Genomic DNA, 54,862 nt, shown 5'->3' on the forward strand with positions numbered 1-54,862 from the left:
TCCGATGCCGGCATACTCGCCATAGCGCCAATAGGTCAGGTTGTGGCGGCTTTCAGCACCGGGGCGGGCGTGGTTGGAAACCTCGTAGGCGGGCATGCCGAACCCCTCGGTAATCTGTTGGGTCGCCTCGTAGAGGGCAGCCGACTGGTCGTCATCCGGCACGATCAGCTTGCCGGCCTTGTGCAGGCCATAGAAGGGCGTGCCTTCCTCGATGGTGAGCTGGTAGAGCGACAGATGGTCGACGGCGTAGGAAACCGCTTCCTTCAGCTCCGCTTCCCAAGCCTCGACCGTCTGTTTCGGTCGTGCATAGATGAGGTCGAACGACATGCGCGGAAAGATTTCCCGCGCCAGCCTGATCGCCTTCAGGGCATCGGCAACGTCATGCAGCCGACCGAGGAACTTGAGGTCCGGATCGTTGAGTGCCTGCACGCCGAGCGAGACGCGGTTGACGCCGGCAGCGCGATAGCCGCGGAAACGGGTCGCTTCGACGCTGGAGGGATTGGCCTCCATGGTGATCTCGATACCGTCAGGAACATGCCAGTGCTTGGCGATGCCGTCTAGGATCGCCGAGACCGTGGCAGGATCCATCAGCGAGGGCGTGCCGCCGCCGAGGAAAATGCTGGTGACGGTTTTCGGCCCGCTCATGCCTCGCATCACCTCCATTTCCTTCAGGAAGGCGGCGGTGAAGCGCGGCTGATCCACCGGTTGGTGGCGCACATGGCTGTTGAAGTCGCAATAGGGGCACTTGGCCGCGCAGAACGGCCAATGCACATAGACGCCGAAGCCCGGTTCGCCGGTATCGGGCAGAAGGGTATCGGGAAGGAGAGGGGCGACTGAATTCAAAGCGCCTCAAGCCTCCAGGCAGGTTTCGACGAAACGCTTGAAGGCCCGCGCGCGGTGCGAAAGCGCTTCCGGCTCGCCGGGTTTCCAGCCATGTTTCTGATCACTGCTCATTTCACCGAAGGTAATATCATAGCCCTGCGGTTGGAAGACCGGGTCATAACCAAAACCCTGGGTGCCGCGCGGCGGCCACGCCACGGTGCCTTCCACCTCGCCACGGAACATTTCCGTGTGTCCATCCGGCCAGGCGAGACAAAGCACGCTTACAAAGCGGCAACCACGCTGCTCCGGCTTGGTCGCACCGCGCTCCTCCAGCGCCTTCTCGACCTTTTCCATCGCCATCTGAAAGTCGCGGCTGCCATCCTCACGCTCCGCCCAGTTGGCGGTATAGACGCCTGGTGCGCCGTCGAGCGCGTCGATGACGATGCCGGAATCATCCGACAACGCCGGCAGTCCGGAGGCTTTGGCCGAGGCGAGCGCCTTGATCGCGGCATTTTCCTCGAATGTCGTGCCCGTTTCGTCGGGCTCTTCGAATTTCAGCTCGGCGGCGGATTTCGCGGAAAAGCCGAAGGGACCGATCAGCTCTGCAATCTCGCGGATTTTTCCGGCATTGTGGCTGGCGACGACGATCGTTTTCGTATCGAGCTTGCGCATTACAATTCCTATTCGATATTCCAGAGCCTCGGCTCTGCGCATTCCAGGCTGTTGCCGGCCGGATCGCGGAAATAGATTGAGCGGGCACCGTTCGGCCAGCGGAAATCGCTTTCGATGGCAATGCCTGCCTTGTTGAGCTTTTCCTTGAGCAAGTCAATCGCTTCGCTCGTCATGCGAAAGCAGATATGCCCGGGTCCCGCCGCACCGTGGGGCGGAACCGGCAACGCACCGGCCGGTGGTGGCTTGATCGTCTCAGCCGGATTGAAGATCAGCAGGATGCCCGGCCCGCAACGGAAGAACACATGCCTGTTGCCGGCACGCAGAACCTTTTCAAGCCCGAGAATGCCGCCGTAGAAGGTCTCGGCGGCATCGAGATCGTCAGCATAAAGTGCAGTTTCGAGAATGCCTTCGATCAAACAGCACCTCTTTCAGCGAATGTCAGGCAATCGCCTGCTTCTGCATCGCCACCAGTTCCTGCGTGCCGTCCTGGGCCAGTGCCAAGAGCTTCAGGAATTCCTCCTGGCTGAAAGGCTTGCCTTCGGCCGTGCCCTGCACCTCGACAATGCCGCCGGTGCCGGTCATCACGAAATTGGCGTCCGTTTCGGCAGCCGAATCCTCGATATAGTCGAGGTCGATAACCGGCTGGCCGGCAAAGATGCCGCAGGAGATCGCCGCGACGTGATCCTTCAAGACCTTGTCGACCTTGGTCATCGAGCGGGCTTCCATCCACTTCAGGCAGTCGTAGAGCGCAATCCAGCCACCGGTGATCGAAGCCGTGCGCGTGCCGCCATCGGCCTGGATGACGTCGCAGTCGATGGTGATCTGCTTTTCGCCGAGTGCTTCGAGATCTATGACGGCGCGTAAGGACCGGCCGATCAGGCGCTGGATTTCCTGGGTGCGGCCGCCCTGCTTTCCGGCAGCGGCTTCGCGCTTCATGCGGTCGCCTGTGGCGCGCGGCAGCATGCCGTATTCGGCGGTGACCCAGCCCTTGCCGCTGTTGCGCAGCCACGGCGGCGTCTTTTCTTCGAGACTCGCGGTGCACAGCACATGCGTGTCGCCGAACTTGACGAGGCAGGAACCTTCGGCATGTTTGGAGAAATTGCGCTCGAACGAGACCTTGCGCATCTGGTTCAACTGTCTGCCTGAAGGCCGCATGCTTCACTCCCTGGATTTCTGTTTCCGCCTTCTACGGCCCCGGCCAGGCTTTTGCAAAGAAAAAGGCCTAAGACGCTCTGCGGGCGATTGATTATGCCCGTGGCGATTTTCCCTTTGGAGAAGGCGCGGCGAATGACTATATTTTGTCGAAAGAACAACGGAACGGTGAAGTTTTAGATGGGATTTTCGGCATCGACGGGTAGGGACAGCGGCTCTGTGCTCGATGACCGTTCGCGCGAAATTTTCCGCCGCATCGTGGAAAGCTATCTGGAGACCGGCGAACCGCTCGGCTCCCGGAATCTTTCCCGCCTGCTGCCCATATCGCTGTCGCCCGCGTCGGTGCGCAATGTGATGAGCGATCTCGAGGAACTCGGGCTCATCTACTCCCCGCATATCAGTGCCGGCCGCCTGCCGACCCAGTCCGGGCTTCGCTTTTTCGTCGATGCTTTCATGCAGGTCGGAGACCTCTCCGCCGAGGAGCGCGCCAATATCGACCGGCAGATCCGGCCTGCGGATCGCGATCAGCCGATGGAAAGCCTGATGGCGGAGGCGAGCCGCATGTTGTCAGGCGTCTCGCGCGGCGCCGGGATCGTCATTACCACCAAGAGCGACCCGGTCCTGAAGCACGTCGAGTTCATCCGCCTTGAGCCGACCAAGGCGCTCGCGGTGCTCGTCGGCGATCATAACCAGGTGGAAAACCGTGTCATCGAACTTCCGGTCGGCGTGACGTCGTCGCAGCTCACCGAGGCGGCCAATTTCCTCAACGCCCACCTCAGCGGCCAGACACTGCCGGAACTGCGCGGCCAGCTGAAGACACTCAAGGATCAGGTGCAGGGCGAGCTCCATGCGCTGTCGCAGGAACTGGTCGAGCGCGGTCTTGCGGTCTGGTCCGGCGACAGCGAGGAAGGCAAGCCGACCCAGCTCATCGTCCGCGGTCGGGCCAATCTGCTCGAAGGCCTAGCGGATGTGGCCGACCTCGATCGCCTGCGGTTGCTTTTCGACGATCTCGAAAAGAAGGACAGCCTGATCGAGATCCTCGATCTCGCCGAGAAGGGACCGGGCGTGCGAATCTTCATCGGCTCGGAAAACAAATTGTTCTCCCTGTCGGGCTCCTCGCTCATCGTGGCGCCCTATCGTGACGGCGAAGACCGGATCGTCGGTGCCGTCGGGGTCATCGGGCCGACGCGGCTCAACTATTCGCGCATCGTGCCGATGGTGGATTACACCGCACAGCTGCTTGCCAGGCTGTCGCGCTGAATTCGCGACCGAGCCGCCCCAACTTTCCCACCAAGCCTTGATTTTTTCACTTTAAACCTCGATATCGGGCACAAATCCAAGCCCGTAAATCCAAGCCAAGAATAACCGGAGACCGTCATGACCGACGAAACCAACAAGAACGGACCTGACGCAACTGCCGCGGAGAACACGGTTGAAGCTGTTGCATCTGCTCTTGAGGACGCGGCCAACCAGAAGAATGCCGAGGCGCCTGCCGCCGAACCGGATCCGCTGGAATTGCTGAAAGCCGAAAATAACGAGCTGCGCGACCGCTTTCTGCGGCTGGCGGCCGAAATGGACAACCTGCGCCGCCGCACCGAACGCGAAATCAAGGACGCTAAGTCCTATGCGGCGGCCGGTTTTGCCCGCGACATGCTCGCCGTTTCGGACAACCTGCGCCGGGCGCTGGATGCCGTGCCGACCGAAATGCGCGCCACGGCAGATGCCTCGCTGACCACGCTCCTGGAGGGCGTCGAGATGACCGAGCGCTCCATGCTATCGGCGCTGGAACGCCACGGCGTGAAGAAGATCGATGCGGAAGGCCAGAAGTTCGATCCGAACTTCCACCAGGCCATGTTCGAGATCCCGAACCCCGCCGTCCCGAACAATACCGTCGTTCAGGTCGTCCAGGCCGGCTTCACGATCGGCGAACGCGTGCTGCGGCCTGCCATGGTCGGTGTTGCAAAGGGCGGCCCGAAGGCGGAAGTCTCCGCGGAAGCCGCCGGCGAAAAGAACGCCTGACCTCTACGATTTGCCAGGCGGCCTCGCGCCGCCCGGCCTGTTTTGTCCGAGCGCCTACCAGGCCTCCGGTTCCCGCACCATGTGAATGATATTGGCGGGGCTGGTGATCCAGCCGCCTTTGAAGCCTTCCGGCAGCGGCTCGATCGCGTCGCAGCGCACGACGCCCGATTTTTCAAGATGCGCTGCCGCATCGTCGAAATCACCCGTAAACAATTCCAGCCATATCTCGGCCTGGCTCATCATCGGCGCCTCGTCGATCCAGAGCTTGTTCGGCCCGAGTTCGAAACCGATGGCGGGTGCCTTGTCGGTGATCTCCTTGAGGCCGATCGTGTCACGGTAGAATGCGATCGTCGCCTGATATTGATGCGACGGGACCTTCATGGCGATGTCGATGCCGCCGTATAGCCTGTCCGTCATGGCTTCTCCTCCTCTTCATCGTGGAAAACCGGAACCGAGATATGCCGGCTCCTTGCTGGCAGGCAAAATATGTTATAAAAATATAACATGTCAAGCGAAGCGGATATCGACGCAGTTTTCAAGGCGCTCGCCCACCCGAGGCGGCGGTTGATCCTCGATGAATTGAAGGGCCGGCCGCAAACCACCGGCAGCATCTGCGAGACCTTTGCCGACATGGATCGCTGCACGATCATGCAGCATCTGAAAGTGCTGGAAGAGGCCGATCTGGTGATTGTCAGGCGCGAGGGCAGGGAGCGCTGGAACTACCTCAATTCCCTGCCCATCAAGTCCATCAACGATCGCTGGATCGGCGATTATGCCGCCCATGCGGTGAGACTTATGGATCGGCTGAAATCCGATCTGGAAGGGTAGCACGCAAACAAAACCGCCCGGCGCTTTGTCAGCGGCCGGGCGGTTCGTTTCGTCCCCACGAATGTGTATGCGGTCAGGCGGCGTGGTTTGCCTGCTCCTCGTTGAGGAAGGCATAGATCGCCGAAGCGGAATCGGTCTTGCGCAGCTTGGCGACAAGGTCCTGGTCGCGCAGGACGCGGGCGATGCGCGACAGCGCCTTCAGGTGGTCGGCGCCGGCGCCTTCGGGTGCGAGCAGCAGGAACACCAGATCGACCGGCTCGTCATCGAGCGCTTCGAAATCGACCGGCGCCTCAAGGCGCACGAAAATACCCTTGATCGACGAGATGCTGTTGAGCTTGCCGTGCGGGATGGCGATGCCGTGGCCGACGCCGGTGGAGCCGAGCCTTTCGCGCTGCAGGATGATGTCGAAGATTTCTCGTTCGCTCACGCCCGTCAGCTTGGAAGCCTTGGCCGCCAGCTCCTGCAATAGCTGCTTTTTGGAATTTACCTTTAGGGCAGGAATAATCGCATCTTGCTGCAGCAAATCTGCCAATGCCATTCTCGTCATCCTTCGTGCCGCAAGAGCTTGTGCCCTAGGCGAAGGGGAGCGCCGTCTCCGACGCTCTCCCCAGGTGTCAGTTCTTGATATTGGTGGAATCGATCCAGCCAATATTGCCGTCATTGCGGCGATACACAATGTTCAGATGTTCCTTGCCGGGGCTGCGGAACAGAAGAACAGGTTCGTCTGTCATATCAAGTGCCATGACGGCGCTTGCGACCGTCATCGTCTTCAACTGCTTCGAACTTTCCGCGACAATAGTCGGCGCGAAATCCTCGGGCACTTCCTCCCCTTCATCCGGTACGCTGTCCATAACAGTGTAGGCAACTTCCGCAAAACCATTCACATGGTTGCCGGCATGATGATCCTTGAGCCGCCGCTTGTAGCGGCGCAGACGTTTTTCGATCCGCTGCGCTGCGGCGTCGAAACTGATCTGCGGATCATTCGCCTCGCCGGCCGCATGCAGGACGATCCCGGTATCGAGATGCACCTTGCAGTCGGCAGAAAAGCGCGAACCAGCCTTTTCCACGATGACTTGGCCTGAATAGCCTCCGTCGAAGTATTTTGTAACCGCTTCTCCGATTTGGTCCTCGATCCTTTGACGGAACGAATCGCCAATTTCCATATGCTTACCGGATACACGCACACTCATGGAGTTCTTCCTTCTTGTCGTGACTTGCGTGTTCCAGTCTACGCCAAGCCGTCCCCTCATCCAAGCCGTTCACACGCCACCGCGCTAAATTGCTGCAATCGGTGCCTGTCTGGATGATGGGATAGGTTTCGTGCCATGTCCCGTGCAGTTGCGGCGGGCTTCTAGCGCCCGATGTTTTAAATGTCAACGGCGGCCGGTCTCGGGATTTCTACGTAGGCCTGTGGAAAACCGCCTGTTTCGGCCGCATTTCAGTATGCCGCGACCCCGGCGATCGCACGCTTTTCACGGCGGCGCTGAACGGAGGAGGGGATGTTCATCGCCTCGCGGTATTTGGCGACGGTCCGGCGCGCAAGTTCGACGCCGCCGCGTTTCAGGCTGATTACGATATCGTCGTCCGAAAGCACCGCCTCCGGCGTCTCCTGGGCGATGAGCAGGCGAATCCGGTGGCGCACGGCCTCGGCCGAATGGCTGTCGCCGCCTTCTTCTGCCGAGCCGATCGACACCGTGAAGAAATACTTGAGTTCGAACAGGCCCCGCGGCGTCAGCATGTATTTGTTGGAGGTGACGCGGCTGACCGTTGATTCATGCATCTTGATCGCTTCGGCAACGGTCTTGAGGTTGAGCGGCCGCAGGTGGTCGACGCCGTGCATCAGGAAGGCATCCTGCTGGCGGACGATTTCGGTCGCTACCTTCATGATCGTCTTGGCGCGCTGGTCGAGGCTGCGCGTCAGCCAGTTGGCGTTCTGCATGCAGTCGGAAAGGAAGTTATGGTCGTCGCCGTTTTTCGGGCAGTTCTTCGACACCGTCTGGAAATAGGTGTGGTTCACCAGAACGCGCGGCAGGGTGTCCGGATTGAGTTCCACCATCCAGCCGCCGTCGGGTGACGCCCGCACGACGATATCCGGCGAAATCGTCTCCGACATGCCGCGCTCGAAACCCGCGCCGGGCTTCGGGTTGAGGCCGCGAATTTCCCCCAGCATGTCGATCAGGTCTTCGTCGTCGACACCGCAGATTTTTCGAAGCGAGGCGAAGTCGCGTTTGCCGAGCAGATCCAGATGTCTGATGAGTGCATCCATGGCCGGGTCGAGCCGGTCCTTTTCCCGAAGCTGGATTGCCAGACATTCGCTGAGCGATCGCGCAAAGACGCCCGGCGGATCGAGTGTCTGCAGCGAGTGCAGGATGGCTTCCACATTCTCGGCGCTTCTGCCGAGGCGGGCGGCGATCTCCTCGATGTCGCCCAGCATGTAACCGGCCTCGTCGAGCTGATCGACGAGGTGCTGAGCAATCAGGCGGCTGGCCGCATCGACGATCAGGAAGGGGATCTGCTGGTTCAGGTGGTCGCGCAGCGTCACCTGGCCGGCGACGAAATCATCCAGGTCGTAGTCTTCGCCGGACTCGCCGCCCGGCATGGATTTCCACTGGCTGAGCAGCTCCGGCGCATCGGCGCGCCGCACCGGGCCGTCGTCCGGGAAGACGTTTTCAAAGCCCGTATCGAGCCCTTCGCCGAGCCTCTCGGCGCTGATGGAGGAGGAGCCTTCATACCAGTCGCTGTCGACTTCGGCGGCTGCCGAACTCTCGCGGCCTTCGGTCGGGGCAAAGTCGTCGGCGGGGTCGAAGCCTGTTTCCGCGTCGTTTTCGCTCTCGCTTGACGTAATTTCGAGCAGGGGGTTCTTTTCGACTTCCTGGGCGATGAACTGGTTGAGCTCGAAATGAGTCATCTGCAGCAGCTGGATGGATTGCATCAGCTGCGGCGTCATCACCAGCGATTGGGTTTGGCGTAGGAAAAGATTAGCGGATAAACCCATGGCGGACGCGAAACTCCCCTGCAATCCCCTTGAACCACCCGGTCATGGAGTGGTGGACGCTCGACTTCGCCGAGCCCCACAAGGCCAAATTTGCATCTGGCACAAGAATTGCTTTTTTGAAAGATTTGGTCAAGCGCTGCAGTGCGGGAAAGTAAATTTCTTTGTCACGCTGCAACGACCAATTCGCGCCTAGAGGCTGAATTTGTCACCGAGATAAAGACGGCGAACATCCGGGTTGTTGACGATATCGTCTGCCCGGCCATGCGTCAGTACTTCGCCCGCGTGGATGATGTAGGCCCGGTCGATCAGGCCCAGCGTTTCGCGGACGTTGTGATCCGTTATCAGAACGCCGATCCCACGCGCCGTCAAGTGGCGTACGAGGTTCTGAATGTCGGAGACCGAAATAGGATCGACGCCGGCAAAAGGTTCGTCGAGCAGCATGAAGGCCGGGTCGGTCGCAAGCGCCCGGGCGATTTCGAGGCGTCGGCGTTCGCCGCCGGAAAGCGCCACGGCCGCCGATTTCCGCAGCTGGCTGATGTGGAACTCTTCCAGCAGTTCGTCGAGCTTGCTCTCCCGCTTGTCCCTGTCGGGCTCGTGCACTTCCAGCACCGCGCGGATGTTTTCCTCGACGGTCAGGCCGCGGAAGATCGAGGCTTCCTGCGGCAGATACCCCACGCCTAGGCGGGCGCGGCGATACATCGGCATGTGGGTGACTTCGTTGCCGTTGATCGCGATCATGCCTTCGTCCACCGGCACCAGGCCGGTGATCATGTAGAAACAGGTCGTCTTGCCCGCGCCGTTCGGCCCGAGCAGCCCGACGGCCTCGCCGCGGCGCACGACCAGTGACACGCCGTTGACGACGCGACGGGTATCGTAGGTCTTCGAAAGACCATGCGCGACCAGCGTACCCTCGTAGCGCGCTTTATCGCGTACGACGAAGGGTTCGGGCGCGGACGGCTTCCTTGCCGACAGACTGGGGAGGAACGGTATTTTCACGTCAGATGTCTATTATTGCTTTGGTCGCGATTTCGGGTCGAGCAGGATTTCGACGCGCCCGCCACAGGCGTCGAGCTTGGCCTGGCCGGTTTCCATAAGTACGGTGAGTTTGCAACCCTTGAAGACGTTGGGGCCTTCGGAGAGCACGACCTGCTTGCCGGAAAGCACGAAGGTCTGGGATTTCATGTCGAACTCGCCCTTTTCGGCGGTCGCCTGCTGCGTTCCCGAGGTCAGGAATACCGTCTCGTCAAGGAAGATCTTGTCGATATTGGCGCTGCCCGAGGTCACCGAGCCACCTTCACCCGTATAAAGAACCGTCATCTTGCCGGCCTTCATCGTCGTCGTGCCCTGCACGACCTGGACGTTGCCGGTAAAATAGGCCTTCTTTTCCTGCTCCTTGATCTCGAGCTGGTCGCTCTGGATCTGGATCGGCTGGTCGCCGGAAAGCTTCAGGCCTTCCATCTGGCTGGTGGTGGTCTGGGCATGTGCGGTTGCTGCCAGACAGGAGATAAATCCTGCCGCGATCAGAACTGCGGTATTGCGTGTAAGAAGGCGGCGATTGATCATGACGGCCGGGCTCTACTTGCCTTGGTTGCGGATGGTGGCTGGATCGAGATGGAGGCGAACCTGGCCCTTGAAGGTGATGGTACGCCCCTTATCCGTTATCTTTAAAGACTCTGCAACAATAGAGCCTTCTTTCATGGAGATATCGACGTGCTCGGGTGATTCCATCACACCTGCGTTGATATCGAGGTGCGCGGACTTGAAGCGGGCGGTGATCCCGTTGCTCAGATTGACGTCGAACGGGGAGTTGAGATCGAGCATGTCGGTGCCGCGGTCGAAGTCGGCGACGGTCGCGGTCACCCGCGCGATCACGTCGTCGTTGACCGGAACGGCGGCCTTGACGTCCTCGAGCGTGATCATGTTCGAGTTCTGGATATCCTGCAGCGCGCGGTTGGCGGTCATCGAGTAGCTGATGCCGTCCTTGTTGCGGCCAGAGATCGCCGGCCGTTCCATGACGATCTTGCCGTTTTCGATCCGGGCGTTTTCAATCGAGAGGTTCTCCGGCAGATAGGCGCGGATGATCGAGACCCCGATGAAGGCAGCCGAAATCACGCCGGCCAGGATCGGCAGCAGTATCTTGAGTCTGCGCACGATGGCGGAATGCGCCAGCGCCGCCTGATAGGCATCCGGGCGCGGCTCCAGCGCCGACGTAAAGCCTGCCGTTTTTCGAATATGCTGCAGCATGAGTGCCGGATAGTTCCTTACTAGCCCATCTCCGTTCTCATCCCGGTTGTGCCGGATGGAGCGGTTGTGAGCTTTGCTTTGTCCGCCAATATGGTTTTGATTCAATCAACAAACAATAATGGGCAACATAAAAACGTGATGTGGTCTGCTGCAAAACACGCTAGAGAGCCTATTTAGCAACGGCGGTTCAGCTCGAAGGGTGATTTTATGGATCAAATGGCAATTGCGGACCGGCGTTCCCTGCGCCGCAAGCTGAGTTTCTGGCGGATCGTCGCACTTGTTTTCCTCGTCGGCATCGGGTTCGCGCTTTACCGTGTCGTTGCCGGCGACGGTGTCGGATCCGCGGTGCCGCATGTCGCCCGCATCCAAATCTCCGGCATGATCACGGATGATAAGGATCTGCTGGAGCGCCTCGACAAGATCGCCGAAAGCAACCAGGCCAAGGCGCTGATCGTCTCGATCTCTTCGCCGGGCGGGACGACCTATGGCGGCGAGCGCATCTTCAAGGCGATCCGGAAGGTTTCCGAAAAGAAGCCCGTCGTTTCCGATATCCGCACCTTGGCCGCCTCTGCTGGCTACATGGTCGCCATGGCTGGCGACCAGATCGTCGCGGGCGAAAGCTCGATCACCGGATCGATCGGGGTGATCTTCCAGTACCCGCAGATCGACGAGGTGATGAAGAAGATCGGCGTCTCTCTGCAGGAGATCAAGTCTGCCCCGCTGAAGGCCGAACCATCGCCCTTCCATCCGGCAAGCGAGGAAGCCAAGACAATGATCCGCAACATGGTCATGGACAGCTACGCCTGGTTCGTCGATCTTGTTGCCGATCGCCGCAAGCTGCCGCGCGACGAGGTTCTTAAGCTCGCGGACGGCACGATCTTCACCGGCCGCCAGGCGCTCAGCGCCAAGCTTGTCGACAAGCTGGGCGGCGAGGAGGACATCCGCGCCTATTTTGAATCGCGCGGCGTTTCCAAGGACCTGCCGGTCGTCGATTGGAAGGAGCGTAATTCCTCCTCGTCCTTCTGGTTGGCGAGCGCCGTCAGCGAGTTGTTCAAGCTCTCCGGTTTCGGCCAGGCAATCACTCCCGACGCCCTTCGCACCTTCGGCGCAGACAAGTTGTTTCTTGACGGTCTTGTCTCCGTTTGGCAGGTTGGGCGCGGTTGAAAATCTAAACTTTTCAGGGGGCAACCGTGATCAAGTCAGAACTGGTGCAGATCGTCGCGGCTCGCAATCCGCATCTCTACCACCGCGACGTCGAGAACATCGTGAATGCCGTGCTCGACGAGATCACAGATGCCCTGGCAGGCGGAAATCGTGTCGAACTGCGCGGCTTCGGCGCGTTTTCCGTGAAGAACCGTCCCTCCCGGTCCGGTCGCAATCCGCGCACCGGCGAGAGCGTTTTCGTCGAGGAGAAATGGGTTCCTTTCTTCAAGACAGGCAAGGAACTGCGCGAGCGCCTGAATCCGGGTCTTGACGACGAAGAGGATTGATCTTCCGGCGCGGCTTCCCGCCGCCCTTGAAACCCCATAAAGCGCGCCTATTCTGCAACAGAGGCTGGTAAACAGCATGCAGTCTGCTGCCGGAGAATCATATGGACAAGTTCAAAAAGATCGTCTCGCTCGTGGTCTTCGTGCCGCTCGGCATCGTGCTGATCGTGCTCGCAGTCGCAAACCGCCAGACAGTCACCCTGGCGCTCAATCCCTTCCGGCCGGAAGACGGCATGCTGGCGGTGAGCGCACCGTTTTTCCTGTTCCTGTTCCTGGCCTTGCTGATCGGGATGTTCATCGGCTCGTTCGTGACCTGGTGGAGTCAGGGCAAGCACCGCAAGCAGGCGCGCGTCGAAGCGCGCGAAGCGGTCCGGTGGCAGAACGAACACAAGGCCGTCGTCGCTGGACGGCCGGCCTCGGCGCAACTTCCTTCCAGGTAAATTAAGTCGAGCTGAATCAGGCTTGCGCGGCCTTGGCGACCACGGCCTTGTTGAAATCCGCGAAGAACTGGCCGGCGAGTTTCTGCGACGTGGAATCGATCAGCCGCGAGCCGAGCTGCGCGATCTTGCCACCCACCTGAGCCTTGGTGGAGTAGCGCAGCAGCGTATCGCTGCCGTCCTCGACTAGGGTGACGGTCGCGGAGCCCTTGGCAAAACCTGCGATGCCGCCCTTGCCCTCGCCCGATATCGTGTAGCTTTCCGGCGGGTTGATGTCGGAGAGTGTCACTTCGCCGGAGAAGTTCGCCGAAACCGGACCGACCTTCAGCTTGACGGTCGCGGAAAGCTCGGTCGGAGATTTCTGTTCGAGCGTCTGGCAACCCGGGATGCACTGGCGAAGGATTTCCGGGTCGTTCAACGCCGCCCAGACCACGTCGCGGGGTGCTGCAATACGTTCTTCGCCGCCCATATCCATGCGATGATCCTCCATCCGCCGTTGCTAGCCTTATTGCAAGGGTGGTGATCTTTGCCAAGGGGGACAAAAGGCGGACAGGCCGGGTCATCAATAAAACACGCCGCCATCGGCTCCCCGGCTTTGAAGAATGGCGAGCAAATGCTATCTGCTGCCGCAAGTCTCAAAATCCAGGCGGATGAACGTATTGAAGAACAAGGAAAGGCGGCCGGGTGAAAAAGCCCGGAGCGAGGCGGGCAACCGGTCCTCCCGCGGGCACGCCACCGCAAAACCGGCGGCAGTCAGGCAGGCCCCGCGGCCGCAGGAAAGGGCCGCCAAACCCGCGCCGGCCGCAGCACCGGCGGAAACCCGTCCGCTTTTGCCGCGCAGCGGCGAGCGGCCGCCCGAGCACGTGCCGATCATTCTCGAATCGACCGGTGCCGGTGCCTTTCACCTGATCGATAGCGGCAACGGGCTCAAACTCGAGCAATACGGCCCTTATCGCATCGTTCGGCCGGAAGCTCAGGCGCTGTGGCAGCCGTCTCTTCCTGCCCACATCTGGGAAAAGGCGGATGCGCTCTTCACCGGCGACACGGACGAGGACGGCATGGGCCGCTGGCGGTTTACCAAGGAAGCGCTTGGCGAAACCTGGCCGCTGTCGCTGCTCGGCACCGATTTTCTCGGCCGCTTCACGTCCTTCCGCCATGTCGGCGTCTTCCCGGAGCAGATCGTTCACTGGGAGTGGATGAAGAACCGCATCGAGGAGGCGAAGCGGCCGGTGAAGGTGCTGAACCTGTTCGGCTACACAGGCGTCGCATCGCTGGTCGCGGCGGCTGCCGGGGCGGAAGTCACCCATGTCGACGCCTCCAAGAAGGCGATCGGCTGGGCGCGGGAAAACCAGTCGCTCGCCCGCCTCGACAAGGCGCCGATCCGCTGGATCTGCGAGGATGCGATGAAGTTCATCCTGCGCGAGGAGCGTCGCGGCAACCGCTACGACATCATCCTTACCGATCCGCCGAAATTCGGCCGCGGCCCGAACGGCGAAGTCTGGCAGCTTTTCGATCATCTGCCGCTGATGCTCGACATCTGCCGCGAACTGTTGTCACCGAAGGCGATCGGCCTCGTGCTGACCGCTTATTCCATCCGCGCCAGCTTCTATTCCATCCATGAGCTGATGCGCGAGACGATGCGCGGCGCCGGCGGCGCCGTGGAATCGGGCGAGCTCGTTATCCGCGAGGCGGGGCTGGACGGCAAGACGCCGGGCCGCGCGCTTTCCACTTCCCTTTTCAGTCGCTGGGTGCCGGCATGAACGACGATTTTCAGAAGTCCGGACCACGGCGGGTCGGCCAGGTGAAGGAAGTTACCTCGCTTTCCAATCCGATCATCAAGGACATCAAGGCGCTGACCAACAAGAGGGACCGCGAAGAGAGCGGCACCTTCATGGCCGAAGGCCTGAAGCTCGTCATCGACGCGCTGGAGCTCGGCTGGGAAATCCGTACGCTGGTCTATGCCAAGGCGGCCAAGGGCAAGACGCTTGTCGAGCAGGTGGCGGCAAAGACGGTCGCCCATGGCGGGCTCGTGCTGGAAGTCAGCGAGAAGGTGCTCTCCTCGGTCACCCGCCGCGACAATCCGCAGATGGTCGTCGGCATTTTCGAACAGCGCTGGAAAAGGCTCGACGATCTGAGGCCGGGCAGGGACGAGACGCTGATCGCGCTCGACCGCGTGCGCGATCCCGGCAATCTCGGCACCATCATACGCACGGCCGACGCGGCAGGCGCGACCGGGGTCATCCTGGTCGGCGAATGCACCGACCCGTTTTCGCTGGAAACCGTGCGTGCCACCATGGGCTCGGTCTTCGCGGTACCGGTCGTCAAATGTTCGCCGGAAGATTTCCTGATCTGGCAGAAGCGCTCCGGCACCCAGGTCGTGGCGACTCATCTCGCCGGCGCCGTCGACTATCGCACCGTGGATTATTCGAAAAAGTCGGTCGTGCTGCTGATGGGCAACGAGCAGTCCGGCCTGCCAGATAATCTCGCCAGGGCTGCCGATCGCACCGTTCGCATTCCTCAGCAGGGCAGGGCGGACTCGCTCAACCTCGCCGTCGCGTCCGCCGTGATGCTCTTCGAGGCCCGCCGCCATCTGCTGACCCTGGACGAGAAGAAATGACCGCACGCGTAGCCCTTCTTTCGCGGCCTCTGGTGGCTCTGATCGTCATCGTCATCGCCGTCATTCTCGATCAGGTGGTGAAGATCGCCGTCGAGAATTATCTTCCGATGCAGGAGGCGGTTCCGCTTCTGCCGGTGCTTGCGCTCTACCGAACCTACAATCTCGGCGTCGCCTTCTCCCTGCTGTCCGGCATGGAGCGGGAATTCATCGTCGGCATGCGGGTGCTGATCGTCGCCTTCGTGCTCTGGCTCTGGCGCCGCACCCCGAAGGAGCGTCCTTTCGCCCACACCGGCTTCGCGTTGATCATCGCCGGCGCGATCGGCAACCTGATCGACGGCTTCGCCTATGGCCACGTGATCGATTACATCCTGTTCCACACCGAGACGTGGTCCTTCGCCGTCTTCAATCTGGCGGACAGTTTCATCACCATCGGGGCAGGCCTGGTCATCCTCGACGAGCTGTTCGGCCCGAAAAAGGCCGATCAGTAAAATTTTACCTGATTGCTCTAAGGATTGGGAAAGAAACCCGGTTAGTCTTTCCCAATGCGAGATATCGCCGACATACATGAACGGATCTCGAAGGCGTTCGCGTCTCCCGCCGCGGCCGATGTGGCCGAACCGGTGCCGGAAAAGGTCGTGCCCGCATTGGGATTGCGGCAGGATGAAGAAAAGAGGGCGCCGTGCAGCGTCTTTGCCGCGCTCTTTTCCCGAATATCCGAGTGGCGCCGCCAGCGCACGGTTCCCCGGCTCCAGCATGCGTTGAAGAATGCCGAGGCGGCAAGCGCCGCGAAATCCCGGCAGATCGCCACCGTCGTCCATGAAATCCGCACGCCGCTCAACGGCATTCTCGGCATGACCCATCTTCTCGGCCAGACCAAGCTGACGGCGGAACAGCAGAACTATTTGAGCGGCATTCGCCAGTCCGGTTATGCGCTGGCGCAGCTCGTCGAAGACCTGCTCGATTATTCGACGCTGGAAGCCGGCCGCTTCCGGCTCAACAACCGGGCGGAAAATCTCCGACACCTCATCGAAAACGTCGTCGAGATGCTGGCGCCGCGCGCCCACGAGAAACGCATCGAGATCGCCGCAACGATGACGGCCGATCTCCCCGATCTTCTCGATCTCGATCCGGGCCGCATCCGGCAAGTGCTTTTCAATGTTATCGGCAATGCGGTGAAATTCACCGCTCATGGCGGCGTGCTGGTGCGGGCGGCGGTCGAAGAAGGCAATGTCGCCATTGCCGTCATCGATACCGGTCCCGGCATGGCGGCCGACGAACTGACGCGGGTTTTCGGCGAATTCGAGCAGGCGGGCTCCGCCGAGGCCCGCAGCGGCGGCACCGGTCTCGGTCTCGGCATCGCATCGCGCATTCTGACGGAGTTCGGCGGATCGCTTTCCGTCGCCAGCCAGAGGGGGATCGGCAGCACGTTCACGATCCGATTCCCTCTGCATTTCGCGGAAACGGCGCAATCGGGTACCGGTGAACGCAACCAGTTGCTGGCCATGTCCCGGGTGCTGCTTCTGGCGCCGGAAGGACCTGCCGCCAAGGCGACGGTCGCGACGATCGAAACCCTTGGCGGCCGCTGCCGGCATGTCGCCAACACGGCCGACGCCCAGATGCTGATCGACCGCGCCGACACAGGCCTGCTGCCCTATACCGACCTGATCGTCGATCACCGGCTGGCCTCCGACTATGCAAATGAAAAGGCGCATGCGCCGCTCCACCGCATCCTGCTCGTCAATCCCGAGGAACGCGCTTCCCAGCCGCAGGATTTTTTCGACGCCTGGCTTATCCGGCCGCTCCGGGAAAAATCCCTGATCGACGTCTTGAGCGGCCGCCTGCGCGGCTTCGGCACACGCGACGCGCTGAATGACAACCAGGCCATGCCCCCGCCGCCCGTTATCGAAAGACATGGGGAAGGGCTCGAGGTGTTGCTCGGTGAGGACGATCCCGTCAATGCGCTGATCATCCGCTCGGTTCTTATAAAGGCCGGACACCGGGTCCGTCTCGTCGACGACTTCCCGACGCTGATCGAGACGGTACTCAACCGGGACATGCCGCTCGATCTCATCATTTCCGACATGTACATGCCCGGAGGAGATGTTTTCAATCTCCTGGCGGCGCTGCGTGCCGAGGAGCAGGAGGGCGCCCGCCCTCTGGTCCCGGTGATCGTGCTGACAGGCGAGAGCCGAGAAGCGACGCATCGCGAGGTGCTTCTGAATGGGGCCAGCCGCGTCTTCGCAAAGCCGGTCGATCCGCTGACGCTTCTGGAGGAGGTTCGAATTTTGGGAGTTCTCTCCACCGAGCGCCAACAGGCGCGTTGACGCGACCATCCCTGGAACCTATTGTGACAGCGAATGTCACGTTCTTGTCGCAGAGAAGTGATTTAAGGCGGTGATCAAACCGGGAAGGGGAGAATCACCTTGGCAATCGAACTCCTGAACCGTGAAGTGATACCTGAAACAACCCAGGCGCCGGCCTCTGCTCCGGTAAGCGGCGATGTCTTCGGCCGCATTGGCACGCTCGAAACGCGGCTTGCCCGCAGCGAGCGCGAAATCGATGCCGCGCAGGCGGTTCGCTACCGCGTCTTCGTCGAAGAAATGCACGCGACCTTGAGCCCGGACGCCATGCGCCGCCGCCGCGACGTCGATGCCTTTGATGCGATCTGCGACCACCTTCTGGTCGTCGACAACGCCATCGAGGGTGATATCGAAGATCAGATCGTCGGCACCTACCGTCTGCTCCGCCAGGAAGTGGCACTGGCCAATAACGGTTTCTATTCGGCGTCGGAATTCGACATCGAGCCGCTGCTTGCGCGTCATCCCGACAAACAGTTCATGGAGCTCGGCCGCTCCTGCGTGCTGCCGGACTATCGCACCAAGCGCACCGTCGAACTGCTCTGGCAGGGCAATTGGGCCTATTCGCTGAAGCACGGCATGAACGCGATGTTCGGCTGCGCGTCCTTCCCGGGCGTTTCGCCCGAAGAACACGCCATGGCGCTGTCTTTCCTGCATCACACGGTCTCGACCAAGGGCGATTGGGCGGTTTCGGCACTACCGGAACTCTATCGCTCGATGGACCTGATGCCGATGGAGGGCGTCAACACCCGCAAGGCACTCTCCCTGTTGCCGCCGCTGATCAAGGGATATCTGCGCCTCGGTGCAATGGTAGGCGACGGTGCGGTCATCGACCACGCATTCAACACCACCGACGTGCTGATCGTCCTGCCGATCGCCTCGATCTCGGACCGCTACATCACCCACTTCGGCGCCGACGCCGGACGGTTTGCGAGCTAACGGACAAGCCTTATGGGACCGTCGTATTGTGCGACGGTTTCATCCGAAGTCAGCAGCAGCATGCCTTCGGAAATACTCTGTGCGATGAGAATCCGGTCGAACGGATCCTTATGGATCGGAGGTAGGCTTTCCACAGCAAGAGCATGCTCGGTGCTCACCTGTAGTTCCTGAAATCCATTGTCGAGCAAAGCGCGATGTAAAACGCGCGGACTGATATTGAAACCACTACGATTGAGCGCTCGTTTGATAGTCAGCTCCCAGAGGCTGGCGGCACTGAAGAAAAGCTCATTTTCCTCATCTTCGATGATGGCACGCATTTCGTGGGTGAGCTTTGGTGCGTCGTCGGCGAACCAAGTGAGGATATGAGAATCCGGGAGAACTCTCATTTCCCGTAAAACATCTCTTCAATTTCCTTGGCGAACATTGTGTCGAAATCGTCAGGAACGGATGCGTAGCCTTTTAGAAAGCCGGCCCGTCGCTTCTTCTTCGGCGCTTCCTCCAGCGGCACGACCTTCACCATCGGCTTGCCGGCCTTGGCGATGACGAACGCTTCGCCGTTTGCCGCCTCTTCGACGAGGCGCGACAAATGCGTCTTGGCTTCATGGATGTTGACGGTTTTCACGAAGCAATTCTCCAAGTGGACTTAGTTCACTGAACTTAGTCCACTTGGGTCCCGTTTACAAGAAACTCACGTCCCGGCGTTATAGGCCGCGATCGCCGCCATGTTGACGATGTCGCTGTCCTTCGCACCCATCGAGGTGATCTGCACCGACTTGTCGAGACCGACAAGCAGTGGGCCGATCACCGTCGAAGCGCCGAGTTCCTGCAACATGCGGGTCGAGATCGAGGCGGAATGGATCGCCGGCATGACCAGCACGTTGGCTGTGCCCGAGAGCCGGCAGAACGGATATTGCTCCATCCGGTGCGAATTGAGCGCCACGTCCGCGCCCATTTCGCCGTCATATTCGAAATCCACGCGACGCTGGTCGAGAATCTTGACCGCCTCGCGAACCCGCTCCGACCGTTCGCCGATCGGCTGCCCGAACGTCGAATAGGCTACGAGTGCGACACGCGGCTCATACCCCATCCGCTTTGCAACGCGGGCGGCTTCGACGGCGATATCAGCAAGATCCTCGGCATTCGGCATGTCGTGGACAGCCGTGTCGGCGACGAAAATCGTCCGGCCGCGGGCGATCACCAGCGATACGCCGATTATCTTGTGCCCCGGCTTCGGATCGATGCAGCGGCGGACGTCCTGGAGCGCCGTCGCATAATTGCGGGTCGTGCCGGTCACCATCGCATCCGCGTCGCCGATGGCGACCATGGTCGCGGCGAAATGGTTGCGGTCGTTATGAATAAGGCGCTGGACATCGCGGTGGAGGAAGCCTTCGCGCTGCAGACGCGCATAAAGGTGGTCGATATAGGCATCGACACGATTGGAGAGGCGTGCATTGACGACCTCGATGCCGGGACGGTCGAGATCGATGCCGGCCTTTTCCGCCGTCGCGCGGATGACGTCGTCACGCCCGAGAAGGATGGCAGTGCCGAGCTTCTGGTTGGTGAAGGAAATCGCCGCACGCATGACCTGTTCTTCTTCGGCCTCGGCAAAGACAACCCGCTTCGGAAAGCGACGGACGCGCTCGTAGATGCCTTGTGTCGTCGCGGCGATCGGATCGCGGCGGGCGGAGAGTTCTGAGGCGTAGGCGGCAAGATCGGCGATGTTCTTGCGGGCGACGCCGCTTTCCATCGCCGCTTCGGCAACGGCGACCGGGATCGCCGAGATGAGGCGTGGATCGAACGGGACCGGGATGATGTATTGCGCGCCGAAACGGGGGCGGTTGCCCTGGTAGGCGGCGGCAACATCGTCGGGCACGTCTTCGCGGGCGAGATTGGCGAGCGCGTTGACGGCAGCGATCTTCATCGCGTCGTTGATCTGGCTGGCCCGCACATCGAGCGCGCCACGGAAGATATAGGGGAAGCCGAGCACGTTGTTGACCTGGTTCGGATAGTCCGAACGGCCGGTCGCCATGATTGCGTCGTCGCGGATGCGGGCGACTTCTTCCGGCGTGATTTCCGGATCGGGGTTGGCCATCGCGAAAATGATCGGCCTGTCGGCCATGGAGCGGATCATCTCTTCGGTAAAGGCGCCCTTCTGGGAAAGGCCCAACACGACATCCGCGTCCTTCATGGCCTCGGCGAGGGTCCGCTTGGCAGTGTTCACCGCGTGGGCGGACTTCCACTGGTTCATGCCTTCGGTGCGGCCCTGATAGATGACGCCCTTGGTGTCGCAGAGAATGATATTTTCCGAATTGAAGCCCATCGCCTTGATGAGTTCGACGCAGGCGATTGCCGCAGCACCGGCGCCGTTGCAGACGAGCTTGGTGGTCTTGAGGTCCCGGCCGGTCAGTTCCAGCGCATTGATCAGGCCGGCAGCGGCGATGATCGCGGTGCCGTGCTGGTCGTCATGGAAGACAGGGATGTCCATCAACTCGCGCAGGCGGCTCTCGATGATGAAACATTCCGGTGCCTTGATATCCTCGAGATTGATGCCGCCGAAAGAAGGGCCGAGGAACCGCACGCAGTTGATGAACTCGTCGACATTTTCCGTATCGACTTCAAGGTCGATGGAATCGACGTCGGCGAAGCGCTTGAACAGCACGGCCTTGCCTTCCATCACCGGCTTCGAGGCAAGCGCTCCGAGATTGCCGAGGCCGAGGATCGCCGTGCCGTTGGAGATGACGGCCACCATGTTGCCGCGCGTCGTGTAGTCATAGGCGGTTGCCGGGTTTGCGGCGATTGCCAGGACCGGCACGGCAACGCCTGGCGAATAGGCGAGCGACAGATCGCGCTGGGTGGCCATCGGCTTGGTGGGATTGATTTCGAGTTTACCCGGGCGGCCTTCCGAATGGAAATCGAGTGCTTCCTGTTCGGTCACGGAAGCCCGCGCACGTGCGGCCTTCCCCGTGGCCTTGTCCTTAGCAGGCATGTCTCCTCCAGCTTTTTGTGGGCAGCCGTCCTCTAGGCCGCGGCAGATGTTGTCTTTCAGGTGCCTTCATCGATAGTGTCGCAAGTTCCAGCGCGCAACAAAAAATCGGTTCCGTGACCCAGTTTGAAAGATTCCCCATCGAAGCCCTGAATACTGCCGAGCTCGCCTCGGAGGAAAGTCGCGCGTCGGCAACGCCGATGATGGAGCAATATATCGAGATCAAGGCGAACAATCCGGGTTCGCTGCTCTTCTATCGCATGGGTGATTTTTATGAGCTGTTCTTCGAGGATGCGGTCGATGCGTCCCGTGCACTCGGCATCACGCTCACCAAGCGCGGCCAGCATCTCGGCCGCGAAATCCCGATGTGCGGCGTTCCGGTGCACGCTGCCGACGACTATCTGCAGAAGCTGATCTCGCTCGGTTTCCGCGTCGCCGTCTGCGAACAGGTGGAAGACCCGGCGGAGGCCAGGAAGCGCGGCTCCAAATCGGTGGTGAAGCGTGACGTCGTCCGGCTGGTGACGCCGGGCACGATTACCGAGGAAAAACTCCTCTCACCCTCCGAGTCGAACTACCTGATGGCGCTTGCCCGCATCAAGGGTGCCGCCGAACCGCTTCTGGCGCTCGCCTGGATCGATATCTCGACCGGCGTCTTCCGGCTGGCGGAGACCGATCAGTCCCGGCTGCTCGCCGATATCCTGCGCATCGAACCGCGCGAACTGATCCTGCCGGATACGATGTTTCACGACGCCGAGCTCAAACCCGTCTTCGACGTGCTCGGCAAGGTCGCGGTGCCGCAGCCGTCGGTGCTCTTCGACAGCGCCAGCGCCGAGGGCCGCATCACCCGTTATTTCGGCGTCGGCACGCTCGACGGGTTCGGCAATTTTTCGCGCGCCGAACTCGCCGCCGCGGCGGCCGCCGTCGCTTATGTGGAAAAGACGCAGATCGCCGAACGTCCGCCGCTCGGACGCCCCGAGCGCGAAAGCGGCGCCTCGACGCTGTTCATCGACCCGGCGACCCGCGGCAACCTGGAACTGACCAAGACCTTGTCGGGGGAGCGTGAAGGCACGCTCCTGAAGGCCATCGACCGTACCGTGACCGGCGGCGGGGCTCGCCTGCTCGCCGAACGGCTGATGTCGCCGCTGACGGATCCCGACCGCATCAACCGACGTCTCGATTCCATCTCCTTCCTGCTCGAAGAGCCGTCGCTCTGCAGTGAACTGCGCTCCGGACTGAAGCACGTGCCGGACATGCCGCGCGCCCTGTCGCGCCTGGCGCTCGACCGCGGCGGCCCGCGTGATCTCGGCAGTATCCTGCAGGGGCTGGAAGCGGCCCGCGGCGTCGCGGGTTTTCTCGACAGGGCCATGCTGCCTGAGGAACTGGGGCAGGCGCTCGACGACCTGAAGGCCTTGCCGCTTCACCTGGAATCCATGCTCGGCAACATGCTGGCGCGGGAACTGCCGCTTCTGAAGCGTGACGGCGGGTTCCTCGCCGATGGCGCTCATTCGGAACTGGACGAAGTCCGGGCGCTGCGCGACCAGTCGCGCCGGGTCATCGCCGCGCTCCAGCTCCAATATGCCGAGGAGACGGGCATCAAGTCGCTGAAGATCAAGCACAACAACGTGCTCGGTTATTTCATCGAGGTGACGGCCGGCAATTCCGGCACGATGACCGATACGTCGGAGGGCAAGGCGCGCTTCATCCATCGTCAGACGATGGCAAGTGCGATGCGCTTCACGACGACGGAGCTTGCCGATCTCGAAAGCCGCATCGCCAATGCCGCCGACAAGGCCCTGACCATCGAGCTCGAAGCCTTCGACAGGATGGTCGCAGCCGTGACCTCGGAGGCGGAGGCGATCAAGGCCGGCGCCCGGGCGCTGGCGGTAATCGATGTCGCGGCAGGCCTTGCCATGCTCGCCGACGAATGGAGTTACCGCCGGCCGGTCGTGGATGCCTCGCGCATGTTCGCGATCGAAGGCGGCCGCCACCCGGTGGTCGAGCAGGCGCTGCGCAGACAGTCCGTCGGCCCGTTCATCGCCAATGATTGCGATCTCTCGCCGCATAATGGCGGCGAGTTCGGCGCGCTCTGGCTGCTGACCGGTCCGAACATGGGCGGTAAGTCGACTTTCCTGCGTCAGAATGCACTGATCGCCATCCTCGCGCAGATGGGTTCCTTCGTACCGGCGGTCTCCGCCCATATCGGCGTCGTCGACCGGCTTTTCTCGCGCGTCGGCGCGTCGGACGATCTGGCGCGCGGCCGCTCCACCTTCATGGTGGAGATGGTCGAAACGGCGGCCATCCTCAACCAGGCGAGCGATCGTTCGCTGGTCATCCTCGACGAGATCGGCCGTGGCACCGCGACCTTCGACGGCCTGTCGATTGCCTGGGCGGCGGTCGAGCACCTGCATGAGGCGAACAGATGCCGCGGTCTCTTCGCCACCCATTTCCATGAACTGACCGTGCTTTCGGAAAAGCTGAACCGGCTTTCCAACGCCACGATGCGGGTGAAGGAATGGGATGGCGAGGTGATCTTCCTGCACGAAGTCGGCCCCGGTGCTGCCGACCGCTCCTACGGCATCCAGGTGGCGCGGCTTGCCGGCCTGCCCGATTCGGTGGTCGCCCGCGCTCGCGACGTGCTGACCAAGCTTGAGGATTCCGACCGTAAGAACCCCGCGAGCCAGCTGATCGACGACCTGCCGCTCTTCCAGGTCGCGGTCCGCCGCGAAGAAGCCAAGCGCGCGGGCCCGTCCAAGGTCGAGGACGCCCTGAAGGCCATCAACCCGGACGACATGACGCCCCGCGAAGCCCTGGACGCGCTTTATGCGCTGAAGAAGCAGCTCAAGGCCTAACGTTTCGACAGCGGTTTCCGTTGATGTGCCGCATCAAAGCAGTCGACCCACCTGCCTTTCGATCCGGAACGTGATAAAGGCCTCCGAGATCATGATCGAGGCCGTTTCATCGGGTATCCTGCGTGTTGTCCGTTCCCTTGCCTTTTCTTGCCGGTCTCGTCTTCGCGCTGACGCTTTATCGCAGCCTGAAGGGCGTCGAACTGCCCGGCACGCGGCGTTATTTCCATGCCTTCCTTGTGCTTTATGCATTTCAGGGCGTCGGCGTAGGGCTGCGCTTCGGCTACGGCGTCAATGGATTGGTGCCCTTACTGCCGATCACCGCGTCCATCATGCCTCCGCTTGCCTTCCTGGCGTTCCGCGGCCTGACCGCAAAACCCCTCGATCGGCCCTGGTTGCACGCCGCGGTGCCCTGTGTCGTGGCCGTGGCGGTTGGCTTCTTCCGTGATCTTGTCGACCCGCTGCTGCTGGTGATCTTTTTCGCCTATGGCGTTGCGCTTTACCGTCTGACCCTTTCGGGCGGCGACGACGTGATGGCGGAGGCCTCCCTGCAGCGGGTTCGCCCAGCCGTGCGCGCCGCCCGATTGACCGCGGGCCTGATGCTGTTCTTCGCCGTCAGCGATGCCGCACTGGCGGTTTACACCGATATCTACGGCGCCGGCGATGTACCGTTGGCTGTCACAATGATGAACCTCACGGCGATAGGCGCCGTGATCGTCTATTATTTCGCCCCCGATTTCTCCCCGCCCAAACCAAGTGTCGCTTCCCCCGCACTCAAGCCGACTGAAGAAGACAAGGCCACGTTATTCCGTATCGAGGCGGCGCTGGAGGAGGGCGAGCTTTACAGGAGCGAAGACCTGAGCCTTGCAAAGCTTGCCCGCAAGGCGAGACTTCCGGCCCGTGAGGTCTCTGCCGCCATCAATCGGGTGACGGGGCTGAATGTCTCGCAGTTCGTCAACGACCGCCGGATTGCCGAAGCCTGCCGCCTTCTGCGGGAAACCGAGCGGACGGTGATCCAGATCATGCTGGACGTCGGGTTTTCGACGAAATCGAACTTCAATCGGGAATTTCGTCGGGTGACGGGGACGAACCCCAAGCAATGGAGAGGCGAGGCAAGGGCCGCACAAGACGCCGGTGCCAGAAAAACATCGGCTTGAACTTCGACGCAGGAAGCAACAACTTTGAAACGTCCGATGATGATAATCGTTGGTCAAGGTGCCTCAAAACGATTATAGCCTCCCTCCGCAGGCCGGGCACCGGCAGGATAACATGGCCAGACACGACATCGATTTTTCTGAACTTCTCGACGTGGCCCGTCTTCGGGCCGATTGCAGGGCGATCGTCAAGGACAAGGATCGCCCTCAACTCGAATTGCGGGCGGCGCTTCTGCCGTTGCTGCGTCGGGCGAGCGTCGAGGGCCGCGAAAAGGCCCGCCAGCTCCTTTCCAAGGATGGCAGCGGGCTGAATTGCGCCCGCCGCATCTCCTGGCTACAGGATCAGCTGATCCGCGTTCTCTACGAGACGATTGCCGAGGGCCTCTATAGCGAGGGCACGGATATCGCCGTGGCGGCCGTCGGCGGTTACGGCCGCGATACGCTGGCGCCTGGTTCCGACATCGATCTCCTGTTCCTGCTGCCCCCCCGAAATACCGAGACCATGCGCAAGGCCGTCGAGTTCCTGCTCTATGTGCTGTGGGACATGGGCTTCAAGGTCGGCCATGCGACCCGCACCGTCGAAGAATGCATCCGGCTGTCCAAGACGGACATGACGATCCGCACCGCCATTCTCGAAAGCCGCTACATCTGCGGCCGCGAGGCGCTGGTGAACGACCTCGAGAGCCGCTTCGACAAGGAAATCGTCGCCGATACCGGTCCGGAATTCATCGCCGCCAAGCTTGCCGAGCGCGACAATCGCCACGAGAAGGCCGGCGATACGCGTTATCTGGTCGAGCCCAACGTCAAGGAAGGCAAGGGCGGCCTGCGCGATCTCCACACCCTCTTCTGGATCGCCAAATATTATTACCGGGTTCGCGAAACAACGGAACTCGTCAAGGTGGGCGTTCTTTCCCGCGAGGAAGCGCGCTCGTTCGAAAAGGCCGACGACTTCCTTTGGGCGGTGCGCTGTCAGATGCATTTCCTGACCGGCAAGGCCGAGGAGCGCCTCTCCTTCGACATCCAGCGCGAGATCGCAGAAAGCCTCGGTTATCACTCGCGCCCCGGCCTCTCCGCCGTCGAGCGCTTCATGAAGCACTATTTCCTCGTGTCGAAGAATGTCGGCGATCTGACCCGCATTCTCTGCGCCGCGCTGGAGGAGCAGCAGGCGAAGGCGGCACCCGGCCTCACCAACCGCGTCATTTCACGCTTCACCAAACGTCTCCACAAGATCCCCGGCACCGTCGAATTCGTCGTGGACCGCGGCCGCATCACGCTTGCCGACCCGAACGTCTTCAAGCGCGATCCGGTCAATATCATCCGCTTCTTCCATGTGGCCGATATCAACGGGCTGGAGCTTCATCCCGATGCGCTGAAGCGCATGACCCGCTCGCTCTCGCTGATCGACAACGATGTACGCGAGAACGAGGAGGCCAACCGGCTGTTCCTTTCCATGCTGGCCTCGCGGCGTGATCCCGCGCTGATGCTGCGCCGGATGAACGAGGCGGGCGTGCTCGGCCGCTTCATTCCGGAATTCGGCAAGGTGGTCGCGATGATGCAGTTCAACATGTATCATCACTATACGGTCGACGAGCATCTGATCCGCTCCGTCGAGGCGCTGTCGGAGGTGGACAAGGGCAAGGCTGCCGATATCCACCCGCTCGCCAACAAGGTGATGCCGAGCGTCGAAGAGCGCGAGGCGCTTTACGTTGCCGTGCTGCTGCACGATGTCGCCAAAGGCCGCCAGGAGGATCATTCGATCGCAGGCGCCCGCATCGCGCGCAAGCTTTGCCCGCGTCTCGGCCTCAATGCCAAGCAGACCGAACTCGTCGTCTGGCTGATCGAAGTGCATCTCCTGATGTCGATGACGGCCCAGACCCGCGACCTGCACGATCGCAAGACGATCACCGACTTCGCCGAAAAGGTGCAGTCGATGGACCGGCTGAAGCTGCTCTTGATCTTGACCATCTGCGATATCCGCGCCGTCGGCCCGGGTGTGTGGAACGGCTGGAAAGGCCAGCTGCTGCGCACGCTCTACTACGAGACCGAGCTGCTGCTCTCGGGCGGCTTCTCGGAAGTCTCGCGCAAGGAGCGTGCGAAGGTCGCCGAGGAGGAACTCGTCAAGGCATTGGCCGACTGGAGCGCCAAGGACCGCCGCACCTATTCGAAACTGCACTACCAGCCTTACCTCCTGTCGGTCTCGCTGGACGACCAGGTCCGTCATACGAAGTTCCTCCGAGACACCGACAAGGCAGGCCAGGCGCTTGCCACCATGGTGAGGACCGACAGTTTCCACGCCATCACCGAGATCACGGTCCTGGCGCCGGACCATCCGCGCCTGCTATCGATTATCGCCGGCGCTTGCGCCGCGGCCGGCGCCAACATCGCCGATGCGCAGATCTTCACGACCTCGGACGGACGGGCGCTCGACACCATTTTGATCAACCGTGAATTCCCGGTGGACGAGGACGAACTGCGCCGCGCCGGTACGATCAGCCGGATGATCGAGGACGTGCTGTCGGGCAAGAAGCGGCTGCCGGAAGTCATCGCGACGCGTGCCAAGTCCCGCAAACGCAACAAGACCTTCACCATTCCGCCGTCGGTCATTCTCTCGAACGGCCTGTCGAACAAGTTCACGGTCATCGAGGTGGAATGCCTCGACCGCACCGGCCTGCTTGCGGATATCACCGCCGTGCTCGCCGATCTCTCGCTCGACATCCATTCGGCACGCATCACCACCTTCGGCGAAAAGGTCATCGATACCTTCTATGTCACCGATCTCGTCGGCCAGAAGGTCGTCAACGAGAACCGTCAGGGCAATATCGCGGCGCGGCTGAAGGCTGTGATGTCCGAGCAGGAGGACGAACTCAGAAGCGGCATGCCGATGGGCATGATCGCGCCGGCCCCCAATCCGGACCAGTCGTCCCAGCCGCGCAAGTCCAAGGCCAGCGTATGAGTTTCGTCCGATGAGCCTTTCCCGATGAGCCTTGTTCGGAAATTCGCGACAGTCGGCGGAGCGACCCTCGGCAGCCGGATTTTCGGTTTTGCGCGCGAAACCTTCATGGCGGCAGCGCTGGGCACCGGCCCGATGGCCGACGTCTTTTATGCGGCCTTCCGCTTCCCGAACCTCTTCCGCCGGCTGTTTGCCGAGGGTGCCTTCAACGCCGCCTTCGTGCCGCTGTTTTCGAAAGAGATCGAGGCGAACGGCGTCGAGGGCGCCAAGCGCTTTTCGGAAGAGGTTTTCGGCGTTCTCTTCTCTGCCTTGATGATCATCACCATCGTCATGGAACTGATGATGCCATGGCTGGTGGAATGGATCATCGCACCGGGCTTCGCCGATGATCCCGAAAAGACCTCCATCACCATCCGCTTAGCAGTGGTGATGTTCCCCTATCTGATGTGCATGTCCCTGACGGCGATGATGAGCGGCATGCTCAATTCACTGCATCATTTCTTCGCGGCCGCCATCGCCCCGGTCTTCCTGAACGTGGTGATGATCGGGGCACTGCTTTACGGCCTCTGGACCCATGCCGATCCGCTGACCATCGCCTGGTATCTCTCCTGGAGCGTGCTGGCCGCCGGCATCCTGCAGCTCGCCGTGGTTTATGCCGGTGTGCGCCACGCCGGCATCAACATCGGCTTCCGCCGCCCCAGGATGACGCCGAACGTCAAGCGCCTTCTGGTGCTGGCCGTGCCGGCGGCCGTCACCGGCGGCATCACCCAGATCAACCAGATCATCGGCCAGGCGATCGCGTCGGGCAAGGAAGGCGCGATCGCCGCCCTCCAATATGCCGACCGCATCTACCAGCTTCCGCTCGGTGTGGTCGGCGTCGCCGTCGGTGTCGTGCTCCTGCCGGAACTTGCCCGTGCCTTGAAGGGCGGGCATCTCAAGGAAGCCGCCAATACCCAGAACCGTTCGATCGAATTTGTGCTGTTCCTGACGCTTCCGGCCGCAGCCGGGCTTTGGATCCTGTCGGACGCGATCATCCGCGTGCTTTACGAGCGCGGTGCCTTCTCCGCCGAAAACACCTCGGTCGTCGCCGGAATCCTTGCGATCTATGGCATAGGCCTGCCGGGCTTCGTGCTGATCAAAGCGCTGCAGCCCGGGTTTTATGCCCGCGAGGACACCAGGACGCCGATGCGTTTCACCATGCTCTCGGTCGTCATCAACTCAGGCCTGGCGATTTCGCTTTTCCCGCTGATCGCCGAGCGCGGCATCGCGACAGCCGAGGCTGCGGCGGGCTGGACAAATACCATCCTGCTGTTTTCGACGCTCGTCTGGCGCGGCCATCTTACCTGGGAATGGGCGCTCGCGAGGCGTACCGCCCTGCTGCTCGTCTCGACCGCGATCATGTCCGCAGCGCTGATCTATGCGCTCCGCCATGCCGGCCCGTGGCTGACCCCGGATGCCCTGCTGATCCATCAGGTCGCAGCACTCTCCTGCCTGCTTGTCCTGGCGATGGCCGTCTATTTCGCCTGCGCCTTCCTGATCGGCGGCGCCGACATCGGCATGATACGCCGGAACATCAAGCGGAAGCCTAAGGCCTAAGCCCGCTTGCGCCGCCCGCAATATGCCCACCGGCGTTTCGGCCCGACATCCACATGGACGATGCCGTTGCAATAGCGGCCGATGCCGCCGATGCCGGGCGCGCTGGCCGCAGCGGCGAGGATTGCTCGTTCCGATACGCCCGGTACCCGGATGTCGGCCGCATAACAATGACTATGCTGCGACCTGCCCGAATGCGGCCGATGACCGGACGTGACCATCGGCTTGCGGCCGGTCTCTCGCGCGATATGCGCAAGGATGGCCCCCAGTTTTTCCGGAAAGCAACTCGTGCGAACGCTGACCCGCTGCACGGTGAAGAAGGCTGAATAATCGTGCTTGAAAGAAGTACTTCTTCGCTTTTGGCTTTCGCCAGCTTCTGCGGTGACATTCAGGCCTAGCGCCAATAGGCAGGAAAGCGCGACGCGAAATATGATGCGCATGGGGATCCCCCGAGGACAGACCGGGTCGTTCATGACCGGTTAACCGTGGTACGCTTGGGTATTTCCTTTCCAAAAGGGGCGCGAATAAGGAGACTTTTGCTCAGAAATGGGATTATGGCTGCCTAAAAGACTAACATCCGTTAATCTATTCGGAGGCACCCCAGGAAAGATTTTTCCTTTAGGAGTATTGACGTAGGCAAGATGCTCCCAAAGAGGTAGCTCTTTCCCGGCCCTACCTCGAATGGTTATGGTGGTGGTTCTTTTGTCGCTGTAGTGTTCCGGGAGGCGCCCTTAAGCGGTCTTCCACCCTTGCCAGGACCGCCGGCGCCCGCAATTTCCGGTCGGCTGAAATTCAATTGAGTCCGGAGTTTTTTGATGCCCGTCCAATCGCTGTTTCTGGTGGCCCTGATCGTCGACGACTACGACCTGGCCAAGGATTTTTATTGCGGCGTGCTCGGCTTCGATTGCCTGGAGGACAGCGTGCAGCCGGAGGGCAAGCGTTGGGTCGTGGTGAAGCCGAAGGGCGGCGAGGGCGCGGCACTGCTGTTGGCTAAGGCCGCCAGCGACACGCAGAAGGCGGCAATCGGCAACCAGACCGGCGGCCGGGTCGGCTTCTTCCTGAAGACCGACGATTTCGTCCGCGATCATGCCGCCATGACCACCAAAGGCATCCGTTTCCTCGAGGAGCCGCGCCATGAGGTCTACGGGTCGGTGGCGGTGTTTGCCGATCCCTATGGCAACACCTGGGATCTGATTGAACACGCGGCCCGCTGATGCTCTTGATCCTCCGCGCTTCGCCGTGCATAAGCCCGCGCGTTAGCAACATGACCCTTCGGGTCTGGGGCCCTCCACCAGCCTAATTGAGGACGATATGAATACCTTCAAGCCGCTTGTCTTTTCCGGCGTCCAGCCGACCGGCAATCTCCATCTCGGCAACTACCTCGGCGCGATCCGCAAGTTCGTGGCATTGCAGGAAAATAACGACTGCATCTATTGCGTCGTCGATCTGCACGCGATCACCGCCCAGCTCGTCCATGACGACCTGCGGGGGCAGATCCGCTCGATTGCCGCCGCCTTCATCGCTTCGGGTATCGATCCGAAGAAACATATCGTCTTCAACCAGTCGGCCGTGCCGCAGCATGCGGAGCTTGCCTGGGTCTTCAATTGCGTCGCCCGCATCGGCTGGATGAACCGCATGACCCAGTTCAAGGACAAGGCCGGCAAGGACCGCGAGAACGCCTCGCTCGGCCTGCTCGCCTATCCGAGCCTGATGGCCGCCGACATTCTCGTCTACCGCGCCACCCACGTGCCGGTCGGCGACGACCAGAAGCAGCACCTGGAACTCGCCCGCGATATCGCCCAGAAGTTCAACATCGACTTCCAGGAGAAGATCCGCGCCGCCGGCACCGGCGTCGACATGGTCGTCGGCGAGGAGCCGATCCATGGTTTCTTCCCGCTGGTCGAGCCGTTGATCGAGGGGCCGGCACCGCGCGTCATGTCGCTGCGTGACGGCACCAAGAAGATGTCGAAATCCGACCCGTCGGACCTGTCGCGCATCAACCTGATGGACGAGCCGGAAGAGATCGCCAAGAAGATCCGCAAGGCCAAGACCGATCCGGAGGGCCTGCCGAGCGAACTCGAAGGCCTCAAGGGCCGCCCGGAGGCCGATAATCTCGTCGGCATTTATGCGGCCCTTGCCGACAGGAGCAAGGCCGACGTGCTCGCCGAGTATGGCGGCCAGCAGTTTTCGGTCTTCAAGCCCGCGCTGGCCGACCTCGCCGTGCACGTGCTCGCGCCGATCACCTCGGAAATGCGTCGCCTGATGGACGACACGACCCATATCGACGCCATCCTCAAGGATGGTGGCGAGCGCGCCCGCGCCCGCGCCGAGAAGGTCATGGGAGACGTCTTCGACATCGTCGGCTTCCTGCGCTGAGATTATCGGCGCCTTTCAGGCCACGCAAAGATTGCATACCCGTCACGACATTCGTGGCGGGTTTTCATTTTTTCCGGTTGGTATAAGTTCCGCATCACGACTGCTTGGGTCGTCTACATGCGAAGGAGGGGCGGCATGGTATCGAAACGGCTTTCGCGGCTTGAAGGGCACCGGCGCAAGTTCATGGCGGTCATCGACGGCACGCCGGAATGTGAAAAGGCAGTCCACTATGCGGGGCGCCGCGCCAAGAACTCCAATGGCGGTCTTGTCCTGCTTTTCGTCATCCCCGAAGGCGATTTCCAGCAATGGCTGGGCGTCGAGCAGATCATGCGTGCCGAGGCCCGCGAAGAGGCGGATGCGGTGATGGCCAAGGCCGCCCAGAAGGTGCGCGATACGATCGGCATCGATCCGGAAATCGTCATCCGCGAAGGCAACGCCAGCGAGCAGATCATCCAGCTGGTCGAGGAAGACCGCGATATCGCGGTCCTCGTGCTGGCGGCCGGCTCAACCAAGGAAGGGCCGGGACCCCTGGTGTCCGCCGTTGCTGCCTTCCCGATCCCCGTCACCGTGCTGCCCGACACGCTGACGGCCGAGGAAATCGACGCGCTGGCCTGATTGCGGACTTGATCTTGCGCAGGCAAAGGAGCACTTGAACGAAAAGCTGATACGGCTTATCTTCTTTTGAAGAGTTCTAAATTGCGAGGGGCGCCGTGCCCCAGGAGAGACAAGATGTTCATTCAGACGGAAGCCACCCCCAACCCGGCGACCCTGAAGTTCCTGCCCGGCAAAGTCGTCATGGAAAAAGGCACCGCCGATTTCCGCAATGCCGGCGAGGCGGAAGCATCTCCGCTGGCCGAGCGCCTGTTCGGCATCTCCGGCGTCACCGGCGTCTATTTCGGTTACGACTTCATCACGGTCACCAAGGAAAGCGCCGAATGGCAGCACTTGAAGCCGGCGATCCTCGGCTCGATCATGGAGCATTTCATGTCCGGCGCGCCGGTCATGGGCGGTACGTCCACGCTTGCTGAAGCATCCGACGTAGAAGGCGAGTTCTTCGACGAGGACGACGAAACGATCGTCGCGACGATCAAGGAACTGCTCGAAACCCGCGTCCGCCCCGCCGTCGCCCAGGATGGCGGCGACATTACCTTCAAGGGTTTCCGCGACGGCACGGTCTACCTCAACATGAAGGGTGCATGCTCCGGCTGCCCGTCTTCCACGGCGACGCTGAAGCACGGGGTGCAGAACCTGCTCAAGCATTTCGTTCCGGAAGTGCAGGCCGTCGAAGCGCTCTGAGCCCGCCGGCACCGCTGAATGATTGTTCTTGCCATCGATACCGCCGGGGTGGATTGCTCCGCAGCGCTCTATGACAGCGCCGCGGGCAAAGTGCTGTCTGAAGTCACCGAGGCGATCGGCAAGGGCCATGCCGAAAGGCTGATGTCGGTCATCGACGAAGCGCTCGCTGCAGCCGGTCTTGCCCTCAAAGCCGTCGAGCGTGTTGCAGTCGTCATCGGGCCTGGCTCTTTCACCGGCATTCGCGTCGGTGTTGCCGCCGCCCGTGGTTTCGCGCTCGCGCTCGGTGTCGAATCGGTCGGCGTAACAACGCTCGAGGCGTTGGCGCTCAAGTTTCTTGGCGAACACCCTGGCCAGCCGGTCGTGGTTGCCATGGATGCCAAGCGCAACGAGGTCTACACCCAGGCGTTTTCCGCCAACGGGGAAGCGTTGAGCCAACCCGCAGCACTTTCGCCGGAAGACGCTTCGGAACTCGCCAGGTCTCTTTCGGCAGCAAGGACAGGCTCCTGGATAGAGCAATCCCTTGGCAAGGGAGTGGCCGAACATGAGGGGCGGGACCGCTTCGACATTGCAGTCGTCGCCCGCATCGCCGCTGAAAAACCTGTGGATGCGCAACGTCCCAAACCATTGTATCTTCGTGGACCAGATGCGAAACCGCAGACCGGTTTTGCCCTTGCCCGTTCGTGAATGTACAGACTGCGCCGATGCTCGACGATTACCTGACCTGGAAGCCGTATTTCGAAGTCGTGCCGATGGAGGCGAGCGATTGCCTGGAGATCTCCGAGCTGCATGGCCAGCGATTTCCGCGTCAGTGGAGTGACGGGGAGTTCCAGAACCTGCTCCTGCAGCAAAATGTCTTCGGTTTCGTCGCGCGTCAGACCAATGCGTTTTTCTCCAAGCCGCTCGGCGGTTTCGTTCTATCGCGGGAGGCGGCCGGCGAGGCGGAGATTCTGACGGTCGCCGTCAACGAGAAATTCGGCCGGGTGGGCCTCGGCTGGCGTCTGATGCAGGCCGCCCTGCGCGAGGGGGCGGCGCGCGGCGGTGAGAGCATGTTTCTGGAAGTGGAGGCGGCGAATCGCCCTGCTGTCGAGCTTTACCGCAAGCTCGGTTTCCAGAAAGTGGGCGAGCGCCCCGCCTATTATGCCGGCCCGGACGGGACGCGATCCACAGCGCTTGTCATGAGCCGAGTTCTTCGTTAGTCCGTTAGTTTCTACAGGAACGTTTCGAAGGCCAAGACGACATGACAGACCTTTCCAAGACCCTGGAGGAGCTGTGTGCCGAGAAAGGCATGCGAATGACGGATCAACGCCGCGTGATCGCGCGTATCCTGCAGGAGTCCGTTGACCATCCGGATGTCGAGGAACTCTATCGCCGGTCCTCCAAGGTCGATCCGCGTATCTCCATCTCGACGGTCTACCGCACGGTAAAATTGTTCGAGGACGAAGGGATCATCGAACGTCACGATTTCCGCGACGGCCGCTCGCGTTACGAGACCGTGCCCGAGGAACATCATGACCATATGATCGATCTCAACACCGGCAATGTCATCGAGTTCCGTTCAGCCGAAATCGAGGCGCTGCAGGAACGCATCGCCCGGGAGCACGGGTTCCGTCTCGTCGGCCACCGGCTGGAGCTCTACGGCATCCCGCTGGACAAGGACGATAAGTGATTACTTGGGCGCGGATCGGCTTCGTTTTCGTTGCTCTTTTCGCAGTTACGCTGGTCCTGTTGCCGTTTCAGCTCCTCGGCCTCGCCTTCGACCTCAAGATCCGCCGCTATATCCCGCGCTACTGGCATAAGACCGCCTGTTTTCTGCTTGGCATCCGCATTCATGTCCACGGAACGCTGGATCGCCGCCGGCCGCTGATGCTCGCCTGCAATCATGCGTCGTGGAAGGACATTCTCGTGCTCGGCGCAATCGCCGACGTGGTCTTCATTGCCAAGATGCAAGTGTCGGAATGGCCGGTCTTCGGCACGCTCGCCAAGCTGCAGAAAAGCATCTTCGTCGCTCGCGAGCAGAAGCGCCGCACCGGCGATCAGGTGAACGAGATCGCCGAGCGCATGGCAGCCGGCGAGATCGTCGTGCTTTTTCCCGAAGGCACTACCTCCGATGGCAACCGGCTTCTGGAGGTCAAGTCGTCATTGTTCGGCGCTGCCGCCGCCGCGGTGCAGCGCACGCCGGAAGGTGTCGTGCATGTCCAGCCGGTGGCGATCGCCTATACGCGCGTCCACGGCATGGCCATGGGGCGTTATCATCGGCCGATCGCGGCCTGGCCTGGCGATATCGAACTCGTGCCGCATCTGCTCGGCGTCCTGAGGGAAGGCGCGCTCGACGTGGACGTCGCCTTCGGGGAAACGGTCGATTTCCGCGCCGGCGACAACCGCAAGCACCTGAGCATGGCCGTGACGAGCCGGCTTCGGCGCATGCTGATCCGCCATCTGCGGGGTCGTGACTACGAAGCGCTTTAGGAAACGCTTCATTTCCGGGTCTTCTTGCGGTATGGAGCGAGCCATGAACGAACACGTCTCTCTTTCCGTGCCCGCCGACGAGCCGGCCCAGCGCCCGAATTCCCGCAAGGTCTTCATCAAGACCTACGGCTGCCAGATGAATGTCTATGATTCAGGCCGCATGAGCGATGCGCTGGCGGGCGAAGGCTACGTGCCGACCGAAGAGATGGGCGAGGCCGACCTCATCCTCCTCAACACCTGCCACATCCGCGAGAAGGCCGCCGACAAGGTCTATTCGGCGCTCGGGCGCCTTCGCGACATGAAGAAGGCACGCGCTGCCGAAGGCCGGGAACTGATGATCGGCGTCGCCGGTTGCGTCGCCCAGGCAGAAGGCGAGGAAATCATCCGCCGTGCGCCGGCCGTCGACGTGGTGATCGGCCCGCAGACCTATCATCGCCTGCCGGAAGCGCTGAGGCGCGCCCGCGGCGGCAAGCCTGTCGTCGACACCGAATATGCGGTCGAGGACAAGTTCGAGCACTTGCCGGTTACCGAGAAGGCGAAGATCCGCGCCCGCGGCGTCACCGCTTTCCTCACCGTTCAGGAAGGCTGCGACAAGTTCTGCACCTTCTGCGTCGTCCCCTATACGCGCGGGTCGGAAGTTTCTCGTCCCGTCCAGCAGATCGTCGACGAAGCCTGGCGGCTTGTCGATGGCGGTGTGCGCGAGATCACGCTGCTCGGCCAGAACGTCAATGCCTGGCGTGCGGAGGGCCCGAAAGGCGGCGAATGGAGCCTCGGCGACCTGCTTTATCGCCTGGCGGAAATCCCAGGGCTCGCGCGTCTGCGTTACACGACCAGCCACCCGCGCGACATGGATGATCGGCTGATCGAGGCCCATCGCGACCTGCGCACCCTGATGCCCTACCTGCATCTGCCGGTCCAGGCCGGTTCGGACCGCATTCTGAAAGCCATGAACCGCCGCCATACGGGTGCCGAATATCTCCGCCTGATCGAGCGCATCCGCGAAGCTCGGCCGGATATCGCCATCGCCGGAGATTTCATCGTCGGGTTCCCCGGCGAGACGGACAAGGACTTCGAAGATACGCTGCGCCTCGTCGAGGAGGTGAACTACGCCCAGGCCTATTCCTTCAAATATTCGACCCGTCCCGGCACGCCCGGCGCCGACCTCGGCGATCAGGTGCCGGAAGAGGTGAAGGCGGAGCGGTTGGAAAGATTGCAGGCCCTGCTCTTGAAACAGCAGGCCGAATTCGCCAAATCCTGCGTTGGAAAAGTCATCGACCTGTTGCTGGAAAAGCCCGGTCGCATGCCAGGACAGATAATCGGACGTTCTCCCTGGCTTCAATCTGTGAATGTTGATGCAAAAACATCGCAAATCGGTGACATTATCCAGGTACGAATCAGTGGAACCGGCCCGAACAGCTTGTTTGCCGACCCGGCAGAGAGTTTAATAGGAGCCTGAGCTAACATCGAGGAGCTTGCCCTACTTGAACGGACGTGAATTGGTTTCTTCATCCGCGCGCCACCCCCGCACCGCCGCTACCGACGCCAATCACTTTGTCCTGACGTTCGAGAACAATAGGTTCGCCAGCGAGCTTTTCGGTCAGTTCGATCAAAATCTCAAACTTCTCGAAGAGCGGCTTCACATCGATGCCAGGGCACGCGGCAATTCGGTGGCCATCTCCGGCGATCTGACGGCGACCAACCAGGCGCGCCGGGCGCTGGATTTCCTTTACGAACGCATCCAGAAGGGCGGCTCGGTCGAGACCTCCGACGTCGACGGTGCGATCCGCATGGCGCAGGCGGCCGACGACCAGCTGCAGCTGCCGACGCTGGAGAAAAAAGCCAAGCTCTCCATGAGCCAGATTTCCACCAAGAAGAAGACGGTCGTCGCGCGCACCCCGACCCAAGACGCCTATATGCGGGCGCTGGAACGGTCGGAGCTTGTCTTCGGCGTCGGCCCGGCCGGTACCGGCAAGACTTATCTCGCCGTCGCTCATGCCGCCCAGCTTCTGGAACGCGGGGCTGTCGATCGCATCATCCTGTCGCGGCCGGCCGTCGAAGCCGGCGAGCGCCTGGGCTTTCTGCCCGGCGACATGAAGGACAAGGTCGATCCCTATCTGCGGCCGCTCTATGACGCCCTCTACGACATGATGCCGGGCGACAAGGTGGAGCGGGCGATCACCGCCGGCGTCATCGAAATCGCGCCGCTCGCTTTCATGCGCGGCCGCACGCTCGCAAACGCCGCCGTCATCCTCGACGAGGCGCAGAACACCACGTCGATGCAGATGAAGATGTTCCTGACCCGTCTCGGCGAAAATGCCCGGATGATCATCACCGGCGACCCGAGCCAGGTCGATTTGCCGCGCGGCGTGAAATCAGGCCTGGTGGAAGCGCTGCAGATCCTGAAGGGCGTCGAGGGCATCTCGGTGATCCGCTTCAAGGATACGGACGTGGTCCGCCATCCGCTGGTCGGCCGCATCGTCCGGGCCTATGATGCGCAATATGCCGTCCACGAGGAGAGCGAGGAAGTCGACCGGTAACGGTCGGCTCCAAACCTTATGCCCCAACTCGACATACAGATCAGCATTGAAGACGAGGGCTGGCCCGAAGAGCCTGCCCTTTTGGCCCTGAGCGAAAAAACGCTTGGGGCGGCTGCCGAATTCCTGGCGGGCCAGGAAAAGCAGCCATTCCCGAAAACCGCCCCGGAATTGTCGCTGGTCTTTACCGACGATGCGGCGATCAAGGAAATCAACGCCGAATGGCGCGGCAAGGACAAGCCGACCAACGTGCTGTCTTTCCCGGCTTTTCCGCTCGAACCGGGCAAGATGCCGGGCCCGATGCTCGGCGATATCGTCATCGCTCGCGAGACGGTTGAGCGGGAAGCGGTTGATCTCGATAAAAGTTTCGAGGATCATCTGACCCATCTGCTCGTCCACGGTTTTCTGCATCTGTTCGGCTACGACCATATGCAAACGGACGAAGCGGAAAGAATGGAAGCGTTGGAGACTCGCATTTTGGCCATCCTTGGCCTATCTGACCCCTATGCGGGGCAAGACCCGATAGTATAGTCTGGACCAATGAACGACTTTTCGACAAACCCGACCCGTGAGGGCAAGGACGCCGACTCGAGTTCCTCGGAAGAGGGCAGTAGTCCGTCTCGAGCGGAAGCCCAAAAACACCAAAGCTCTTTCTGGTCGCGCGCCGTGAGGCTACTCAGGCCGTCGCAGGGCGAGAAGCTCCGCGAGGACCTCGCCGATGCGCTGATGACCGACACCAATATCAGCAATGCCTTCTCGCCCGAGGAACGGGCGATGCTGCACAACATTCTCCGGTTCCGCGAGATCCGCGTCGAAGACATCATGGTGCCGCGCGCCGACATTGAGGCGGTCGACATGACCATGACGATCGGCGAACTGATGATCCATTTCGAGGAAACCGGTCGCTCGCGCATGCCTGTCTATAACGACACGCTCGACGACCCGCGCGGCATGGTCCATATCCGCGACCTCCTGTCCTATCTGGCCAAGCAGGCGCGCAACAAACGCCGCACCAGTGCGCGCGCCGCACCCACCCAGCCGATGCCGCTTGCCACCGACAAGCCGGAAAAGGCCGAAAAGACGGTGCGCACCCCGCGGCCTGCCTTCGACCTCGGCCGCGTCGATCTCGAGCAGACGGTTGCCGAAGCCGGGCTGATCCGCAAGATCCTGTTCGTGCCGCCCTCGATGCTCGCCTCCGACCTCATGCAGAGCATGCAGGCCGCCCGCACCCAGCTCGCGCTCGTCATCGACGAATATGGCGGGACCGACGGCCTAGTCACCCACGAGGATATCGTCGAAATGGTGATCGGCGACGTCGAGGACGAACATGACAATGAAGAGGTCATGTTCTCCCGCACCAGCGAGGACGTGTTCGTCGCCGATGCGCGTATCGAACTGGAGGAGATCGCCAAGGCGATCGGTTCTGACTTCGACATTCGCGACCGTCTCGAAGACGTCGATACACTGGGCGGCCTGATCTTCTCTGCGCTCGGCCGTATTCCGGTGCGTGGCGAAGTGGTGCAGGCGGTGCCTGGCTTCGAATTCCATATCCTGGAGGCCGATCCTCGCCGCATCAAGCGCGTCCGGATCCTGCGCAAGCGAACGCTCGCGCGCCGCCGTCAGAAAGGGGAGGGCGAAATGCTGCTCACCGATCAGACGACGACAACTGCCCTGCTGCCGGCGCCATCCGCTCAGGATGCCGACCGGCGCAATCACCAGGCTGAATGATCCCTGAGGTGTCCGCCTCTTTGACCTCACGACAAGCCCGCCATTTTTTGAAAGACTGCAGCCGCTGATTCGGGGGCGGAAGGGAACATAGATGGAGCGGCTGGCGGGCAGGATCATGCTTCTCTGGGGCTTCCCGCGCGTCGTCGTCGCTTTTCTCGCAGGAGCGATCGGTGCGCTCGCCCTGCCGCCCTTCGGCTTTTTCGCAGCACTTTTCATCTCCTTCACGCTGCTCGTCTGGCTGATGGACGGTTCCACCGGCAATCCGGATGGGGGACGGTTCGCGCGGTTCCGGTCGGCCTTCTGGATCGGCTGGGTCTTCGGTTTCGGCTATTTCGTCGCCGGCCTCTGGTGGCTTGGCAACGCGCTTCTGGTGGAAGCGGATGAATTTGCCTGGGCGCTGCCGCTCGCGGTTCTTGGCCTGCCTGCCTATCTCGCCCTATTTTACGGTCTCGCGACGGCGATCGCCCGCATCTTCTGGTCGGATGGTTTCGGGCGGATGGCCTCGCTCGCCTTCGGCTTCGGTCTTGCCGAATGGCTTCGCGGCTTCGTCGCCACCGGCTTCCCCTGGAATGCGGTCGGATATGGCGCGATGCCCATGCCGCTGATGATGCAGTCCGCAGCCGTGCTCGGCATTTTCGGCGTGACGGTTGTCGCCGTCTTCGTGTTTTCGGCCCCCGCCTTGATCGGCACCAGAAAGGGCATGCGGACCGGACTGACGCTCGCCGTCCTGCTGTTTGCCGCCCATCTGGGTTATGGCGCCTACCGTCTGCACGTCGCCGACACCATGCCGGCTCCAGCCGCCGACACTCAGCCGGTCGTCCGCATCGTTCAGCCGGTCATCGACCAGGCGCGAAAACTGGACGATGCCGAACGGGCGGCGATCTTCGAGGAACATCTGGCGTTGTCGGCTTTGCCGCCCGAGAACGGTGGCAAGCGGCCGGACATCATCGTCTGGCCCGAAACCTCGGTGCCCTTCATTCTGACCCAGAACCCGGATGCGCTGACCCGCATCGCCGAGGTACTGCAGGATGGCCAGGTGCTGATTACTGGCGCGGTCCGTTCGGAAGATGCGGGCGCAGGCTTCGCGCCGCGTTTTTACAATTCCATCTATGTGATCGACAGCCAAGGCCAGATCGTATCGGCCTCCGACAAGCTGCATCTCGTCCCGTTCGGGGAATATGTCCCCTACGAAGATCTCCTGCGCAATCTCGGCATCCCCGATGCCATCGCCATGCCGGGCGGCTTCAGTGCCGCGCCAGTACGGGCCATGCTGACCCTGCCGGGGGGCAGGACCTTCTATCCGCTGATCTGCTACGAGGCGATCTTCCCGGACGAGATTGGGCCGGACGTGGAGCGGGTGAGCGCGCTTCTAAATGTTACCAATGACGGCTGGTTCGGAGCGACGCCGGGGCCGTATCAGCACTTCCAGCAGGCTCGAATCCGCGCCGTCGAAAACGGCCTGCCGTTGATTCGCGGCGCAAATACCGGCGTTTCAGCGGTTGTTGACCCCTTCGGGAGGCTGATCCGGGGCTTGGATTATAATCAAAAAGGCGTGATGGACGCAACCTTGGGAAGTATTTCCATCCCGCATTGGGATGTAAATGCTCGGGAACAGCACTTCTGGTTGGTTCTTGCATTGATGTTGTTGATTGCAGCCATCTCGCGCGCTGGTTTTAATTTTCGGACGAATTGACCAAAAACCCCTAAAATTGCATAGTGGTCGCAGCCTTTCGTCTCGCCATATGCTTCAAACGTTGAGCCTGTTGTGACCAGCCGCACGAAGTGTATCTCCACACGCAGACCGGGTTGTGAGGATTGAACAACAAACGTCGTCAGGACACCGTTATGATTGAAAACAAAAAGAAGCCGAACCCGATCGATATTCACGTCGGGAGCCGAATTCGCCTTCGCCGGACCATGCTCGGAATGAGCCAGGAAAAGCTCGGTGAAAGCCTTGGCATTACGTTCCAGCAGATTCAGAAATACGAAAAAGGCACGAACCGCGTCGGCGCAAGCCGTCTGCAGAACATCTCCAGCATTCTCAACGTGCCGGTCTCCTTCTTCTTCGAAGATGCGCCGGGCGATCAGGGCGGTCAGGGCGGCATGGCGGAAGCCTCGAGCTCCAACTACGTGGTCGATTTCCTCTCCTCCTCCGAAGGCCTGCAACTGAACCGGGCTTTCGTGAAGATTTCGGACCCGAAAGTTCGCCGGCGTGTGGTAGATCTCGTAAAGGCCCTGGCAGCGGATGCCGAGGTCGAATAAGGCTCATTGATATCAGCACAGAAGCGGCCTCCGGGCCGCTTTTTTGTTGCCCGCACCGGAGCATCGGGTGTTGCGGGAATGTCAGACTTGTAGACATAAAGATATATTTATGTCGTTGTACGCTTGTGTTTGTCGATGGAAATCACTAACACAGGTGCGTTCGTTTCTTTGAGGGGAATCCCGTAATGCGCGCAAGTTATCTGTTCACCAGCGAGTCCGTTGCCGAGGGCCATCCGGACAAGGTTTGTGATCGTATCTCCGATGAAATTGTAGATCTTGTGTACCGCGAGGCGGCCAAGACCGGCGTCGATCCCTGGACCGTGCGCATTGCCTGCGAAACGCTGGCAACCACGAACCGTGTCGTCATTGCCGGCGAAGTCCGCCTGCCGCCGAGCCTGATGAAGAAGGACAAGGACGGCAAGGACGTCATCAATCCTTCGAAGTTCAAGTCGGCCGCCCGCAAGGCGATCCGTGACATCGGTTACGAGCAGGACGGCTTCCACTGGAAGACGGCCAAGATCGACGTGCTGCTGCATTCGCAGTCTGCTGATATCGCACAGGGCGTTGACAGTGCTGCCGACAAGCAGGGCGACGAAGGTGCCGGCGACCAGGGCATCATGTTCGGTTACGCCTGCAAGGAAACGCCGGACCTCATGCCGGCGCCGATCTATTATTCCCACAAGATCCTGCAGCTTCTCGCAATCGCCCGCAAGAAGGGCGAGGGCGATGCCGGCAAGCTCGGCCCGGACGCCAAGAGCCAGGTGACCGTGCGTTACGAAAACGGCAAGCCGGCCGCGGTCGACTCGATCGTTCTCTCCACCCAGCACCTCGACGAGAGCTGGGACTCCAAAAAGGTCCGCCAGGTCGTCGAACCTTACATCCGCGAAGCGCTCGGCGACCTGCCGATCGCCAAGGATTGCAAGTGGTACATCAACCCGACCGGCAAGTTCGTCATCGGCGGCCCGGATGGTGACGCAGGCCTTACCGGCCGCAAGATCATCGTCGACACCTACGGTGGCGCGGCTCCCCACGGCGGCGGTGCGTTTTCCGGCAAGGACACGACCAAGGTCGACCGTTCGGCCGCTTACGCTGCTCGCTATCTGGCCAAGAACGTAGTCGCCGCCGGCATTGCCGACCGCTGCACCATCCAGATTTCCTACGCAATCGGCATCGCGCAGCCGCTGTCGATCTATGTCGACCTGCACGGCACGGGCAAGGGCGTGACGGAAGACCAGGTGGAAGCCGCCATCCGCAAGGTCATGGACCTGTCGCCGACCGGCATCCGCCGCCATCTCGACCTCAACAAGCCGATCTATGCGAAGACTTCCGCTTACGGCCACTTCGGCCGCAAGGCCGGCCGCGACGGCTCCTTCTCCTGGGAGAAGACCGATCTGGCGAAGCCGCTCAAGGATGCGCTGAAGGAAGAGACCCTCAAGGCTGCCTGATCGGCCTTTACGGATAGCTCCATAAAACTGTAAAGCGGGTGCCTCCTGACGGAGACGCCCGCTTTTATCATGAGAGACCAGCCTATGACCGAACCGCAGCACCCGAGCCGCAGCACCGAAGCCTTCTTCGGGCGCCGCAAGGGCAAGCAGCTCCGCGAACGCCAGGCGGAGGGGATGGCGACATTGCTGCCCGCGCTGAAGCTCGATCTTCAGGCGCCAGCGCCGGCGGCGCTGTCGGAGATATTTCCGATACCGGTCGAGGAGATGCGGCTGGAAATCGGTTTCGGTGGCGGCGAGCACCTGGTCCACCGTGCGCAGGAGAATTTAAAAACCGGCTTCATCGGCGTCGAGCCTTTCGTCAATTCCATGGCGAAGCTTCTGTCGCGCGTCGACGAACTGGGGCTCAAGAATATCCGGGTCTATGACGACGACGCCACGCAGGTTCTGGACTGGCTGCCGGATGCATCGCTCGATCGCATCGACCTGCTCTATCCGGACCCCTGGCCAAAGCGGAAACATTGGAAAAGGCGGTTTGTGTCTGCGGTCAATCTGGACCGCTTCCACCGCGTGCTGAAGCCGGGCGGTCTGTTCCTGTTCGCATCCGACATCGACACCTATGTCAACTGGACGCTGATCCATTGCCGCGACCATGGCGGTTTCCAATGGCAGGCGGAGCAATCTTCCGACTGGCTGACGCCCTTCGCTGGCTGGCCGGGTACGCGATACGAGAACAAGGCCCGCCGAGAAGGTCGCCCCTCGGCCTATCTGACGTTCAGGAAAGCCTGAAAGGTCAGTGCAGGCTGACGGTCTTCAGGTCGTCTTCAGCAGCCTTGAAGAAGGTGCTGGAGCGATTGTCGGTCAGGAGAATCGGCGTGCCATCTGCGCCGAACAGGGCCCAAAGATCGAGACTGGGATCGATATCCGGGGCTTCAGGGAAGCAGCGGGAAACTTCTTCCGACCGCATCTTGCGAATGTATCCGACCTCTCCAGCGCCCAGATGAGCAAGTTCGGACTGCGTCAAACGCGTATTCGCTTCTTTCAGGAGCATTCCAGCCTCCAGCATTGAGGGGCAATGGCATTAGCGCCATTGACCTACTCTGAGACGGAAATGTTAATTTTTCGCACCATGCGTGCGGGCTCGGGGCGGATAAGGTCGACCGACAGCAAGCCGTTCTTGAGCGAGGCACCGGAAACCTGCATTCCATCGGCCAGTACAAACATGCGCTGGAACTGCCGGGCAGCAATGCCGCGGTAAAGATAGTCGCGCTCACCCTGCTCCGTCTGGCGCCCGCGGATGACGAGGTGGTTTTCTTCCGTCGTCACCTCGAGCTCGGCTTCGGAAAATCCGGCGACGGCCAGCGTGATTCGCAGCCGTTCAGGAGCACCGGAAGCGTCAGCGCGGATGCGTTCGATATTATAGGGAGGATAACCGTCGTTCGCCTTCGCAAGGCGTTCGAGCGTCTTTTCCATGGCGTCGAAGCCCAGAAGCAGGGGGCTCGCAAACGGCGTCATTCGGCTCATCGGACAGTCCTTGCAACAAGCGACCACGTTGGCGCCCGCCGGGCGGCCCGCCAACTCGTTCGTTATATGGGAGGTTACGGCGGCGACCGCAAGGATGAGCGCCGGGGCCTGATGGACACGGCTGCCCATGCCGGTCATGCGGCACTTGACAGAATGTCAGGTTGTGGACCACTACCCGGAAAAAAAGGAGCATTCATGCAGCGCAGGAAAATTATCATCGATACCGACCCGGGTCAGGACGATGCCGCGGCGATCATGCTTGCCTTTGCAAGCCCCGACGAGATCGAGGTGCTTGGTCTTTGCGCGGTCGCCGGAAACGTGCCGCTTTCCTACACCAGCCGCAACCTCCGGATCGTCTGCGAACTCTGTGGCAGGCCGGATGCACCGGTTTACGAGGGCGCGCTGAAGCCAACCATGCGCCCGCAGGTCACCGCCGAGCACGTGCACGGCAGGACCGGCCTCGACGGTATCGAATTGCCCGAACCGACAATGCCGGTGAAGGATATCCATGCCGTCGACTTCATCATCGACACGTTGCGCACTGAGCCTGCCGGAACGGTAACGCTCTGCACGCTCGGGCCGCTCACCAATATCGCGCTCGCTCTCGAGAAAGCGCCGGACATCGCGGGGCGCGCGAAGGAACTGGTGATGATGGGCGGCGGCTTTTTCGAAGGCGGCAACATCACGCCGGCTGCCGAATTCAACATCTATGTCGATCCGGAAGCGGCAAAGACCGTGTTCGCCTCGGGCATGCCGATCGTCATGATGCCGCTCGACGTCACCCACCAATTGCTGACGACCAAAGCCCGCGTCGAAAAGATCGCCGCGCTCGGCACCCGTCCGGCGGAGGTCCTGGTCGCGTGGCTCGCCTTCTTCGAGCGCTTCGACATCGAAAAATACGGCTCCGATGGTGGGCCGCTGCATGATCCCACCGTCATCGCCTACCTCATCAAGCCCGAACTCTTTTCCGGCCGCGACTGCAATGTCGAGATCGAGACGCAATCGGCCCTGACGGTCGGCATGACGGTGGTTGACTGGTGGCACGTCTCCGGTCGCAAGCCGAATGCCAAGGTGATGCGCCATGTCGATGCCGACGGCTTTTTTGAGTTGCTGACGGAGCGGGTCGCCCGGCTCTGAGGTGGGATAAGCCGACAAAGAAAAAGCCGCCGGTTGCACGGCGGCTTTTCTGTATTTTCACCTGAAGCTGCGATCAGAATTCCTGCCAGTCGTCCGCTACGACGGCGGCCGAACCGTGGGAGATCGCAGCCCGTGGCGCCGGCTTGGCACGTGGGGCCGGTGCGGGCGGGGTCGGCCGCGTTGCCCGCATGGTCTGCGCGACCTGGCGCAGCGCCTGAGGCGCGCTCTGGGCATGGCCTGTCGCATGCGCCGAAACGCGGAACCGGGCGACCAGCGACTTCAGCGTTTCCGCTTCCGTGCTCAGCACCGTGCTCGCGGCGGTGGTCTCTTCCACCATCGCGGCATTCTGCTGGGTCACCTGGTCCATCTGGTTGACCGCCGAATTGACCTCCTTGAGGCCGACGGCCTGTTCGCTTGCCGACGCGGAAATCTGGCGGATCAACCCGTTGATCTGCATCACCTGCACGGCAATCTTCTGCAGAGTGTCACCGGCCTTGCCGACCAGTTCCACCCCATCGCTGACCTGGCTGGTCGATGCGTTGATGAGCGCCTTGATCTCCTTGGCGGCAGTGGCGGAACGCTGGGCGAGTTCGCGGACTTCCTGCGCGACGACCGCAAATCCCTTGCCGGCCTCGCCCGCGCGAGCAGCTTCGACGCCGGCATTGAGCGCCAGCAGGTTGGTCTGGAAGGCAATCTCGTCGATGACGCCGATGATGCGGGAGATTTCCTGCGAGGACTGGGCAATGCCATGCATCGAGGCCACGGCCTTCTGCACCACTTCGCCGGACTTTTCCGCATCGTCGCAGGCGAGGTTGACCGTGGCGGCGGCGGAGCTGGCGTTTTCGGCACTGGAGTTCACCTGGGCGGTGAGCTCGTTGAGCGCGGCTGCGGTCTCCTCCAGGCTTGCCGCCTGCTGCTCCGTCCGGCGCGACAGGTCCTGAGCGCTGGTGGTGATTTCACGGCTGCCATTGCCGATATTGTAGACGGTGGAGCTTACCGTCGCGATCGTCTCCTCGAGACTTTCCAGCGCCTTGTTGAAATCGACCTTCAGCTTGGCATATTCGCCTGGGAAGTCGTCCTGGATGCGATAGCCGAGGTTGCCGTTGGACAGTTCCGCCAGGCCATTGGCGAGTGAGCTGACGATACGCTGCTGCTGCTGGACGCTCGCTTCGCGCTCCCCTTCCGAGCGGTGGCGCTCGTTTTCCGCCGCATTACGCTGCGCTTCCGCTTCCGTTTCGAGCCGGCGGCCGTCCGCCAGCGTGTGGCGGAAGCCTTCAAGCGCTCCGGCCAGCGAGCCGATCTCGTCGGTGCGGTCCTGGCCCTCGACCGGCTGCTCGAACCGGCCCTTGCTCAAGGTATCGACGCTGCCGAGCAGCGCGCCGAGAGGCCGCCGCACGAAGATGGTGCTGCCGAAATAGAGGGTGGCGATGCAGGCGCCCATGATGACGATCCCGCCGAGCACCATCATCAGCGTCTGGTCCTGAACCGGCGCGGCAATCACGCTCTGCGGCACGTCCAGGACGATCGCCCAGGTGGCGTTGAGGTCCGGAACCGTGAACGGATAGACGACGCGTTCAAAGGGTTCCGCCGCATCGGCGGTCAGGTTGTCGAGCTGGACCGGCTGGTTCGACTTCAGCGCGGCCAGCAGCTCGCTCGTTTTTTCGCCTTCGACCGGCTTCATCAGCTTGTCGGGATTGACGGGCACGATCCATTTGCCGCCTTGCGACACCAGGAGAACCCGGCCGGAGCCGAACGGCCGCATCGCCTGGAGCTTCTTGGTCAGGGTCGCCATCGAGACGTCGAGGCCAGCAACACCGAGGAGGTTGGAGCCGGACATGACGGGGTAGGCGACGGAGCTCATGGCGACAGCATCGCCCGTCGTGCTTTCGATATAGGGCTGGGTGAGCGAGCCTTTCTTCGAGGTGGCCGCAAGCGAATACCATTCCGCCTGGGTGTCGATGTCGAAGACGCTATAGGCGATATTGCCGGTGCGGCTCTTGGTCCAGTAAGGGGCAAGCTCCCCCTTCTTGTTGGCGCCCATCTCCTTGTTGCCGACGAGCTCGGCGTTCTTCCCGTCAAATACGCCCGGAACTTCGGCGAACCAGCTGCCATAGGCAAAAGCATTCTGCTCCAGGTTGGCCCTAAGAGCGTCGGTGACGCCCTTGCGGTCGAGATAACCCGCAGCATGGCCGCGGCCGATCACGCCCGCCATCGAGCGTGCCGCGCCGGCGAGCTGGCCCATATCGACGGCCACTTCGTTGGCGATCGAACGCGCCTCGGCCTGCGCCTGCGCCATGGTCAGCGTCGATACGCGATTGCGGGTTTGGGAAATCAGGAAGAAGTTGGAGAGAACCAGAACGCCGGCGATCACCAGGCTCGTTACCAGTATGAGCTTCGTGGAGAGCGACTTGACCTTGAGCGAAAACATCAATTGCCTCGGAGTGCGGACAGGGTGAGGCTCCTTCATGGAGCGGCCGCGAGGCGGATCGAATCTCGTCCCCGCAGAGATATCCGTGACCCTAAAAGCGATATGTTAATGTTGACTAAAATTACAAATGCTTGCTCTGCCGCAACGGCGAAAGTAGGGGGAAATACTCGATCGGAGCAGCTCAGACCCTGGCGTCGACCGCCTCGGCGGGCGGGATCGATGGCTGGGCGCCGCGGCTGAGGCAGGCGAGCGAACCGGCCACCGCGGCGCGACGGAGCGCTTTCGCAAAATCGAGCCTCTGCTCGAGGCTGGCGGCCAGATAACCGCAAAACGTGTCGCCGGCGCCGACCGTATCGACCGGTTCGATCTTCAATCCCTCGGCCGTGACAATCTCTCCGTCGCGGATCGCGACCACGCCGTCGCCGCCGAGCGTGACGACGTATGTCTGGCCGGTTTCCGCGTGCAGTTTTTTCAACATCTCCTGGCGCGCCGCAGCGTTGGGGATCGGGCTTCCGGCCAGCAGTTCGAATTCCGTTTCATTGGCAACGACGATATCCGCGAGCCGGGCAAGCCGGGCCGCATCACCGGTCAGCGGCGCCGTGTTGATCACCGTCAGCACGCTTTTGGCGCGCGCCGCGTTGAGCGCCGTCTCCACCGTTTCCGCCGGGATTTCGAGCTGCAGCATCAGGACATCGCCGGTCTTCATGGCTTCGACCGCCGCTTCGGCCTGCGCCATGCTTACCGTACCGTTGGCGCCGGCCACCACCGCGATCATGTTTTCGCCCGTGCCCCCCACCAGGATCAGGGCCGTGCCCGTTGGATCGGTTACGCGCGCGACCGCTGAGAGATCGACCTTGGCGTCATCGAGAAGCGCCAGCGCCGGTGTAGCAAAACCATCTTCCCCAACGGCTCCGACCATATGCACCGTGCTTCCGGCACGGCGGGCGGCGAGCGCCTGGTTGGCACCCTTGCCGCCGGCGGCCGTCGCAAAGCTTGATCCTGCAACCGTCTCGCCTGGCTGGGGCAGACGCTCGGTCGTGGCGATGAGATCCATGTTGATGGAGCCGAGGACGGTGATCATGGCGGGCCTGCGTGCTTGATTAAAAGTCGCGCGACACTGCCCGAGAGGATCACTCCTCGTCAACCACCCGCAGTTTGAGAAGACCGGTACGGCTTTCGACCACTTTCGCCTGTGGCAGCTCGCGGGCTGCCCCGGCCTCCGCCGGAGCCTCCAGTTCGAGAGCCTCGATCTTTGCGCCGCGGCGGTTGAGCTTGTCGGTGGAGGTGAGGATCTGTTCGACATCCTTCTGCGCCGCGAAGAAATGTGTCTGCAGCTTGCGTGTACGGTCGTCGAGGCGGGAAAGATCCTCGATCAGCAGCGCCACTTCGCCCTGGATGAGATGTGCCTGCTCGCGCATCCGCTGGTCCTTCAGCACGGCCTGGATGACCTGGATGGACAGCATCAGCAGCGAAGGGGAGACGATGACGATCCGGGAACGTTGCGCCTTCTGCACCGCGCTTTCGAAATGCTCGTGGATCTCCGCGAAGATCGATTCCGATGGCACGAAAAGGAAAGCCATTTCCTGCGTTTCGCCCGGGATCAGGTACTTTTCCGAGACATCGCGGATGTGGACCTCGAGGTCGCGCTTGAAGGCCTGGGCGGCGGCCCTTCTGGCTTCGGGTGCCGCAGCCTCGCGAAAAGCGTTCCAGGCTTCGAGCGGGAATTTGGCATCGATCACCAAGGGCGGAGCGCCGTTCGGCATCCTGATCGTGCAGTCGGGCCTGGTGCCGTTCGAAAGCGTGGTCTGGAAGCCGTAGGCCCCCATCGGCAATCCGTCGGCAATGATCGCTTCCATTCGGCCCTGGCCGAAGGCGCCGCGTGTCTGCTTGTTCGACAGGATCGCCTGCAGGCCGACGACGTCCTTTGCCAGCGTTTGGATATTGTTCTGGGCGGCGTCGATCACCGCCAGCCGTTCCTGCAGCCGCTGCAGGTTCTCGTGCGTCGACTTGGTCTGCTCGGTGATGCTAGCGCCGATCCGGTGGGTCATGCCATCGAGCCGCTGGCTGACCGACTGGTTCAGTTCCGATTGCCGCGTCGAAAGCGTCTCCGCCATTGCCGACAACCGTCCCTGCATCTCGCTTTGCGCTTTCAGAAGTTCGGAAAGCCGGGCCTCGCCTTCCATCGCCCGCAAGGCCGCATCTTCCTGCCGCCGAAGCGATGCCCGGCGCCCCAGAAACAACCATAACAGCAGCAATGCCGCTGCACACATCACCGCCACGACGGCAGCGCGCGGATCGTCGAAGAAACGGGAAAGGCTGGCAACGAGATTATTCATGGCGGGAAACTAACAGAATTTTGTCGCTTGAAAAGATCAAAACATGAACATTGGGCTTCCTCCGGCCGTAATTTCTATTCCTTCGGAAAAAAAGATGGGTTATGGGAAGCCATGACGATCAAGCCTCTGATTATTCTGCCTGACCCGATCCTGCGTCAGCTTTCCAAGCCGATAGAGCGTGTTGACGCCGAGCTTCTGAGGCTCGCCGACGACATGCTGGAGACCATGTATGACGCGCCGGGCATCGGCCTTGCGGCGATCCAGATCGGCGTGCCGCGCCGCCTGCTGGTCGTCGATATTGCGCGCGAGGGCGAGGAAAAGCAGCCGCAGGTCTTCATCAATCCGGAGATCGTCACATCCTCAGACGAGAGCTCCGTGTATGAAGAGGGCTGCCTCTCCATTCCGGAATATTATGCCGAGGTGGAACGCCCGGCGACCGTGAGCGTCAAGCATCTCGGCCGCGACGGCAAGGAATATGTGGTAGAGGCCGATGGCCTGCTCGCCACCTGCCTGCAGCATGAGATCGATCACCTGAATGGCGTGCTTTTCATCGACCATATTTCCCGCCTGAAGCGCGAGATGGTGATCAAGAAATTCACCAAGGCTGCCAAGTCCAAGGCGGTCTGAACCGTCGCTCGGGCGATCCGAGTTAAGAAGGCGCGGTCTCTTGAGACGCGGAAGGTCCATGTCTCTTCGCATCATCTTCATGGGAACCCCGGAATTTTCCGTGCCGACGCTGCAGAGCCTCAAGCACGCGGGGCACGAGATCGTCGCAGTCTATACCCAGCCGCCGCGCCCGGGTGGTCGCCGCGGGCTCGATCTGGTGAAGTCGCCGGTCCATCAGGCCGCCGAACTGCTGGGCATCCCCGTTTTTACGCCGGTGAATTTCAAGGATCCCGAAGAGCGCGAAAAATTCCGCGGGCTCAAGGCGGATGTTGCCGTTGTCGTCGCCTACGGCCTGCTGTTGCCGGAAGCGATCCTGACAGGCACACAGCTCGGTTGTTACAACGGCCACGCTTCGCTCCTGCCACGCTGGCGCGGTGCCGCGCCGATCCAGCGGGCGATCATGGCGGGTGACAGGAAGACCGGCATGATGGTCATGCAGATGGAAAAGGGCCTCGATACCGGCCCCGTTGCGCTGACGAGGGAAGTGGAAATCGCCGATAACATGACGGCAGGCGAACTGCACGACAAGCTGATGCTGGTCGGTGCCCGTACCATGGTCGAGGCGATGGAAAAGCTCGAAGCCGACGACCTGCCGCTGACGCCGCAATCGCCGGAAGGCGTGCTTTATGCCGCCAAGATCGACAAGGGCGAGACGCGTATCGATTTTTCGAAACCCGCAGCGGATGTGCATAACCACATCCGTGGTCTGTCGCCTTTCCCGGGCGCATGGTTCGAGGCGGAGATCAACGGCAGGCTGGAGCGAGTGAAGGTTCTTCTGTCGGTAATCTGCGAAGGGCAGGGCGAGCCCGGAACGGTTCTGGACGACGCACTGACGCTTGCCTGCGGCGCGGGTGCGGTGCGGCTCCTCAAGTTGCAGAAGGCCGGGGGCAAGCCCCTGGCCGCAGCGGAGTTCCTGCGCGGTACGCCGCTGGGGCCTGGCACGAGGCTCTCCTGATGCCGCGATTCCGCATGATCGTTGAATATGACGGCACGCCCTATGTCGGCTGGCAGAAGCAGAAGAACGGCCACTCGGTACAGTCGGCGCTTGAAACCGCAATCCTGTCCTTGACCAAGGAGAGCGTGGTGGTCAAGGGCGCCGGCCGCACCGATTCCGGCGTTCATGCGCGCGGGCAGGTGGTGCATGTCGATCTCACCCGGTCGTGGCCGCCACACCGGCTGCGCGACGCGCTGAACGCCTATCTGGGCATGGCCAGGGAGAAAGTCGCCATCATCGGCGTGCAGGTCGTCGATGATACGTTCGACGCCCGCTTTTCGGCTGTCCGGCGATATTATCTCTACCGCATCATTTCACGCGCCGGCCCGCTGGCGCTGGATGCGAAGCGCGCCTGGTGGGTCACCAAGGATCTGGATCATGAAGTCATGCACGCCGCCGCCCAGACGCTGGTCGGAAAGCACGATTTCACGACCTTTCGTTCGGTTCATTGCCAGGCGAAAAGCCCCGTCCGCACGCTCGACATGCTGGATGTCACGCGCAACGGCGACCTGATCGAAATCCGCGCGACGGCACAGAGTTTCCTGCACAATCAAATACGCTCGCTCGCAGGCACGTTGAAACTGGCCGGTGAAGGCCGCATGACGCCGGCGGATGTCCGCGCGGCACTGGACGCCCGCGACCGCAAAGCCTGCGGACCGGTGGCGCCGCCGGAGGGGCTTTATTTCATGCGCGTTGACTATCCAGGCGACCCCGTAGAGCCTGAGCGCGGGTCTCATCAGAGCGGATAGATGCCGAGGAAACGCTGCAGGGCTTCGGTCAGCAGCATGCTCGGCACGATCAGCACCAGCACCAGCGTGGTGATCATCAGCGGCTGCGGCCCGCAGATCATCCGCATCACCCGCGATACAGCGACGATCATGACGATCAGCAGTGCGAAATGGACAAGCGCCAGGACGGTATCGAGGCTGGATGGCAACAGGAAGCGCAGGCTCAGCAGGCCGTAGAGATAGGCGAAGGGAACCGAGAGCCAGTTGACGCTGACGACGACCGCCGGAAACTTTCGGGCAATGCCGAGAAGCGAGCAGAGTACGCCGGCAAGGATCAGCGGCACCAGCCAGTTGAAGATTTCCAGCATCGCCATGCGAACGAAGAAAATCCCGCCGGTCCGGGCGCCGGGCGGCATGCCTTCGAGCAGATAGTCGCGCCACCAAAGCCAGGAGATGAACGCTCCCGGCAGGCACCAGACGAACGCCCAGAACGAGCGCATCATGCCGCGATCGGAAATGTCGAGCAGGCGGAAACCCTGCGCATCGCCGCGGATCAACAGCCACAGACCGCTCAAATAAAGTCTGACTTCAGGATAGGAGGGCAAGGTTGCCTCCCCGCAAAACGGCGAAATCACGCATCAGGTTAACGCAACCCCCATGATCTTCTCCAGTTCGCGCGCAACAATAATTTCCGCCACAACCACGAGCCCGAGGGTCGCAACTCGTATCATCACCGGGCCACCCATGACGGTTCTCAGGATGCACCACATGAGAAAAAGCGCCGCGATCAGAACGGCCGCCGCCAGCGCGATCACGCCGTAGCCGGCAAGGCTTGCAAGAGCGCCATGCT

At 61.6% G+C, this 54,862-nt stretch carries 58 protein-coding genes (2 of these 58 running past the window's edge); 35 read left to right on the forward strand and 23 right to left on the reverse strand.

Features of this window, described 5'->3' with window-relative positions; all coding sequences use genetic code 11:
- The 4 genes in view from hemW to rph are tightly spaced (at most 22 nt apart) and all read right to left on the reverse strand, a layout consistent with a single transcriptional unit that may run on beyond the window.
- A protein-coding gene (gene hemW / locus C5J24_RS09000) for a radical SAM family heme chaperone HemW (protein WP_105417327.1) crosses the window boundary here: on the reverse strand, nt 1-843 show its 5' portion. The gene continues 351 nt to the left of window position 1, outside the view; only the first 843 of its 1,194 coding nucleotides appear in the window; the start codon lies at nt 841-843; its stop codon lies beyond the left edge, outside the window.
- Nucleotides 844-849: 6 nt separating this feature from the next.
- Nucleotides 850-1,494 carry an RdgB/HAM1 family non-canonical purine NTP pyrophosphatase gene (gene rdgB / locus C5J24_RS09005; protein WP_105417329.1) on the reverse strand — a complete coding sequence of 215 codons (645 nt, stop codon included), beginning with the start codon at nt 1,492-1,494 and terminating at the stop codon, nt 850-852.
- 8 nt (nt 1,495-1,502) lie between these two features.
- Nucleotides 1,503-1,910, reverse strand: a complete 408-nt coding sequence (locus C5J24_RS09010; RefSeq protein ID WP_105417331.1) for a VOC family protein — start codon at nt 1,908-1,910, stop codon at nt 1,503-1,505.
- 22 nt (nt 1,911-1,932) lie between these two features.
- Nucleotides 1,933-2,649, reverse strand: coding sequence for a ribonuclease PH (gene rph / locus C5J24_RS09015; protein ID WP_046603110.1), 717 nt, complete (start codon nt 2,647-2,649; stop codon nt 1,933-1,935).
- A gap of 177 nt (nt 2,650-2,826) precedes the next feature.
- On the opposite strand from rph, the gene hrcA reads away from it, so the two are divergent.
- Together hrcA and grpE are read left to right on the forward strand one after the other, a co-directional pair.
- Complete coding sequence (hrcA, locus tag C5J24_RS09020; protein ID WP_105404216.1) at nt 2,827-3,906, forward strand: heat-inducible transcriptional repressor HrcA; 1,080 nt, start codon at nt 2,827-2,829, stop codon at nt 3,904-3,906.
- 117 nt (nt 3,907-4,023) lie between these two features.
- Entirely contained in the window at nt 4,024-4,665 is a 642-nt protein-coding gene (gene grpE / locus C5J24_RS09025) for a nucleotide exchange factor GrpE (RefSeq protein ID WP_037079486.1), read from the forward strand.
- Nucleotides 4,666-4,719: 54 nt separating this feature from the next.
- Here grpE and C5J24_RS09030 read toward each other — a convergent pair whose 3' ends face one another.
- The gene (locus tag C5J24_RS09030; RefSeq protein ID WP_105404215.1) at nt 4,720-5,082 is read right to left on the reverse strand and encodes a VOC family protein; all 363 of its coding nucleotides are present in this window, start codon (nt 5,080-5,082) and stop codon (nt 4,720-4,722) included.
- An 87-nt stretch (nt 5,083-5,169) separates the two neighbouring features.
- Between C5J24_RS09030 and C5J24_RS09035 the strand changes: the two genes are divergently transcribed.
- Nucleotides 5,170-5,493 (forward strand): helix-turn-helix transcriptional regulator, encoded by a 324-nt coding sequence (locus C5J24_RS09035; RefSeq protein WP_105404214.1) that lies wholly within the window; start codon nt 5,170-5,172, stop codon nt 5,491-5,493.
- A 73-nt stretch (nt 5,494-5,566) separates the two neighbouring features.
- On the opposite strand, the gene ptsN is transcribed toward C5J24_RS09035, so the two are convergent.
- The 6 genes from ptsN to lptC form a co-directional block, all read right to left on the reverse strand.
- Nucleotides 5,567-6,031, reverse strand: a complete 465-nt coding sequence (ptsN, locus tag C5J24_RS09040; RefSeq protein ID WP_105404213.1) for a PTS IIA-like nitrogen regulatory protein PtsN — start codon at nt 6,029-6,031, stop codon at nt 5,567-5,569.
- Between the two features lie 76 nt (nt 6,032-6,107).
- Complete coding sequence (gene hpf / locus C5J24_RS09045) at nt 6,108-6,683, reverse strand: ribosome hibernation-promoting factor, HPF/YfiA family (protein WP_105404212.1); 576 nt, start codon at nt 6,681-6,683, stop codon at nt 6,108-6,110.
- Nucleotides 6,684-6,931: 248 nt separating this feature from the next.
- Nucleotides 6,932-8,488 (reverse strand): RNA polymerase factor sigma-54, encoded by a 1,557-nt coding sequence (gene rpoN, locus C5J24_RS09050; protein WP_105404211.1) that lies wholly within the window; start codon nt 8,486-8,488, stop codon nt 6,932-6,934.
- Between the two features lie 189 nt (nt 8,489-8,677).
- Complete coding sequence (gene lptB / locus C5J24_RS09055; RefSeq protein WP_371412008.1) at nt 8,678-9,484, reverse strand: LPS export ABC transporter ATP-binding protein; 807 nt, start codon at nt 9,482-9,484, stop codon at nt 8,678-8,680.
- Between the two features lie 12 nt (nt 9,485-9,496).
- Nucleotides 9,497-10,051 (reverse strand): LptA/OstA family protein, encoded by a 555-nt coding sequence (locus C5J24_RS09060; RefSeq protein WP_046630413.1) that lies wholly within the window; start codon nt 10,049-10,051, stop codon nt 9,497-9,499.
- Nucleotides 10,052-10,063: 12 nt separating this feature from the next.
- A complete protein-coding gene (gene lptC, locus C5J24_RS09065) occupies nt 10,064-10,732 on the reverse strand; it encodes an LPS export ABC transporter periplasmic protein LptC (protein ID WP_105404210.1) in 669 nt (222 codons plus the stop codon).
- Between the two features lie 207 nt (nt 10,733-10,939).
- On the opposite strand from lptC, the gene sppA reads away from it, so the two are divergent.
- From sppA to C5J24_RS09080, 3 genes are all read left to right on the forward strand, one after another.
- Nucleotides 10,940-11,896: a signal peptide peptidase SppA gene (gene sppA / locus C5J24_RS09070; RefSeq protein WP_105417333.1), complete on the forward strand. Its 957-nt coding sequence runs from the start codon at nt 10,940-10,942 to the stop codon at nt 11,894-11,896.
- 26 nt (nt 11,897-11,922) lie between these two features.
- Nucleotides 11,923-12,222 carry an integration host factor subunit beta gene (locus C5J24_RS09075; RefSeq protein WP_007759833.1) on the forward strand — a complete coding sequence of 100 codons (300 nt, stop codon included), beginning with the start codon at nt 11,923-11,925 and terminating at the stop codon, nt 12,220-12,222.
- A 101-nt stretch (nt 12,223-12,323) separates the two neighbouring features.
- Complete coding sequence (locus C5J24_RS09080) at nt 12,324-12,659, forward strand: lipopolysaccharide assembly protein LapA domain-containing protein (protein ID WP_105417335.1); 336 nt, start codon at nt 12,324-12,326, stop codon at nt 12,657-12,659.
- A 16-nt stretch (nt 12,660-12,675) separates the two neighbouring features.
- Here the strand turns inward: C5J24_RS09080 and C5J24_RS09085 are convergent, their stop codons facing one another.
- Complete coding sequence (locus C5J24_RS09085; RefSeq protein WP_046630421.1) at nt 12,676-13,131, reverse strand: carbon monoxide dehydrogenase subunit G; 456 nt, start codon at nt 13,129-13,131, stop codon at nt 12,676-12,678.
- Between the two features lie 175 nt (nt 13,132-13,306).
- Here C5J24_RS09085 and C5J24_RS09090 point away from each other — a divergent pair, with 175 nt between their 5' ends.
- From C5J24_RS09090 to C5J24_RS09110, 5 genes are all read left to right on the forward strand, one after another.
- Entirely contained in the window at nt 13,307-14,416 is a 1,110-nt protein-coding gene (locus C5J24_RS09090; protein ID WP_105417652.1) for a class I SAM-dependent methyltransferase, read from the forward strand.
- On the forward strand, nt 14,413-15,273 hold the full coding sequence (locus C5J24_RS09095; RefSeq protein ID WP_105417337.1) for an RNA methyltransferase: 861 nt from the start codon (nt 14,413-14,415) through the stop codon (nt 15,271-15,273). The genes C5J24_RS09090 and C5J24_RS09095 overlap by 4 nt, the downstream gene beginning before the upstream one ends.
- Nucleotides 15,270-15,761: a signal peptidase II gene (gene lspA / locus C5J24_RS09100; protein ID WP_105417339.1), complete on the forward strand. Its 492-nt coding sequence runs from the start codon at nt 15,270-15,272 to the stop codon at nt 15,759-15,761. Before C5J24_RS09095 ends, lspA begins: the two co-directional genes overlap by 4 nt.
- A gap of 54 nt (nt 15,762-15,815) precedes the next feature.
- The gene (locus C5J24_RS09105) at nt 15,816-17,597 is read left to right on the forward strand and encodes a hybrid sensor histidine kinase/response regulator (RefSeq protein ID WP_105417340.1); all 1,782 of its coding nucleotides are present in this window, start codon (nt 15,816-15,818) and stop codon (nt 17,595-17,597) included.
- 99 nt (nt 17,598-17,696) lie between these two features.
- Nucleotides 17,697-18,569: a GNAT family N-acetyltransferase gene (locus tag C5J24_RS09110; RefSeq protein ID WP_046667409.1), complete on the forward strand. Its 873-nt coding sequence runs from the start codon at nt 17,697-17,699 to the stop codon at nt 18,567-18,569.
- On the opposite strand, the gene C5J24_RS09115 is transcribed toward C5J24_RS09110, so the two are convergent.
- The 3 genes from C5J24_RS09115 to C5J24_RS09125 form a co-directional block, all read right to left on the reverse strand.
- Nucleotides 18,566-18,955: a type II toxin-antitoxin system VapC family toxin gene (locus C5J24_RS09115; RefSeq protein WP_105417342.1), complete on the reverse strand. Its 390-nt coding sequence runs from the start codon at nt 18,953-18,955 to the stop codon at nt 18,566-18,568. The genes C5J24_RS09110 and C5J24_RS09115 overlap by 4 nt on opposite strands.
- Entirely contained in the window at nt 18,952-19,191 is a 240-nt protein-coding gene (locus C5J24_RS09120) for a type II toxin-antitoxin system Phd/YefM family antitoxin (RefSeq protein WP_105417344.1), read from the reverse strand. Before C5J24_RS09120 ends, C5J24_RS09115 begins: the two co-directional genes overlap by 4 nt.
- Before the next feature lie 66 nt (nt 19,192-19,257).
- On the reverse strand, nt 19,258-21,555 hold the full coding sequence (locus C5J24_RS09125; RefSeq protein WP_105404200.1) for an NADP-dependent malic enzyme: 2,298 nt from the start codon (nt 21,553-21,555) through the stop codon (nt 19,258-19,260).
- Between the two features lie 197 nt (nt 21,556-21,752).
- On the opposite strand from C5J24_RS09125, the gene mutS reads away from it, so the two are divergent.
- From mutS to murJ, 4 genes are all read left to right on the forward strand, one after another.
- Nucleotides 21,753-24,401, forward strand: a complete 2,649-nt coding sequence (mutS, locus tag C5J24_RS09130) for a DNA mismatch repair protein MutS (RefSeq protein WP_245446592.1) — start codon at nt 21,753-21,755, stop codon at nt 24,399-24,401.
- Between the two features lie 122 nt (nt 24,402-24,523).
- Nucleotides 24,524-25,555: an AraC family transcriptional regulator gene (locus C5J24_RS09135; RefSeq protein WP_172723898.1), complete on the forward strand. Its 1,032-nt coding sequence runs from the start codon at nt 24,524-24,526 to the stop codon at nt 25,553-25,555.
- Nucleotides 25,556-25,667: 112 nt separating this feature from the next.
- Complete coding sequence (locus C5J24_RS09140) at nt 25,668-28,505, forward strand: [protein-PII] uridylyltransferase (protein ID WP_105417348.1); 2,838 nt, start codon at nt 25,668-25,670, stop codon at nt 28,503-28,505.
- Between the two features lie 24 nt (nt 28,506-28,529).
- Nucleotides 28,530-30,098 carry a murein biosynthesis integral membrane protein MurJ gene (gene murJ, locus C5J24_RS09145; RefSeq protein ID WP_105417350.1) on the forward strand — a complete coding sequence of 523 codons (1,569 nt, stop codon included), beginning with the start codon at nt 28,530-28,532 and terminating at the stop codon, nt 30,096-30,098.
- Here murJ and C5J24_RS09150 read toward each other — a convergent pair.
- Nucleotides 30,095-30,535 (reverse strand): DUF882 domain-containing protein, encoded by a 441-nt coding sequence (locus C5J24_RS09150; RefSeq protein ID WP_105404195.1) that lies wholly within the window; start codon nt 30,533-30,535, stop codon nt 30,095-30,097. The genes murJ and C5J24_RS09150 overlap by 4 nt on opposite strands.
- Nucleotides 30,536-30,910: 375 nt before the next feature.
- On the opposite strand from C5J24_RS09150, the gene C5J24_RS09155 reads away from it, so the two are divergent.
- From C5J24_RS09155 to trmB, 16 genes are all read left to right on the forward strand, one after another.
- Nucleotides 30,911-31,309 (forward strand): VOC family protein, encoded by a 399-nt coding sequence (locus C5J24_RS09155; RefSeq protein ID WP_105417352.1) that lies wholly within the window; start codon nt 30,911-30,913, stop codon nt 31,307-31,309.
- Nucleotides 31,310-31,406: 97 nt separating this feature from the next.
- Entirely contained in the window at nt 31,407-32,471 is a 1,065-nt protein-coding gene (gene trpS, locus C5J24_RS09160) for a tryptophan--tRNA ligase (RefSeq protein ID WP_105404193.1), read from the forward strand.
- A 135-nt stretch (nt 32,472-32,606) separates the two neighbouring features.
- The gene (locus C5J24_RS09165) at nt 32,607-33,086 is read left to right on the forward strand and encodes a universal stress protein (RefSeq protein WP_038539180.1); all 480 of its coding nucleotides are present in this window, start codon (nt 32,607-32,609) and stop codon (nt 33,084-33,086) included.
- Between the two features lie 114 nt (nt 33,087-33,200).
- Entirely contained in the window at nt 33,201-33,767 is a 567-nt protein-coding gene (locus C5J24_RS09170; protein WP_105404192.1) for a NifU family protein, read from the forward strand.
- An 18-nt stretch (nt 33,768-33,785) separates the two neighbouring features.
- A complete protein-coding gene (tsaB, locus tag C5J24_RS09175) occupies nt 33,786-34,451 on the forward strand; it encodes a tRNA (adenosine(37)-N6)-threonylcarbamoyltransferase complex dimerization subunit type 1 TsaB (protein WP_105417354.1) in 666 nt (221 codons plus the stop codon).
- A 17-nt stretch (nt 34,452-34,468) separates the two neighbouring features.
- Entirely contained in the window at nt 34,469-34,963 is a 495-nt protein-coding gene (locus C5J24_RS09180) for a GNAT family N-acetyltransferase (protein WP_105417653.1), read from the forward strand.
- A gap of 41 nt (nt 34,964-35,004) precedes the next feature.
- Nucleotides 35,005-35,433 carry a Fur family transcriptional regulator gene (locus C5J24_RS09185; protein WP_046603134.1) on the forward strand — a complete coding sequence of 143 codons (429 nt, stop codon included), beginning with the start codon at nt 35,005-35,007 and terminating at the stop codon, nt 35,431-35,433.
- Nucleotides 35,430-36,233, forward strand: coding sequence for a 1-acyl-sn-glycerol-3-phosphate acyltransferase (locus C5J24_RS09190; protein ID WP_105417356.1), 804 nt, complete (start codon nt 35,430-35,432; stop codon nt 36,231-36,233). The genes C5J24_RS09185 and C5J24_RS09190 overlap by 4 nt, the downstream gene beginning before the upstream one ends.
- A gap of 43 nt (nt 36,234-36,276) precedes the next feature.
- Nucleotides 36,277-37,689 (forward strand): tRNA (N6-isopentenyl adenosine(37)-C2)-methylthiotransferase MiaB, encoded by a 1,413-nt coding sequence (miaB, locus tag C5J24_RS09195; RefSeq protein WP_105417654.1) that lies wholly within the window; start codon nt 36,277-36,279, stop codon nt 37,687-37,689.
- Nucleotides 37,690-37,714: 25 nt separating this feature from the next.
- Nucleotides 37,715-38,770: a PhoH family protein gene (locus tag C5J24_RS09200; RefSeq protein ID WP_007756049.1), complete on the forward strand. Its 1,056-nt coding sequence runs from the start codon at nt 37,715-37,717 to the stop codon at nt 38,768-38,770.
- 18 nt (nt 38,771-38,788) lie between these two features.
- The gene (gene ybeY, locus C5J24_RS09205; RefSeq protein ID WP_105417358.1) at nt 38,789-39,298 is read left to right on the forward strand and encodes an rRNA maturation RNase YbeY; all 510 of its coding nucleotides are present in this window, start codon (nt 38,789-38,791) and stop codon (nt 39,296-39,298) included.
- Between the two features lie 9 nt (nt 39,299-39,307).
- Entirely contained in the window at nt 39,308-40,495 is a 1,188-nt protein-coding gene (locus C5J24_RS09210) for a hemolysin family protein (RefSeq protein ID WP_105404188.1), read from the forward strand.
- 91 nt (nt 40,496-40,586) lie between these two features.
- On the forward strand, nt 40,587-42,188 hold the full coding sequence (gene lnt, locus C5J24_RS09215; protein WP_105417360.1) for an apolipoprotein N-acyltransferase: 1,602 nt from the start codon (nt 40,587-40,589) through the stop codon (nt 42,186-42,188).
- Nucleotides 42,189-42,340: 152 nt separating this feature from the next.
- Nucleotides 42,341-42,757, forward strand: a complete 417-nt coding sequence (locus C5J24_RS09220; protein ID WP_037079404.1) for a helix-turn-helix domain-containing protein — start codon at nt 42,341-42,343, stop codon at nt 42,755-42,757.
- A 185-nt stretch (nt 42,758-42,942) separates the two neighbouring features.
- Nucleotides 42,943-44,202, forward strand: coding sequence for a methionine adenosyltransferase (gene metK, locus C5J24_RS09225; RefSeq protein WP_105404186.1), 1,260 nt, complete (start codon nt 42,943-42,945; stop codon nt 44,200-44,202).
- A gap of 84 nt (nt 44,203-44,286) precedes the next feature.
- Nucleotides 44,287-44,988: a tRNA (guanosine(46)-N7)-methyltransferase TrmB gene (gene trmB, locus C5J24_RS09230; RefSeq protein WP_105417362.1), complete on the forward strand. Its 702-nt coding sequence runs from the start codon at nt 44,287-44,289 to the stop codon at nt 44,986-44,988.
- Between the two features lie 4 nt (nt 44,989-44,992).
- Here trmB and C5J24_RS09235 read toward each other — a convergent pair whose 3' ends face one another.
- Together C5J24_RS09235 and C5J24_RS09240 are read right to left on the reverse strand one after the other, a co-directional pair.
- On the reverse strand, nt 44,993-45,250 hold the full coding sequence (locus C5J24_RS09235; protein ID WP_046630469.1) for a DUF1150 family protein: 258 nt from the start codon (nt 45,248-45,250) through the stop codon (nt 44,993-44,995).
- A 44-nt stretch (nt 45,251-45,294) separates the two neighbouring features.
- Complete coding sequence (locus C5J24_RS09240; protein ID WP_105417655.1) at nt 45,295-45,723, reverse strand: Hsp20 family protein; 429 nt, start codon at nt 45,721-45,723, stop codon at nt 45,295-45,297.
- 195 nt (nt 45,724-45,918) lie between these two features.
- Here C5J24_RS09240 and C5J24_RS09245 point away from each other — a divergent pair, with 195 nt between their 5' ends.
- Nucleotides 45,919-46,860, forward strand: coding sequence for a nucleoside hydrolase (locus C5J24_RS09245; protein ID WP_105417364.1), 942 nt, complete (start codon nt 45,919-45,921; stop codon nt 46,858-46,860).
- A 73-nt stretch (nt 46,861-46,933) separates the two neighbouring features.
- Here C5J24_RS09245 and C5J24_RS09250 read toward each other — a convergent pair whose 3' ends face one another.
- The 3 genes from C5J24_RS09250 to C5J24_RS09260 form a co-directional block, all read right to left on the reverse strand.
- A complete protein-coding gene (locus C5J24_RS09250) occupies nt 46,934-49,288 on the reverse strand; it encodes a methyl-accepting chemotaxis protein (RefSeq protein WP_105417366.1) in 2,355 nt (784 codons plus the stop codon).
- 181 nt (nt 49,289-49,469) lie between these two features.
- Complete coding sequence (locus tag C5J24_RS09255) at nt 49,470-50,369, reverse strand: ribokinase (protein ID WP_105417368.1); 900 nt, start codon at nt 50,367-50,369, stop codon at nt 49,470-49,472.
- A 49-nt stretch (nt 50,370-50,418) separates the two neighbouring features.
- Complete coding sequence (locus C5J24_RS09260; RefSeq protein ID WP_245446594.1) at nt 50,419-51,624, reverse strand: DNA recombination protein RmuC; 1,206 nt, start codon at nt 51,622-51,624, stop codon at nt 50,419-50,421.
- 111 nt (nt 51,625-51,735) lie between these two features.
- On the opposite strand from C5J24_RS09260, the gene def reads away from it, so the two are divergent.
- From def to truA, 3 genes are read left to right on the forward strand one after another with little or no spacing between them, the layout of a single operon-like run.
- The gene (def, locus tag C5J24_RS09265) at nt 51,736-52,251 is read left to right on the forward strand and encodes a peptide deformylase (RefSeq protein ID WP_105404180.1); all 516 of its coding nucleotides are present in this window, start codon (nt 51,736-51,738) and stop codon (nt 52,249-52,251) included.
- Between the two features lie 58 nt (nt 52,252-52,309).
- Nucleotides 52,310-53,245, forward strand: a complete 936-nt coding sequence (fmt, locus tag C5J24_RS09270; RefSeq protein WP_105417370.1) for a methionyl-tRNA formyltransferase — start codon at nt 52,310-52,312, stop codon at nt 53,243-53,245.
- On the forward strand, nt 53,245-54,033 hold the full coding sequence (gene truA / locus C5J24_RS09275; RefSeq protein ID WP_105417372.1) for a tRNA pseudouridine(38-40) synthase TruA: 789 nt from the start codon (nt 53,245-53,247) through the stop codon (nt 54,031-54,033). Before fmt ends, truA begins: the two co-directional genes overlap by 1 nt.
- Here truA and C5J24_RS09280 read toward each other — a convergent pair.
- Together C5J24_RS09280 and C5J24_RS09285 are read right to left on the reverse strand one after the other, a co-directional pair.
- Entirely contained in the window at nt 54,021-54,617 is a 597-nt protein-coding gene (locus tag C5J24_RS09280) for a hypothetical protein (protein ID WP_105417374.1), read from the reverse strand. The two genes, truA and C5J24_RS09280, sit on opposite strands and share 13 nt — an antisense overlap.
- A 33-nt stretch (nt 54,618-54,650) precedes the next feature.
- Nucleotides 54,651-54,862, reverse strand: the end of a protein-coding gene (locus tag C5J24_RS09285; protein ID WP_105417376.1) for a hypothetical protein. 409 nt of this gene lie beyond the right edge of the window; the window shows 212 of its 621 coding nt (coding positions 410-621); the start codon falls outside the window, past its right edge; its stop codon occupies nt 54,651-54,653.

The sequence above is a fragment of the Neorhizobium sp. T25_27 genome (assembly GCF_002968565.1).
GTDB lineage: Bacteria > Pseudomonadota > Alphaproteobacteria > Rhizobiales > Rhizobiaceae > Neorhizobium > Neorhizobium tomejilense.

What these genes read in the sequence shown, in the direction of transcription:
- hrcA (WP_105404216.1), top strand. Translation starts at nt 2,827, where the DNA reads ATGGGATTTTCGGCATCGACGGGTAGGGACAGCGGCTCTGTGCTCGAT.
- C5J24_RS09085 (WP_046630421.1), bottom strand. Translation starts at nt 13,131, where the DNA reads ATGGATATGGGCGGCGAAGAACGTATTGCAGCACCCCGCGACGTGGTC.
- mutS (WP_245446592.1), top strand. Translation starts at nt 21,753, where the DNA reads ATGATGGAGCAATATATCGAGATCAAGGCGAACAATCCGGGTTCGCTG.
- C5J24_RS09115 (WP_105417342.1), bottom strand. Translation starts at nt 18,955, where the DNA reads ATGAGAGTTCTCCCGGATTCTCATATCCTCACTTGGTTCGCCGACGAC.
- C5J24_RS09220 (WP_037079404.1), top strand. Translation starts at nt 42,341, where the DNA reads ATGATTGAAAACAAAAAGAAGCCGAACCCGATCGATATTCACGTCGGG.
- C5J24_RS09095 (WP_105417337.1), top strand. Translation starts at nt 14,413, where the DNA reads ATGAACGACGATTTTCAGAAGTCCGGACCACGGCGGGTCGGCCAGGTG.
- sppA (WP_105417333.1), top strand. Translation starts at nt 10,940, where the DNA reads ATGGATCAAATGGCAATTGCGGACCGGCGTTCCCTGCGCCGCAAGCTG.
- trmB (WP_105417362.1), top strand. Translation starts at nt 44,287, where the DNA reads ATGACCGAACCGCAGCACCCGAGCCGCAGCACCGAAGCCTTCTTCGGG.
- lptC (WP_105404210.1), bottom strand. Translation starts at nt 10,732, where the DNA reads ATGCTGCAGCATATTCGAAAAACGGCAGGCTTTACGTCGGCGCTGGAG.
- tsaB (WP_105417354.1), top strand. Translation starts at nt 33,786, where the DNA reads ATGATTGTTCTTGCCATCGATACCGCCGGGGTGGATTGCTCCGCAGCG.
- C5J24_RS09210 (WP_105404188.1), top strand. Translation starts at nt 39,308, where the DNA reads ATGAACGACTTTTCGACAAACCCGACCCGTGAGGGCAAGGACGCCGAC.
- rdgB (WP_105417329.1), bottom strand. Translation starts at nt 1,494, where the DNA reads ATGCGCAAGCTCGATACGAAAACGATCGTCGTCGCCAGCCACAATGCC.
- C5J24_RS09080 (WP_105417335.1), top strand. Translation starts at nt 12,324, where the DNA reads ATGGACAAGTTCAAAAAGATCGTCTCGCTCGTGGTCTTCGTGCCGCTC.
- C5J24_RS09260 (WP_245446594.1), bottom strand. Translation starts at nt 51,624, where the DNA reads ATGAATAATCTCGTTGCCAGCCTTTCCCGTTTCTTCGACGATCCGCGC.
- C5J24_RS09250 (WP_105417366.1), bottom strand. Translation starts at nt 49,288, where the DNA reads ATGTTTTCGCTCAAGGTCAAGTCGCTCTCCACGAAGCTCATACTGGTA.
- C5J24_RS09035 (WP_105404214.1), top strand. Translation starts at nt 5,170, where the DNA reads ATGTCAAGCGAAGCGGATATCGACGCAGTTTTCAAGGCGCTCGCCCAC.
- C5J24_RS09185 (WP_046603134.1), top strand. Translation starts at nt 35,005, where the DNA reads ATGACAGACCTTTCCAAGACCCTGGAGGAGCTGTGTGCCGAGAAAGGC.
- C5J24_RS09170 (WP_105404192.1), top strand. Translation starts at nt 33,201, where the DNA reads ATGTTCATTCAGACGGAAGCCACCCCCAACCCGGCGACCCTGAAGTTC.
- C5J24_RS09165 (WP_038539180.1), top strand. Translation starts at nt 32,607, where the DNA reads ATGGTATCGAAACGGCTTTCGCGGCTTGAAGGGCACCGGCGCAAGTTC.
- rph (WP_046603110.1), bottom strand. Translation starts at nt 2,649, where the DNA reads ATGCGGCCTTCAGGCAGACAGTTGAACCAGATGCGCAAGGTCTCGTTC.
- lnt (WP_105417360.1), top strand. Translation starts at nt 40,587, where the DNA reads ATGGAGCGGCTGGCGGGCAGGATCATGCTTCTCTGGGGCTTCCCGCGC.
- C5J24_RS09235 (WP_046630469.1), bottom strand. Translation starts at nt 45,250, where the DNA reads ATGCTCCTGAAAGAAGCGAATACGCGTTTGACGCAGTCCGAACTTGCT.
- def (WP_105404180.1), top strand. Translation starts at nt 51,736, where the DNA reads ATGACGATCAAGCCTCTGATTATTCTGCCTGACCCGATCCTGCGTCAG.
- metK (WP_105404186.1), top strand. Translation starts at nt 42,943, where the DNA reads ATGCGCGCAAGTTATCTGTTCACCAGCGAGTCCGTTGCCGAGGGCCAT.
- C5J24_RS09140 (WP_105417348.1), top strand. Translation starts at nt 25,668, where the DNA reads ATGGCCAGACACGACATCGATTTTTCTGAACTTCTCGACGTGGCCCGT.
- hpf (WP_105404212.1), bottom strand. Translation starts at nt 6,683, where the DNA reads ATGAGTGTGCGTGTATCCGGTAAGCATATGGAAATTGGCGATTCGTTC.
- grpE (WP_037079486.1), top strand. Translation starts at nt 4,024, where the DNA reads ATGACCGACGAAACCAACAAGAACGGACCTGACGCAACTGCCGCGGAG.
- C5J24_RS09090 (WP_105417652.1), top strand. Translation starts at nt 13,307, where the DNA reads ATGAACGTATTGAAGAACAAGGAAAGGCGGCCGGGTGAAAAAGCCCGG.
- ybeY (WP_105417358.1), top strand. Translation starts at nt 38,789, where the DNA reads ATGCCCCAACTCGACATACAGATCAGCATTGAAGACGAGGGCTGGCCC.
- miaB (WP_105417654.1), top strand. Translation starts at nt 36,277, where the DNA reads ATGAACGAACACGTCTCTCTTTCCGTGCCCGCCGACGAGCCGGCCCAG.
- truA (WP_105417372.1), top strand. Translation starts at nt 53,245, where the DNA reads ATGCCGCGATTCCGCATGATCGTTGAATATGACGGCACGCCCTATGTC.
- fmt (WP_105417370.1), top strand. Translation starts at nt 52,310, where the DNA reads ATGTCTCTTCGCATCATCTTCATGGGAACCCCGGAATTTTCCGTGCCG.
- C5J24_RS09105 (WP_105417340.1), top strand. Translation starts at nt 15,816, where the DNA reads ATGCGAGATATCGCCGACATACATGAACGGATCTCGAAGGCGTTCGCG.
- lspA (WP_105417339.1), top strand. Translation starts at nt 15,270, where the DNA reads ATGACCGCACGCGTAGCCCTTCTTTCGCGGCCTCTGGTGGCTCTGATC.
- C5J24_RS09180 (WP_105417653.1), top strand. Translation starts at nt 34,469, where the DNA reads ATGCTCGACGATTACCTGACCTGGAAGCCGTATTTCGAAGTCGTGCCG.
- C5J24_RS09245 (WP_105417364.1), top strand. Translation starts at nt 45,919, where the DNA reads ATGCAGCGCAGGAAAATTATCATCGATACCGACCCGGGTCAGGACGAT.
- C5J24_RS09155 (WP_105417352.1), top strand. Translation starts at nt 30,911, where the DNA reads ATGCCCGTCCAATCGCTGTTTCTGGTGGCCCTGATCGTCGACGACTAC.
- murJ (WP_105417350.1), top strand. Translation starts at nt 28,530, where the DNA reads ATGAGCCTTGTTCGGAAATTCGCGACAGTCGGCGGAGCGACCCTCGGC.
- rpoN (WP_105404211.1), bottom strand. Translation starts at nt 8,488, where the DNA reads ATGGGTTTATCCGCTAATCTTTTCCTACGCCAAACCCAATCGCTGGTG.
- C5J24_RS09150 (WP_105404195.1), bottom strand. Translation starts at nt 30,535, where the DNA reads ATGCGCATCATATTTCGCGTCGCGCTTTCCTGCCTATTGGCGCTAGGC.
- trpS (WP_105404193.1), top strand. Translation starts at nt 31,407, where the DNA reads ATGAATACCTTCAAGCCGCTTGTCTTTTCCGGCGTCCAGCCGACCGGC.
- C5J24_RS09125 (WP_105404200.1), bottom strand. Translation starts at nt 21,555, where the DNA reads ATGCCTGCTAAGGACAAGGCCACGGGGAAGGCCGCACGTGCGCGGGCT.
- ptsN (WP_105404213.1), bottom strand. Translation starts at nt 6,031, where the DNA reads ATGGCATTGGCAGATTTGCTGCAGCAAGATGCGATTATTCCTGCCCTA.
- C5J24_RS09060 (WP_046630413.1), bottom strand. Translation starts at nt 10,051, where the DNA reads ATGATCAATCGCCGCCTTCTTACACGCAATACCGCAGTTCTGATCGCG.
- C5J24_RS09240 (WP_105417655.1), bottom strand. Translation starts at nt 45,723, where the DNA reads ATGAGCCGAATGACGCCGTTTGCGAGCCCCCTGCTTCTGGGCTTCGAC.
- C5J24_RS09255 (WP_105417368.1), bottom strand. Translation starts at nt 50,369, where the DNA reads ATGATCACCGTCCTCGGCTCCATCAACATGGATCTCATCGCCACGACC.
- C5J24_RS09030 (WP_105404215.1), bottom strand. Translation starts at nt 5,082, where the DNA reads ATGACGGACAGGCTATACGGCGGCATCGACATCGCCATGAAGGTCCCG.